The 57,671-nt window shown below is 43.1% G+C and carries 48 protein-coding genes and 1 pseudogene (2 of these 49 cut by a window edge); 44 read left to right on the top strand and 5 right to left on the bottom strand.

The window, feature by feature from the left end; all coding sequences use genetic code 11:
• From GC102_RS24115 to GC102_RS24065, 11 genes are all read left to right on the top strand, one after another.
• Positions 1 to 249 carry the end of an ABC transporter permease gene (locus GC102_RS24115; protein WP_246321087.1) on the top strand. The gene continues 729 nt to the left of window position 1, outside the view, so the window shows 249 of its 978 coding nt (coding positions 730–978); its start codon lies beyond the left edge, outside the window; its stop codon occupies positions 247 to 249.
• A 23-nt stretch (positions 250 to 272) separates the two neighbouring features.
• Positions 273 to 1,163, top strand: coding sequence for a carbohydrate ABC transporter permease (locus GC102_RS24110; RefSeq protein ID WP_246321086.1), 891 nt, complete (start codon positions 273 to 275; stop codon positions 1,161 to 1,163).
• A 124-nt stretch (positions 1,164 to 1,287) separates the two neighbouring features.
• On the top strand, positions 1,288 to 2,835 hold the full coding sequence (locus GC102_RS24105) for an ABC transporter substrate-binding protein (protein ID WP_171691751.1): 1,548 nt from the start codon (positions 1,288 to 1,290) through the stop codon (positions 2,833 to 2,835).
• 137 nt (positions 2,836 to 2,972) lie between these two features.
• On the top strand, positions 2,973 to 3,134 hold the full coding sequence (locus tag GC102_RS24100; RefSeq protein ID WP_171691750.1) for a helix-turn-helix domain-containing protein: 162 nt from the start codon (positions 2,973 to 2,975) through the stop codon (positions 3,132 to 3,134).
• 553 nt (positions 3,135 to 3,687) lie between these two features.
• Positions 3,688 to 4,398, top strand: coding sequence for a response regulator transcription factor (locus GC102_RS24095; protein WP_171691749.1), 711 nt, complete (start codon positions 3,688 to 3,690; stop codon positions 4,396 to 4,398).
• A complete protein-coding gene (locus GC102_RS24090; protein WP_171691748.1) occupies positions 4,395 to 6,209 on the top strand; it encodes a sensor histidine kinase in 1,815 nt (604 codons plus the stop codon). The genes GC102_RS24095 and GC102_RS24090 overlap by 4 nt, the downstream gene beginning before the upstream one ends.
• 187 nt (positions 6,210 to 6,396) lie before the next feature.
• Positions 6,397 to 7,107, top strand: a complete 711-nt coding sequence (locus GC102_RS24085; protein WP_246321085.1) for an N-acetylmuramoyl-L-alanine amidase family protein — start codon at positions 6,397 to 6,399, stop codon at positions 7,105 to 7,107.
• Entirely contained in the window at positions 7,104 to 7,979 is an 876-nt protein-coding gene (locus GC102_RS24080) for a carbohydrate ABC transporter permease (protein WP_171691747.1), read from the top strand. The genes GC102_RS24085 and GC102_RS24080 overlap by 4 nt, the downstream gene beginning before the upstream one ends.
• Before the next feature lie 2 nt (positions 7,980 to 7,981).
• On the top strand, positions 7,982 to 8,860 hold the full coding sequence (locus GC102_RS24075; RefSeq protein WP_171691746.1) for a carbohydrate ABC transporter permease: 879 nt from the start codon (positions 7,982 to 7,984) through the stop codon (positions 8,858 to 8,860).
• Positions 8,861 to 8,895: 35 nt separating this feature from the next.
• On the top strand, positions 8,896 to 10,059 hold the full coding sequence (locus GC102_RS24070; protein ID WP_171691745.1) for an efflux RND transporter periplasmic adaptor subunit: 1,164 nt from the start codon (positions 8,896 to 8,898) through the stop codon (positions 10,057 to 10,059).
• A gap of 72 nt (positions 10,060 to 10,131) precedes the next feature.
• On the top strand, positions 10,132 to 11,514 hold the full coding sequence (locus GC102_RS24065; protein WP_171691744.1) for an ABC transporter substrate-binding protein: 1,383 nt from the start codon (positions 10,132 to 10,134) through the stop codon (positions 11,512 to 11,514).
• A 577-nt stretch (positions 11,515 to 12,091) separates the two neighbouring features.
• On the opposite strand, the gene GC102_RS24060 is transcribed toward GC102_RS24065, so the two are convergent.
• The gene (locus tag GC102_RS24060) at positions 12,092 to 13,372 is read right to left on the bottom strand and encodes an alpha-L-fucosidase (RefSeq protein ID WP_171691743.1); all 1,281 of its coding nucleotides are present in this window, start codon (positions 13,370 to 13,372) and stop codon (positions 12,092 to 12,094) included.
• Between the two features lie 328 nt (positions 13,373 to 13,700).
• On the opposite strand from GC102_RS24060, the gene GC102_RS24055 reads away from it, so the two are divergent.
• The 3 genes from GC102_RS24055 to GC102_RS24045 are packed head-to-tail and all read left to right on the top strand — an operon-like array spanning position 13,701 to position 14,968.
• A complete protein-coding gene (locus GC102_RS24055; protein WP_171691742.1) occupies positions 13,701 to 14,369 on the top strand; it encodes a cache domain-containing protein in 669 nt (222 codons plus the stop codon).
• Between the two features lie 22 nt (positions 14,370 to 14,391).
• Positions 14,392 to 14,850, top strand: coding sequence for a sensor histidine kinase (locus GC102_RS24050; protein WP_171691741.1), 459 nt, complete (start codon positions 14,392 to 14,394; stop codon positions 14,848 to 14,850).
• On the top strand, positions 14,825 to 14,968 hold the full coding sequence (locus tag GC102_RS24045; protein WP_246321084.1) for a hypothetical protein: 144 nt from the start codon (positions 14,825 to 14,827) through the stop codon (positions 14,966 to 14,968). Before GC102_RS24050 ends, GC102_RS24045 begins: the two co-directional genes overlap by 26 nt.
• 59 nt (positions 14,969 to 15,027) lie before the next feature.
• Here GC102_RS24045 and GC102_RS40710 read toward each other — a convergent pair whose 3' ends face one another.
• The gene (locus GC102_RS40710) at positions 15,028 to 15,252 is read right to left on the bottom strand and encodes a helix-turn-helix domain-containing protein (RefSeq protein WP_171691828.1); all 225 of its coding nucleotides are present in this window, start codon (positions 15,250 to 15,252) and stop codon (positions 15,028 to 15,030) included.
• Positions 15,213 to 15,335: pseudogene (locus tag GC102_RS40705) on the bottom strand (AraC family transcriptional regulator); the annotation flags it as partial. The pseudogene GC102_RS40705 and the gene GC102_RS40710, both read right to left, overlap by 40 nt.
• A 152-nt stretch (positions 15,336 to 15,487) precedes the next feature.
• Between GC102_RS40705 and GC102_RS24035 the strand changes: the two are divergent.
• The 7 genes from GC102_RS24035 to GC102_RS24005 all read left to right on the top strand — a co-directional run bounded on the left by GC102_RS24035 (position 15,488) and on the right by GC102_RS24005 (position 29,011).
• Positions 15,488 to 16,810 carry an ABC transporter substrate-binding protein gene (locus tag GC102_RS24035; protein WP_171691740.1) on the top strand — a complete coding sequence of 441 codons (1,323 nt, stop codon included), beginning with the start codon at positions 15,488 to 15,490 and terminating at the stop codon, positions 16,808 to 16,810.
• Between the two features lie 93 nt (positions 16,811 to 16,903).
• A complete protein-coding gene (locus GC102_RS24030; RefSeq protein ID WP_246321083.1) occupies positions 16,904 to 17,770 on the top strand; it encodes a carbohydrate ABC transporter permease in 867 nt (288 codons plus the stop codon).
• Position 17,771: 1 nt separating this feature from the next.
• Complete coding sequence (locus tag GC102_RS24025) at positions 17,772 to 18,602, top strand: carbohydrate ABC transporter permease (protein WP_171691739.1); 831 nt, start codon at positions 17,772 to 17,774, stop codon at positions 18,600 to 18,602.
• A 219-nt stretch (positions 18,603 to 18,821) separates the two neighbouring features.
• Entirely contained in the window at positions 18,822 to 20,408 is a 1,587-nt protein-coding gene (locus tag GC102_RS24020) for a sensor histidine kinase (RefSeq protein ID WP_171691738.1), read from the top strand.
• 15 nt (positions 20,409 to 20,423) lie between these two features.
• Positions 20,424 to 22,007 carry a response regulator gene (locus GC102_RS24015; RefSeq protein ID WP_171691737.1) on the top strand — a complete coding sequence of 528 codons (1,584 nt, stop codon included), beginning with the start codon at positions 20,424 to 20,426 and terminating at the stop codon, positions 22,005 to 22,007.
• 5 nt (positions 22,008 to 22,012) lie between these two features.
• Entirely contained in the window at positions 22,013 to 24,661 is a 2,649-nt protein-coding gene (locus tag GC102_RS24010; protein WP_171691736.1) for a glycoside hydrolase family 38 N-terminal domain-containing protein, read from the top strand.
• Between the two features lie 315 nt (positions 24,662 to 24,976).
• On the top strand, positions 24,977 to 29,011 hold the full coding sequence (locus tag GC102_RS24005; RefSeq protein WP_171691735.1) for a discoidin domain-containing protein: 4,035 nt from the start codon (positions 24,977 to 24,979) through the stop codon (positions 29,009 to 29,011).
• 101 nt (positions 29,012 to 29,112) lie between these two features.
• On the opposite strand, the gene GC102_RS24000 is transcribed toward GC102_RS24005, so the two are convergent.
• Positions 29,113 to 30,003 (bottom strand): AraC family transcriptional regulator, encoded by an 891-nt coding sequence (locus tag GC102_RS24000; RefSeq protein ID WP_216628145.1) that lies wholly within the window; start codon positions 30,001 to 30,003, stop codon positions 29,113 to 29,115.
• 131 nt (positions 30,004 to 30,134) lie between these two features.
• Here GC102_RS24000 and GC102_RS23995 point away from each other — a divergent pair, with 131 nt between their 5' ends.
• Genes GC102_RS23995 through GC102_RS23985 form a run of 3 tightly spaced genes read left to right on the top strand, consistent with a single transcriptional unit; the run spans position 30,135 to position 33,030 of the window.
• Positions 30,135 to 31,505 carry a hypothetical protein gene (locus GC102_RS23995; RefSeq protein WP_171691734.1) on the top strand — a complete coding sequence of 457 codons (1,371 nt, stop codon included), beginning with the start codon at positions 30,135 to 30,137 and terminating at the stop codon, positions 31,503 to 31,505.
• Positions 31,505 to 32,242 (top strand): SDR family oxidoreductase, encoded by a 738-nt coding sequence (locus GC102_RS23990; protein WP_171691733.1) that lies wholly within the window; start codon positions 31,505 to 31,507, stop codon positions 32,240 to 32,242. Before GC102_RS23995 ends, GC102_RS23990 begins: the two co-directional genes overlap by 1 nt.
• Complete coding sequence (locus tag GC102_RS23985; RefSeq protein WP_171691732.1) at positions 32,239 to 33,030, top strand: alpha/beta hydrolase; 792 nt, start codon at positions 32,239 to 32,241, stop codon at positions 33,028 to 33,030. The genes GC102_RS23990 and GC102_RS23985 overlap by 4 nt, the downstream gene beginning before the upstream one ends.
• An 11-nt stretch (positions 33,031 to 33,041) precedes the next feature.
• Here GC102_RS23985 and GC102_RS23980 read toward each other — a convergent pair whose 3' ends face one another.
• Positions 33,042 to 34,016, bottom strand: coding sequence for an AraC family transcriptional regulator (locus tag GC102_RS23980; RefSeq protein WP_171691731.1), 975 nt, complete (start codon positions 34,014 to 34,016; stop codon positions 33,042 to 33,044).
• 88 nt (positions 34,017 to 34,104) lie between these two features.
• On the opposite strand from GC102_RS23980, the gene GC102_RS23975 reads away from it, so the two are divergent.
• The 20 genes from GC102_RS23975 to GC102_RS23880 form a co-directional block, all read left to right on the top strand.
• Complete coding sequence (locus tag GC102_RS23975; protein ID WP_171691730.1) at positions 34,105 to 34,884, top strand: phytanoyl-CoA dioxygenase family protein; 780 nt, start codon at positions 34,105 to 34,107, stop codon at positions 34,882 to 34,884.
• 66 nt (positions 34,885 to 34,950) lie between these two features.
• Entirely contained in the window at positions 34,951 to 35,853 is a 903-nt protein-coding gene (locus GC102_RS23970; RefSeq protein WP_171691729.1) for an AraC family transcriptional regulator, read from the top strand.
• A gap of 109 nt (positions 35,854 to 35,962) precedes the next feature.
• The gene (locus GC102_RS23965) at positions 35,963 to 37,081 is read left to right on the top strand and encodes a fatty acid desaturase family protein (protein WP_171691728.1); all 1,119 of its coding nucleotides are present in this window, start codon (positions 35,963 to 35,965) and stop codon (positions 37,079 to 37,081) included.
• A 22-nt stretch (positions 37,082 to 37,103) separates the two neighbouring features.
• Positions 37,104 to 38,318: a formaldehyde dehydrogenase, glutathione-independent gene (gene fdhA, locus GC102_RS23960; protein WP_171691727.1), complete on the top strand. Its 1,215-nt coding sequence runs from the start codon at positions 37,104 to 37,106 to the stop codon at positions 38,316 to 38,318.
• 25 nt (positions 38,319 to 38,343) lie between these two features.
• Positions 38,344 to 38,667, top strand: coding sequence for a MocE family 2Fe-2S type ferredoxin (locus GC102_RS23955; RefSeq protein ID WP_171642457.1), 324 nt, complete (start codon positions 38,344 to 38,346; stop codon positions 38,665 to 38,667).
• A gap of 14 nt (positions 38,668 to 38,681) precedes the next feature.
• Positions 38,682 to 39,920, top strand: a complete 1,239-nt coding sequence (locus tag GC102_RS23950; RefSeq protein ID WP_171691726.1) for an NAD(P)/FAD-dependent oxidoreductase — start codon at positions 38,682 to 38,684, stop codon at positions 39,918 to 39,920.
• 26 nt (positions 39,921 to 39,946) lie between these two features.
• The gene (locus GC102_RS23945; RefSeq protein ID WP_171691725.1) at positions 39,947 to 40,852 is read left to right on the top strand and encodes a sugar phosphate isomerase/epimerase family protein; all 906 of its coding nucleotides are present in this window, start codon (positions 39,947 to 39,949) and stop codon (positions 40,850 to 40,852) included.
• Positions 40,853 to 41,027: 175 nt separating this feature from the next.
• Positions 41,028 to 42,410: a response regulator transcription factor gene (locus GC102_RS23940; RefSeq protein WP_171691724.1), complete on the top strand. Its 1,383-nt coding sequence runs from the start codon at positions 41,028 to 41,030 to the stop codon at positions 42,408 to 42,410.
• A gap of 92 nt (positions 42,411 to 42,502) precedes the next feature.
• Entirely contained in the window at positions 42,503 to 44,140 is a 1,638-nt protein-coding gene (locus GC102_RS23935; protein WP_171691723.1) for a sensor histidine kinase, read from the top strand.
• A 162-nt stretch (positions 44,141 to 44,302) separates the two neighbouring features.
• Positions 44,303 to 45,961: an extracellular solute-binding protein gene (locus tag GC102_RS23930; RefSeq protein ID WP_171691722.1), complete on the top strand. Its 1,659-nt coding sequence runs from the start codon at positions 44,303 to 44,305 to the stop codon at positions 45,959 to 45,961.
• Positions 45,962 to 46,037: 76 nt separating this feature from the next.
• On the top strand, positions 46,038 to 46,928 hold the full coding sequence (locus tag GC102_RS23925) for an ABC transporter permease (protein WP_171691721.1): 891 nt from the start codon (positions 46,038 to 46,040) through the stop codon (positions 46,926 to 46,928).
• An 18-nt stretch (positions 46,929 to 46,946) separates the two neighbouring features.
• Entirely contained in the window at positions 46,947 to 47,840 is an 894-nt protein-coding gene (locus GC102_RS23920; protein ID WP_171691720.1) for a carbohydrate ABC transporter permease, read from the top strand.
• Between the two features lie 72 nt (positions 47,841 to 47,912).
• On the top strand, positions 47,913 to 49,991 hold the full coding sequence (locus GC102_RS23915) for a DUF5054 domain-containing protein (protein WP_171691719.1): 2,079 nt from the start codon (positions 47,913 to 47,915) through the stop codon (positions 49,989 to 49,991).
• 124 nt (positions 49,992 to 50,115) lie between these two features.
• Positions 50,116 to 51,366 carry a Gfo/Idh/MocA family protein gene (locus tag GC102_RS23910; RefSeq protein WP_171691718.1) on the top strand — a complete coding sequence of 417 codons (1,251 nt, stop codon included), beginning with the start codon at positions 50,116 to 50,118 and terminating at the stop codon, positions 51,364 to 51,366.
• A gap of 81 nt (positions 51,367 to 51,447) precedes the next feature.
• Complete coding sequence (locus GC102_RS23905) at positions 51,448 to 51,645, top strand: hypothetical protein (protein WP_171691717.1); 198 nt, start codon at positions 51,448 to 51,450, stop codon at positions 51,643 to 51,645.
• Positions 51,638 to 52,396, top strand: a complete 759-nt coding sequence (locus GC102_RS23900; protein WP_312883375.1) for a DUF5054 domain-containing protein — start codon at positions 51,638 to 51,640, stop codon at positions 52,394 to 52,396. Before GC102_RS23905 ends, GC102_RS23900 begins: the two co-directional genes overlap by 8 nt.
• Before the next feature lie 274 nt (positions 52,397 to 52,670).
• Positions 52,671 to 54,284 carry a response regulator gene (locus tag GC102_RS23895; protein ID WP_171691716.1) on the top strand — a complete coding sequence of 538 codons (1,614 nt, stop codon included), beginning with the start codon at positions 52,671 to 52,673 and terminating at the stop codon, positions 54,282 to 54,284.
• Positions 54,285 to 54,308: 24 nt separating this feature from the next.
• Positions 54,309 to 56,063 carry a cache domain-containing sensor histidine kinase gene (locus GC102_RS23890; protein ID WP_171691715.1) on the top strand — a complete coding sequence of 585 codons (1,755 nt, stop codon included), beginning with the start codon at positions 54,309 to 54,311 and terminating at the stop codon, positions 56,061 to 56,063.
• A 13-nt stretch (positions 56,064 to 56,076) separates the two neighbouring features.
• On the top strand, positions 56,077 to 57,072 hold the full coding sequence (locus GC102_RS23885; protein ID WP_171691714.1) for a substrate-binding domain-containing protein: 996 nt from the start codon (positions 56,077 to 56,079) through the stop codon (positions 57,070 to 57,072).
• A gap of 8 nt (positions 57,073 to 57,080) precedes the next feature.
• A protein-coding gene (locus GC102_RS23880; protein WP_171691713.1) for an ABC transporter substrate-binding protein crosses the window boundary here: on the top strand, positions 57,081 to 57,671 show its start. It continues 768 nt past the right edge of the window; 591 of the gene's 1,359 nt are visible here — the first part of the coding sequence; the start codon lies at positions 57,081 to 57,083; its stop codon lies beyond the right edge, outside the window.

The following is a 57,671-nucleotide window of genomic DNA, read 5'->3' as shown; positions in this document are numbered from 1 at the left end:
ACGCTGCTGCAGGTCAGCGGCATTATGCGCTCCGACTTCGGGCTATTTTATCAAGTGCCTATGAATTCCGGGCCGCTTTTCCCGACAACCAGTACGATCGATACCTTCGTCTATCGTTCCTTGACAACACTCGGGGATATAGGGATGTCGTCTGCGGCTGGCTTGTATCAGTCGGTGGTCTGTTTAGTACTTATTCTCGCCGCAAACTTCGTCGTTCGCAAAATCAATAAGAATGACGCTTTATTTTAGAGAAAAGTAGGAGGATGACAACATTGAATTCCACTGTAAACCGCGTCCAACCTTTTATAATCAATGTTTTATTCTGGATCTTCACGGCGGCGTCCTTATTGCCCTTTCTTCTTGTGGTTATCGCCTCCTTTACCGATGAGAAAACGATTGCTCTTCATGGCTACTCATTCTTCCCAGTGAAATTCAGTGTAGCCGCTTACCAATTTCTCATTAACGACTCCGACACCATCCTGAGAGCTTACGGCGTCACGATTTTGACCACCATTATTGGCACACTGGTAAGCGTTTTGTTAACGGCACTGTACGCTTATCCAATTTCCAAGCCGGATTTGCCGTTCAAAAGATCGTTGTCTTTCTACATCTTCTTCACCATGTTGTTTGGCGGCGGACTCGTTCCTTGGTACATCGTGTATTCGCAATATTTTCACATTAAAGACACCATTTTCGCTCTGATCGTGCCAAACCTGCTGATGGGAGCCTTCAATGTGCTCATGATGAGATCCTTCTTCGCGAATTCGATTCCTGAATCCGTTCTTGAATCGGCGACAATTGACGGTGCTGGCGAATTTCGTATTTTTTTCCAAATGGTCGTTCCTATGTCGCTTCCCGTCTTTGCCACTGTTGGTTTATTCAACACGTTAGCCTATTGGAACGATTGGTTTAACAGTATGATCTTCAATGACAATGCCACTTTGTATAATTTGCAATATCTGATGTCGAAAACGTTAACCAATATTCAATTTCTTACGATGAAAACAGACAGTTCGAAGGCCTCAGAGCTGCTCGCCACGATGCCAACGGAAACCGTGCGAATGGCGATGGCCATCATTGGCATGGGACCGATTATTCTCGCCTATCCATTCTTTCAAAAATTTTATATCCAAGGGATTACAGTTGGCGCGGTGAAGGGCTAAATGGGTACATTCATTCTTTGAAGGAGGTGAGCCAAGCTTCAGCGATATATGCTCCTTATGTTCGGACAACTTGGAGTAAATTTGGCACGCATATGCTTACAAAAAAAATATTGGAGGGGTTAACATGTTAACAAAAAGAAAAGGCTTCTCGTCTGTTCTAATTTACTTGATGATGATCACGTTTATTCTTGCAGGCTGTTCCAAGGGAACGCAAGAAACGTCCAGTAAGCCAACGACAGGCACAGCAAATACAGCCACAACAGCGCCGGCAGCAAACGCAGATACCAAGAAAACGGATTTGAAGCCTTACAAGCTCGTGCTGATTTATCCAGGCGCTGCTTCAAAAGACTTAACCGCTGTGCAAGATGCAATGAGCAAATACTTGACTGATAAAATCAACGCAACCATCGAACTAAAGCCGGTCGATTGGGGTGCCTTTACCGAGAAGGTCAACCTGATGAAAGCTTCCAATGAGCAGTTTGACATCGTCTTCACTGCAGGCTGGATGGACTATAGAAAAGACGTTTCCAGAGGACAATTCCTGCCGCTTGACGATCTGATCCAGAAATTCGGCAAAGATATTGCGCCAACCGTTGGCGAAGGATTCATGAAGGGAAATATGATTAAAGGTAAGCATTACGGCGTTCCGACGAACAAAGAAATTGGTGCTTCGCAAGGACTTCTGCTGCGCAAAGACATGGTAGATAAGTATAAATTCGACCTCAGCAAACAGCCAGTAACGCTTGACCACATCGAAAACATGTTAAAAATAATTAAAGAGAACGAGCCTGGTATTACACCGCTTGTTGGCCCTAAATATACGGGAACTACGGACGCAAAACTATGGGATAGTATCGCAACCTCCGTTGGACTGAAAATTTTGGGCAATGATTTGAAGGTGTTCAATCCAATCGAACAGCCAGAATATATGGATGCAGCCAAGCGCATGAATAAATGGTACAAAGCCGGCTATCTAAACAAAGATGCCGCTACGATGAAAGAAGATCAGGCATTTAACGTGATGAAAGCCGGCAAAGCGTTTGCCATGGGTTCTTCTTTGAAACCCGGTAAAGATGCGGAAATGACGGTATCAATGGGTGTTCAGCTTGTACAAGTAGAAACGACCAGCGTCTATTCGACAACTGACGACGTGACTGGAGCGATGCTCGCAATCTCCCGTACGTCCAAGGATCCAGAACGCGCAATGATGTTCATGAACATGCTTTACACCGACAAGACATTACTCAATCTGCTTGACTTTGGTATTGAAGGCAAGCACTATGTGAAGAAGGGCGCTAACGTCATCGCCTTGCCAGACGGGCAGAAGGCCGATACCGTCGGGTATTCGAACAACGCTTGGATGTTCGCAAACCAAATGAACACGTTTTTATTTGATAACGAGGATCCGAAGAAGTGGGATAACTTCAAGAAATTCAATGCATCGGCGAAATTCTCTCCTGCAATCGGCTTCAGTTTCGATCCGGAACCCGTGAAGAACGAAATCGCAGCGGTCGAAAACACTAAAAACGAGTTTGAAGCTGCAGTCTCCACCGGTACCTTGGATCCGGAAACGACAATCCCTAAATGGTTAGCAAAACAAAAAGCATCAGGTATAGATAAGATCCTCGCAGAAGCGCAAAAGCAATTAGACGAGTGGGCGAAAACGAAATAATTAATGAATCCTTAATCCAAAGAAATGCAAATGGAAATGATTCTGGTCTTTCAGGAAGCATGCAGCTTAATTGTGAAGCAAAAGGGCGGGAATACCAATAGGCTTGGCGACGAGGTGAAGGAATTTATCGATACTATATGAATCGGATTCGCATTGATCAGGCGAAGTTGCTGCTGAATGAACAGACTCGAAGCTTGGCCGATATTGCGCAGGAAGTTGGATACAGCGATGTGACAACCTTTGGACGTATATTTAAGAAGATGGAAGGTATTACGCCGGGGAAATATAAAAATGCTTAAAGTAGGCCTGAAAAAGTATTTCGGTACCTTTTGTGACAAAATGTGGAAGACATCACACAACTCAAAATTAGATGAACACTTAGAGAGAAAGTGGATCTATACAGCCGCTGATTAAGCTAAACGGCCAGTTTAATGCAATAATTTTGTTTCACCGCTCGTTAGGTTAATAATCTCGGATAAATTAGGTGCTTTCAACTTCTTCTTGGGTGAAGGCACTATTTTTGTGTCAATTTTTCTTGTTATTTGACGGGCATACTAATATTTAGTTAAAAGTGCTGGTTTAGAAGCCCATGGATTAAATCCTTGTGCAGGTTGTAGATGAACAAGTGCTCATGCATCAAGTCAGTCGGGGATCCAATGGTATGGCATCCATCCCGTACATGTGTATGAAAGCAGTTTTTTTGAACTAGTCCGTATATCTTTACATAATCTTTATCTGACCATGTTACAAATAAAGAAGAGAGCTAAAGTTTTTATAAAAAATTTTCTAGAGGTAAGAATATAATAAGTTATATGTTGTACTACAGTTCACAAAAGTGGAGTAGGAGAAGTTATGCAAAAAACTATTTTAATCGTAGAAGACGAAGATATTCTGCGTGAAATTATTAAAGATTATCTTCTGAATGAAGGTTATCAGGTATTAGAAGCAGCAGATGGGAAAGCGGCATTAACGTTATTTCAAGATCACGAGGTTCATTTAATTATTCTTGATATCATGCTGCCTGAGTTAGATGGGTGGTCTGTTTGTAGACGAATCCGGAAGACATCCAATGTTCCAATCATTATGTTGACAGCGAGAGTGGATGAGGATGATACGTTGCTGGGATTTGAGTTAGGGGCCGATGATTATGTGACAAAACCATATAGTCCAGCTGTGTTGCTAGCTAGATCCAAACGACTGATTGATAGCCGGCATCGCGAAGACCGACAATCGAATGCTCTGTTGTCTTATACTAATAATGATAACGATACATTATCTGCAAATGGGATTCGAATCCATTTACCTTCCCGAACATTATCCGTAGAGGGAGAGAACATATACCTTACCTATACAGAATTCCAAATATTGGCATATTTAATGCAAAATAAAGGTATTGTCATTACGAGAGAACAGCTCATCACCAAAATTTGGGGTTATGAATACGAAGGGGATGATCGTACGGTGAATACCCATATTCGTAATTTAAGATGTAAGCTGCGAGATAAATCCAAACTGATTACAACCATCGTAAGAACGGGCTATAAGTTCGAGGGGAACGTATGAGGACAGGTATCGTATTCAAATTGTTTACTTTGACGACCCTGTTATGCCTGTTCATTTTAACAACCATCTATATGGGACAAACGATATTCTTCAAACAATACTATGCGAATAGAAAAGTGAATGATATTCAAGCTAATATTCAAGCATTCAGGAATGATTACTTAAACAATGCTGGGAATGTTCTAGCCATTCAAAAGCTGGAGCAAGACTTTTATCGCCAAAACAATACATGGATTACAACATTAGACAGTCAGGGGAACTTAAAAAATACGAATGATTTTTATTTGGAAGTAAAAATAGATTCACCTAAAGTTAATAATGAGTTCTATGGTAAAACGATTTCTGTTCCGCTTTATAATATGATGAACATCAATGAGGTTTTAAATGCAACTTCAGATCAAGTGAAATCCCTGTTGGCTCCCAAGGCTCGTGTTATTATTTCTGAGTATAAAAAGGAGTCTGGGTTAATTCCATATCGTGTCCAATTGGAAAAAAGCAATATTTTTTGGGCAAATGAGAAGATCACCAAAAAGATGGATGACCTCACGTTAGATATTAAATATTCAAATAAGGAAAAGACAGAGTTCCCTGGAATTTCACTTAGTGGAGCGATTACCAAAGTCCTATATCCTAACGGAAATGAATCTTCGAGCTTCATTTATACGAACAGTTTATTTATGGACCGGATTAAAGAGTTTCAAGCCAATTTGCTATTCAATGAGTCGAACAATAGTTTTGATACCTTACAAATTCTTGATGTCACACAAAATGACGTAAAGTACAAGCTGTTTATAGACCCAATCAAAGATCAAGTGGGAGTAACTAGCTACATCTTTTCAATGGCCTCTTTGCAGCCTGTCGATGAAGCGGTTCAAATGCTTAAAGATTATTATGTGTATATGATCGTTTTAGTCATGCTTCTTATTGTTCTCGCTGCTTTGTATTATTCAAGAAAAATTGCCAAACCCTTGCTCCAGATTAATCAGACGACCAAAAAGATCGCAAGTTTAGATTTTTCGGAAACCATTACGATTAGATCCAATGATGAGATTGGAGACTTGTCTCAAAGTATCAATTCGCTTTCTCAAACCTTACATTCCTATATCGAACAGCTCCAGAAGGACATTGAAAAAGAGAAGCAATTGGAACGAACAAGGAAAGAATTTATTTCAGGGGTATCTCATGAACTTAAGACGCCTCTGAGTGTCATGAAAAGCTGCATTTCGATTTTGGAGGATGGCGTTGCTGCACATAAGAAAGACCACTATTTCCAAGCTATGAACAAAGAAGTCGATAAGATGAATCTCTTGATTGTGGATATGCTCGAGCTAGCTAAGTTTGAGTCTGGTACGTACAAAATGAAGATGGATGCATTCTACATCGATAAGCTCATGGAGGAGATCTGTGAAAAGCTTTCATTAGAGTTCAGCAGTAAAGGGCTTCAAGTGCATACCGAACTCGCTGTAGTGGAAGTCATGGGTAATCAGCACCGAATCGAACAAGTGATTTCCAATTTTCTAACCAATGCGATTCGTTACTCCCCCGAAGATGAACAAATATTCATTTCAGTCATGGAGGAACAAGCTCAAGTCAAGATTAGTGTAGAAAATAAGGGAGCTCACATCGCCGAAGACCAATTAGACAAGGTTTGGGATCGCTTCTATCGCGGGGATATCGCACGTCAACGTGCGCAAGGCGGGACCGGACTAGGGCTGGCTATATCCAAAAATATTCTGGAGTTGCACAGCGCTCAATACGGCGCAGCAAACACAGAAGACGGGGTTTTGTTTTACTTCTATTTGAATAAATAAGCTTAGATACTTTTAACCGCTTTTCATGACGTAATTATTACGCCTTGGAAAGTGGTTATTTTTTTGCATAAACTTCATCTCATCTTTATTTTGACTCCATTGGATCTTCATCTGCCCCTATTAAAATAACTCTATGAAATGAAAAATTTCATCAGGTAGAGTTTGCTTAATGAGAGGAGTGCCATTTATGAAAAAAAGTATGTTCCTTGCCCTAGCTGCTATCCTATTACTTATTTCGGTTTCATTTGTACTTAAAGTACAGGCAAATAGCCTTATTAAGAATGAAACCGTTAATTCTGTCAATAGCGAATCCAAGCATAATGAAAGACGCATTTTAGAAGGGAAAACGATTGTCATTGATGCTGGGCATGGTGGAAAAGATGTAGGTGCAACGGGTGGAACTGGCATTCATGAGAAAGATCTTACGCTTCAAACAGCCCTTAAAATCCAGCGAGAGATGGCTAAGAGAACTGGAGCAAACGTTGTCCTGACACGTGAAAAGGATGAATTTCTGACCCTGGCTGAGCGAGTGGAAATCGCGAAAATTCATTCAGCTGATTTATTTGTAAGTATTCATTATGATGCGTTTACAAGCAATGATGCAGCAGGCATAACGACATATTACAACAAAACGGAAGACCGACAATTTGCAAAGATTATGCACGAGCGGTTAATCAAACAGAATATGGATGCAAAAGATCGAGGCGTGGTACAGGGTGACTTTCACGTATTGAGAGAAAACGCAAGCCCATCCCTTTTACTTGAGCTAGGTTATATGTCAAATAAAGAAGATGAACAGCGAATTCAAACGCAAGCTTTTCAAAACAAGACAGCTGCTGCGGTTACTGAAGGAATAATTACTTATTTAACAGACCCATTCCAGGTGGGGGGACAATGATCGTGCTTCAACATTTATTACGGAAACAAAGTGTCGTGGCGATAGGATTTCTTACACCAAGCTTAGTTGGTTTTGCGATCTTTTATCTAATCCCTTTCGCCATGGGTGTTATTTACTCATTGATGGATCGCACAGTAGGCGGCTCCTTTGTGGGTTTAGCCAATTACAAAGAACTGCTTGCAAGTGATTCTTTCCGCAAAGCCGCGGCGAACACAATGCTGTTTACGGTTGTGAGCGTTCCGCTCCTACTCCTTGTATCCTTGCTGCTTGCACTGCTCTTGAATCAGAATGTTTTTCTGCGCAAGTGGCTCAGGACCGCTTATGTCCTGCCGCTCGTTGTGCCGGTCGCCTCCATCATCATGATTTGGCAAATTCTCTTTGATTGGAATGGGGCACTAAACGGTTGGTTGCACAGTTTCGGTTTAGAGCGCATGGACTGGATGAAATCAGAATGGGCTATTGGGGTGATTTCAGCTGCTTACCTATGGAAAAATGTTGGATATAATATCATTCTATTTCTCGCAGGACTGCAGGGTATTCCAAGGGATTATTATGAAACAGCGGAGCTGGAAGGGGCGGGCTCTTTTCGAAAGCTCACCAATATCACGTTGGTATATTTAACTCCTACCCTGTTTTTTGTCGTTCTTATGTCGATCATCAACTCGTTCAAAATCTTTCGAGAAACGTATCTAATAGCTGGAGATTACCCGCATGACAGTATTTATATGATGCAGCACTATATGAACAATATGTTTTTCTCGCTTGATGTCCAGAAGTTGACAGCTGGGGCTACATTAATGGTGGCTTGCATACTGATTCTCGTTCTTGGGATGCTGACATTGGAGTGCCAATTCAGGAGATTTATGGAGTAAAGATGAAAAAAACAACATTCATATATAAATGTCTCTTAACACTAGTCCTATTGTTCATTGCAGCAATTATGATATTCCCAGTTGTTTTCACATTTACAAACTCGTTCATGACAGAGCACGAAATCGGTACCAATTACAATCTTATAGGACAGATGTTAGATAAAACAACAGGAGCAAAAGATCAATTCATCACATTAAAACTGATTCCAGATTGGGTTTCCTTTGAGCAGTATGGGAAGGTTCTGCTTCAGACCCCAACCTATCTAAATATGTTTTGGAATTCTGTTTTCCTGGTTGTACCCATGATCATCGGGCAGATCATTGTTGGCTCACTTGCTGCTTATGCTTTTGCGAAACTGCGGTTCAGAGGTCGAGATCCCCTGTTTTTCGTTTACGTAATGGTTATGCTGATGCCATTTCAGGTGACACTGGTTCCGAACTATATTATTGCAGATAAGCTTGGTCTTTTGAACAGTGCAAGCGCAATCGTTTTACCTGGCATATTTGCTGCATTTGGTGTCTTTATGCTCCGACAGTTTATGTTGTCTATACCTAATTCGTATGTTGAAGCCGCCATCATGGATGGGGCTGGCCATCTCATGATTTTTTACCGAATCATCGTACCTTTAATTAAACCCGGACTCGCAGCACTAGTCGTTCTGCTTTTTGTGGATTATTGGAATATGGTAGAGCAGCCACTGATTTTTATAGATGATGCATTTAAGCAACCGCTGTCCCTGTACTTGTCACGAATCCAGCAGGAGGCGCGAGGAATCGGTTTTGCTGCATCCGTGCTTTATATGTCTCCGATGTTGCTTTTATTTTTATATGCAGAGTCTTATTTTATTGAAGGCGTACAGTTGTCTGGCATTAAGGGTTAGTACGTTCTATGAATAAATGAGAAGGAGGTGATCACATGAACGTTCGTGTGGTAGAGCGTGTTGAATCTAATCCGAAGCGAAAGATCAAACTCGTATTTATCCTATGTATTGCTGCACTGCTCATCCTCACTCTTTACAGTAATACACTCTTAACGATGAATCTTCCCAAGGTTTGGGCTGAAGAAGGTAGAACGGATCCGCTTTCGCTAAATTACAGTGGCAGTGGTGATCTTCAGCCACTCAGCGAAGTGGAGCTGTCCAATAAGGCTGGATGGATGGTCAAGGATGTACAGGTGAAGGCAGGCGAACACGTCACCAAGGGACAAACCCTAGTGACTTACGATAGCAAAGAGGCAGAGAGTCGAATTCAAGATGAAGAGGTAAATCTCTCTCGTCAGAAGCTAATGATGGAAGGCTTGCAAGAACGCTACATCGCAGCCGAAAAAAGCGGGGATGAGTTGACGATTAGCAGCGCCAAACGAGAGATTGATATCGCGCGTTTGGAAATGGGCGCGCAGGAACGTAAAATACGAAATTTACAGGAAGACTTGGAGCGCTTTAGGCAGGTTGTAGCTCCTTATGACGGCGTTGTCACAAAGGTAGCTGCCGTGAAAGACATGCCTTCTGGCAGTGCCGGGCGGGATGTTATCGTGTCTAATTCGAGTTTAGGTTTTCAATTGGCTTTACCAATGCCTGCATCCATCGCAGATCTGTTGGAGCTTGGAAGCAAACAGAATGTTGAGGTGAAGATTAAAGGAGTTATTCAATCCTTAGAAGGTGTAGTTACAGGAATTGAACCTGCCGAAGCAGGTCATACGACTGCTCCTGCAGGTGATGGAGGAGACAGCAATACGTCTAAACCCAAATCTCAAAAACGAGTCTTAGTGACAGTACAAAGTGCAGAGTTACAGGGTGGTGAACAGGCAACTATGAAATTTAGTAAGTCTACTTCAGTGGGCAATGGGGTACTTTTACCCAACAAAGCCATTCACGGTGAGATTGCAAACAAATATATTTTTGTCATTGAAGAAAAGAAAAGCCCGCTAGGCAACACGTATCATGCTAGCAAAGTGGCAATTGAAGTAGGCGAAGCCAATGAAGATTCTGTGATTGTCCTTAAGGGAGCTTATTCAGGTCAACAAATCATTGTTGAAAGCAGTGAACCGCTGCAAGATGGCAGCAGAGTAAGAAAAAGATAAATGTTTAAATCCTAATGGAGAGTGGGAGTTAATATGAAAAAATGCTTAAATATAATTATGAGTTTGGTAATCATGTTGAGTTTGGCGGCTTGCAATGGCAGTACAACAACAGTAAGCAGCAGTAAACCAGTAAATACAGACGTAGGAAATAAGGACTCCGCGGCTAACTCGAGTAGTCCTAGTACGGCAGGGAATGAAGGTCCAATAGAGGATGAAAATAAAGACAGCAAGAAGACTATAATTATCTCCATCCTTTCCACAACTGATTTCTACAAACAGGCAAAGCAAAAATACGAAGCAACCCATCCAAATACGACAATACAATTTAAGGAATTTATTTCAGCATCAAATGGAAATGGTGTCATGAGCGATGCCGAAGTTGAGAAGTACATCAAGCAGACCACAACAGAGGTCTTGTCGGGTAAGGGAGCAGATCTATTCGCTGTTACCACCGTAGACCTGCCGATAGATACGTATGTCAACAAAAAAACGTTCGTAAACTTAGATGAATTCATAAAAAAAGATAAGTCCTTTGACACAAATCAATATCATATGAACATTCTTGAAAATTCAAAAATGAACGGCGGACTCTATGTTCTGCCAACCAAATTTCACTTGCAAACTTTGTTCGGGGATAAGGTAGCTATTGAGAAAGCTGGCGTCAAGATCGAAGACAAAAATTGGACATGGAGTCAGTTTGCGGATGTAGGAAAATCACTAGCCGCTAAGGGGGTTCACTCCTATTCTTTAGGAGGCTTGGAACCAGAGAATATGCTCAATTCACTAGTGTCGGACAATTATGCTCAATTGGTAGATGGAGCTAAACATAAAGCGAATTTTGATTCCACGGACTTTACCGATCTCCTTAAGCGTGTAAAGAGTTTGTATGACGAGAAAATCATTTCAGCTAAACCCTTGCCTCCTCAAGATAGCAATTTTAATCTTTCGGAGATATATTCCCCAACAGATTACCTAGCACGTCTTGCTATATACTATAAAAACGGAACTGTTTATCAGAAGCCGCATACGGCTGAGCAGAAATCAGGAGTTGCATTTGGCGGGCTTCAAAACGTTGCCATGAATTCGAATTCAACTGTCAAAGCAACAGCGTGGGATTTCATGAAGTTTCTCTTGTCCGAGGAGATGCAAGGTATCCCTCAACAATTAGGTTTCTCCATTAAAAAATCCGTAAATGAAAAGATGATCGAAGATCTAGTCAATGAAGCAAAAAAAGGAGCGGTTGATACTGGTAAGGGTGGAATCGTCCAAATTTCAGAAAAGGATCTTCAGATACTGAAGACGATGATAACTGAAGCCAGTCTCCCTGTAACTTTAAGAAACAAGGTTCAAACGATCATTGGCGAGGAAGCAAAAGCTTACTTCACTGGGCAGAAGACTGCTGAAGCCGTGGCCAAGCTGATACAGAACCGAGTGACTACTTATATGAATGAATGATTTAAACGAGCTTAAAATGACGTTGTCATTAATTGTAGCGCTCGACCATTGTCCGTTGAAGCAAAAGTAATTGCATTTTGAATTCCTCCACTCAACTCCTGTTAATTTTCACCTTCTTGAAAGCAAATATAAAACCCGCCAAATCATGGCGTAAGCAAAGCTTACCACTTATTTGTACGGGCGCTTAATCTGCTTAGATGCGCTGGGATGATCTGCTGAGAAGTCGATTTCTGACTTCTCGGACTCTTTTGAAGAGCTTCGGCTCGTATAGCTCTTGCTGTAAGCGCGGTTTTCGCGCTTATTTGTTCGGGCGCAGCAGATTAAGCGCGTTTTCCGAGCTTAATCTGCTTGGACGCGCCGGGATGATCTGCTGAGAAGTCGATTTCTGACTTCTCGGGCTCTTTTGAAGAGCTTCGGCTCGTATAGCTCTCGCTGTAAGCGCGGTTTTCGCGCTTATTTGTTCGGGCGCTCCAGATTAAGCGCGTTTTCCGCGCTTAAAAATCATTTTAATCTAACTGACAGCATTTCGTAAAATTCCACTTCATTATGCCCGAGGACTGTTTGCTGCAGTTTACCATTAATGTCCGTACGTACTGGAACTGCCAATCTCAGGCCAAATCGGTGATATTTCAAAGTCAACGGCAACCACTGTCATGAAAGGGTCACACTGCTCCGCTTTCAGGTCAATCCACGTGACTTGCTCTGTTTTTTTCCAGAAGGATGGTGATCTATTCACTTTAAACGGTAATTCAGCACCTGTTGTGAGCAATCGTACTTGCTGCACTGCTCCGACTACACCACGTAATTCGACTCCCTCTCGTGGAATGTCACTTACATACAAATAGATGGTGTTTCCCTTACAGGTTACAGGTCCATAGAAACAAGCAGGTGAATGTACTGGCGGCCTAGTTGTCCCATATACGGCTTCCCCTGAGTATGATAGCCATGCACCAATCGCATCCATCCTTTTTATCGATTCTTCCGGCCATGTGCCATCTGCCTTAGGTCCAACATTGAGGAGTAAATTACCACCTCTGCCACATACCTCGGCTAACACTTTTAACAGCTGAAGCTCGCTTTTATAGGTTTCGGTATTCGGATGATAAGCCCATTGATGATTAAGGGTCATGCAGGCTTCCCATAGTCCTGTTGGCGGATTATGAGGGATAAACTGCTCTGGCGTCTCATAATCCCCAGCTCCAGGCAGTCGATCGTTTACGATCAAATGCGGCTGTAAATTCAGCATCATTTGCTTTACTTCCGAGCTTCTCCAACGATCTGCTCCAAACGCCGGTACATCAAACCACATCAAATCGATTCTTCCATACTGAGTCAACAGCTCACGAAGCTGCTCCATATATCGTTTATGGAACTCATACCATCGCACAGGGTCATAGCTGTTAGGTTTTGGTGACTGAATACCAGTACTAATCGGGATGGTTGCAAAGTCAGGATCATGCCAATCGATCATCGTAAAATACAAACCTACTTTGAGTCCTTCTTTGTGTAGGGCATCCACGTATGGTGCAATCAAATCCCGTCCTGGACCTGTCTTTGGAGCGCAATAATCCGTCGTCTTCGTTTCGAATAAACAATAGCCATCATGATGCTTGGTTGTGAGCACCGCGTATTTGGCTCCAGCCGCCTTAATCCGCTTTGCCCAGTCATAAGGATCATAAGCGTTAGGATTGAATTCCTCAGCCATCGCCTCATATTCATTTACCGAAATGTGCTGAGAGCTGTGCGGCATTAATGGCCACGATGCTTCAATTTCTTTCGTCGAATAAGTTCCCCAGTGAAGAAAAACACCAAACTTCGCTTCATTAAACCATTGCGCTTCCGGATGATGATTGGCCATTTAAAGTTCTCTCCTTCATTTGTTCATCTGTCAATAGTTAAATGCTTTTTTTCACCGTGAATACACTTAAGAAATCGTTGTCATCACTTAGAAATATTACAGTATTCGGCGTATTTTGTATTTGCTTAATCGTCAATTATTTGTACAATCGTCATATCATTTACTTTTGAATTTTACGTATAAGGTGGTGACCGTGATGGAATTCGTCGTCCTTAAAAGGTCTAGCACAATATCAGTTCGTTTCCCAATATCCTAACTATTGCTATGGCAAAAAACTTTCTAACACACTATGATAGGTGTATCTTTAAGAGTTATATGGAGGACTCCTATGCGACTTATACATACCATGCTGAACTTTTTTGACTATAGAAATCAAATAAAAAAGAAATTAATATACATTGTAAAGTCCAACATTGAAAACTACATGAATGAGATAGAGAAGATTACGAAAGCCCCCGACTATTCCACGGAGATCCAACAGACCCTGCAGAGTTTGAAATATAAGGTTGGGATTCAAAGAAAGGAAGCCGAGGAAAAGCTTTTTAATACGGTGGATGTTTTAATCGGCCTAAGGAGTGATATTGTCGGCATTTATATCTTTGACGATACGAATAATAAGTACTACAAGACATCCAGAAGCGATATAACCCCATTCTATTCATTTGTCGATCAGCCATCGTTTAGAAGGATGAAAGAATTGAAAGGGGAACGTGTTATTATCCCTACCCATAAAGCCGACTATTACGTCACACAAACCCCGCGATATATCTTCTCCATCGGGAGAAGTATCCTAAGTAAAGAAAATAAAGAAGAAATCGGTATTATGTACGTTGACCTTGACTTGGATGTCATACGGAAGATTGTATCTCCGCTTCAAAACAACAATAACCAATTTTATATTTTGGACGGAGACAGAAACTTAGTTTACAGCAATGACCAAGAAGGGCTCGGGGAACCGTTTCAATCCTCTTGGCTGCCCCCCTCATTTCTTGTATAATACACTGAATTCAATTAGCTGCATGGCCGAAATCAAAGGTGTTCAGGAGATCAGTGTCATCTGCACGACTGTAAGCGATTTATTTCGTTATAGCATAAAGTCTGGATCTGAATTGGTGCCATTATCGGAAGAGATTGAAAATATTAGAAATTACATGACGATTCAAAGCATTCGGTATGAGAATCGCATCGAGGCGATCTACCAACTGGAGGATGGTGTTCTTCAATATCAACTAATGAAATTTACCCTGCAACCGATTGTTGAAAATGCGATTTTCCATGGCTTGGAGCCGAAGATAGGTAAAGGGATGCTGGTCGTTAGCGCACAAAAAGAAGGGGATCATCTGCTTATTAAAATCTTTGATAATGGAGTTGGCATACCCGAGAAAAAAGTTCATGAGATCTTACTAACTCTAAAAGGAGGAGTGGAGGCCTCCGGATGCGTTTCTAGGAACGATGGGAGAATTGCTCAGTGCCATTGAAGAAGAGCGCGAGCCGGAACATAGTGTTCAAGATAATTTACTTACGCTGCAGACGCTGTTTGCTGCTTATCGGTCTATGGAAGAAAATCGCCCTGTTTGGCTCAAGGAAATTGTTTAAGAGAAAAATAAAGCCTATCCCCCTTCTGAACGAGAGCAGGGGATTAGGCTATTGTTGTTTCACCTATTTAACGTATTAAACTGCTCCGGCGTTTCCCCTGTTATTTTCTTAAATGCGTTTGAGAAATGGGGGACGTCTGAAAATCCGCAAAATTGTGCGATATCTTCCATGGTGTAGTCCCCTTGTTTGAGTAATTCCTGGGCATGCTGAATGCGCAAATGTAAAAAATATTGATGGGGGAAACGCCGAATTTTTCTTTGAAAAGTGCAGAAAACCTCGAAGATGAGAGCCGTGCTCTCTTTGCCATCTCATCAAGCGATAACGATTCCGAAAGATGGTTATAAAAATACGAAGTGATCCAGTTCAAAGATTTAGGTTAGTTTAAATCAGGACATATCGTATCATAAAAAAATGCATTAATATTCCTAGTAAAGCATTAATTATTACACTTTTTGTCGTAAGGTCTTCAATTTATAATTTAAATGTAAGCGAAAACATTTTACGGAGGGGTAATAGAAAATGAAAAAGTTCATTACGCTTGGGTTGACAATACTTTTAAGCTCTTCGATAGTTGGATGCAGCAAATCTTCTAATTCAACGGATGCCACAAAGGCTCCAGTAGCTACAACAGCAGCTACAACAGCAGCTACACCAGCACCTGAGAAGCCAGCTGAGTTAAATGTACTTGTATTTGAATCACCGAACCTTACGGCGCAATACTGGGATGCAGCTATTAAGCGATTCACGGACAAACATCCGAATATTAAAGTTAATAAAATCGTATCGCCTGACGTCGATCGTACGAAATATGCGAAGCAGCTACTTGCGACGGGACAATTTCCAGACGTACTGATGTCGGTTAATTTGCAAGATTTCATAGGCTCCAAATCCTTGATGCCCTTTGAAGCTCAAGATATAGCGAAATTTCCAGGGGCAATGGGAACTGCTATCGATGGAAAGGTTTATCAGCTTCCAATGGGCGCACAAGTGATTTCTTATATCTATTACAATAAAAAGATGTTTGAAACTGCTGGGGCTACTGAGCCTAAAACTTGGAAGGAATTTGTGGACGTAGTTGAAAAATTGAAGAAAACAAATGTTACACCGTTGTTATATGGTGGTGCTAAAGATCCATGGTCGACAACATTTATGCTTGATGGAATTATCAGTGCAGATGTGTTTGGTAAAACTCCTGATTGGGTGAGCAAGCGTAAAAAAGGCGAAGTGAAATTCTCTGATCCCTTGTTTAAGAATGCGGTACTTAAATGGAAGAGTCTTTATGATGCTAAAGCCTTTAATACAGATGGTTTAAGTATTGGATATGCCCAATTACAGGAAGCATTCCTTAAAGGCAAGGGTGCAATGTACCCGATGGGATCATGGTTTACTTCTGCAGCTGATGCTCAAAAAGATATCAACGTTGGTGTGTTCCCGATCCCAACTGAAGACGGTTCCACATTTATTCCTTATAACGTTGGTGGCGCTGCTTCTGTTAGTGCTACGACGAAATTCCCAAAAGAAGCGCAAATGTTCGCGGTTGAATACTCATCAGATCCTGAGAACGTAGGTAACCTCGTGAAAGGTGACGGACTAATTCCTTTAGAGGGTGTAAAGGTTAATGTTGAATTATCCCCATTATTTAAACAAGTTGTTGAATTAAGTGGAAAAGGCAAAAAAGTGAATACATTTGGCTGGGAAACGGGTGATTCATCCATGATCGCTGGCATGACGGATGAAATTAATAAATCTGCTCAGAATATCATTCTTGGGAAATCCGTTGACGAAGAGCTAGCAGCTCTAGATAAAAAATGGGATGAAATCAGCTCAAGAATGCCGAAATAAAGAGAAAAAAAGCAAATAAACATTTTTATTGAATGGGAAGAGGGAGTGAGATTCTCTCTCCCATTCTTTAAATCTGAGGGGTGTGTGGGGAAATTGCGTAAGAAATTAGCTGACTTTTCAATCTTCGTATCGCATGGACTGATTATTTATGTCGTATTTGTCATCTTACCTATTCTACTTTGTGTGTACTATAGCTTTACTAATTTCAATCCGCTGTATCCCAGCTATAAATGGGTAGGCCTTCAAAACTATATGGATCTACTGAAAGATAATGATTTTGGTCATACCATTATCGTAACTTGCATCATTGCTTTCATTGTCACCATTGCCTCCAACGTATTGGGTTTACTATCAGCTATGCTAGTGAATGTTCAGAGTTGGATTTATAATGCGTCAAGAACGATTTTTTTTACACCGCAAGTATTAAGCCCCGTTATTGTAGGGTTTATATGGTCGATCATTCTTACCGATGATGGTGTATTAAATAAGGTATTAGATATATTCGGGTTAGGTGGAACGAGTTGGCTGTCCAACACAGACGTGGTCATCTATTCCATCTGTGCAGTTATAATTTGGCAATCAATGGGCTTCTGTACAGTTGTATTCTTGGCTTCCTTGCAAAGTATACCTAGTGATCTGTATGAAGCAGCTAAGATAGATGGTTGTAATCGCTTGCAAAAGTTTCAGCACATTACATTTCCCTTACTAGCTCCAGGAATTACAATTAATACAGTGATGCTGTTAATATCTAGCTTTAAAGTGTTTGATCATGTCGTTGTTTTGACGAATGGAGGACCCGGAACCACAACGGAAACAATTTCCTTGAAGATTATTAACATGGGTTTTGTTGAGAATCAAATGGGTTATGCTTCCAGTATGGCCGTTATTCTGTTCCTTCTTATTAGCGTAATCTCTGTTCTTGTTGTCACCACGTTGAAGCGCAGGGAGGTTGAATACTAAGATGACATCCAAATTTAAAACAAGAATTCATTTGTTATTTACTTTATGCATAACTTTTGTGTTTTTCCTACCTTTATATCTGGTACTTGTCAATATTTTTAAAGAGAATGCTGCCATTTCAGCGAATCCGTTAAGCTTTCCAGTTCAATTCACATTGGACAATTTAAAAGCAGTTCTCACAAGACCGGACCATCTACTGTACAACAGCATGTGGAATAGTTTCGTGATTACGATACTAACTTTAAGCGTTGTTATCTTTTCCTCATCGATGGTAGCTTATTATTTGGTAAGAAATGATAGTAAGAAGACTAGGCTATTATTATTGTTTTTTCTACTTGGTTTAATGGTACCAACTACGATTATTCTTATTCCAGTGGTAAAAGTGCTAATCGCTGTCCATCTGATGAGTACAAAGACAGGACTCATTATGTTTTATGTGGGGTATTATATTCCGTTTGGTATTTTCATGTACGCTGGTTTTATCAAGACGATTCCGCGTGAACTGGATGAAGCTGCCTCCATTGATGGATCAGGACCATTACGAACCTTTTGGAGAATCATCTTTCCTTTACTAGGTCCATGTACGTCAAGTGTCGTTATTTTCATCGGATTATGGGTTTGGAATGATTTTTTAAATCCTTTAATTATTATAGGTCCTGTAAAGGGAACAACGATTACAGCTGGAATCTATCGCGTCATTGGGCAGTTTTCAGTAAATTGGGGGCAGATGTTCTCCATGATGTTCTTAGCCTCCTTACCAATCATTGTATTGTATCTAGCACTGCAAAGACAGTTTGTAGAGGGCATCACATCGGGTTCTTTAAAAGGGTAATGGCGTAATGGATTGACTTCTAATGGGAGAGTATCATACATTTACATTGGCTCCAATCCATTATAGAAGGGCAGCAGATATCCTATGTTCAGATACTTCTTGCGACAAATTTACGCCATAAGAATCTCCTTGTTCGCTAAATTGTTTATCATTATGATCATTATCCAATCCTGCATCATACTTTTGTTAGGACAGCTCAATATTAACAGAGTGGATCAAATGATTCGAGATCGAGAAATGGATTATGATCGTAATGAAATGATTAGTCTGGAGGCGGCCTATAATCTAAAATTGAACCAAGTTCGTTCATTTGTGTTCTCTTTATTTTCTGAGTCCAATCAAAGTGAATCCATGTTGAAAAAAATAGATAATTATATCAAAAATGATCCAGTTAATGGGATCAGATTGAAAGCAGAAATTGAACAATTTTTTCAATCGATGACGTATACGGATGAGAAAATACAGTCTATTTTGTTTAACCGAGAACGTGATGGCGAGAAGTTCTATTTCAATCGATATTTTGATCCCAGTACGTTGCTAAATTTTAATGACATAGTTCATTTTACTGGAAATGAATATGTGAAAGTTTACCCGTACAAGAATTTACTTATATTCTTTTTAAAAGTAAATGATCCCTTATCGGTAAAAATTTCAAATGTAGGCACATTAGTGATTAGCGTGGACATTGGATTTTTAGAGAAAAAAGGAAATTTCCTTAAAGAAGATTCGCTAATCGAATTGAAGAACGAATATGGCTCATTACTCATAGGGGATACCAAGCAGTTTCCCGAGGTAGCTCAGGGATATATCGATAGCCGTCTTTTGGATTCCAACAATTATTTTATAACAGAAGTCAAGAATTCAATAGATAGCATGGGATTTACAATGTTAATTTCTCAAAATAATTTGAAGCAATCGATTTCTGCCATGCGAAAAAATCAATGGATAACACTATTGATAGTCATATTGTTAAATGTTTTTGTTGCTTTTTACGTTTCCAAACGACTATCCAAAAGAGTGAAAGTTTTAACTCGCAATATGCGTATGTATCAACCCGATGAATACCATAGACCGATTCCTATTTTGAAAGACGATGAATTTACCATTTTAGAAATAACTTTTAATCAGCTCACCTTAAAACTTTCGGAATACATTCAAAAGGAATATGTGCAGGAAATTAAAGCAAAAGAAACGGAATTGTATCTATTGCAGTCTCAGGTAAATCCCCACTTTTTATCTAACATGCTAGAAATCCTCAGAATGCAAGCGATTAAAGAGGGGCAACCACAAATTGCGGATACGATTTATGAATTGAGCGAGATTTTCAGATGGAATATTAGAAATAAAGAAATGATGGTTACGCTATTTGAGGAAATTTATTATGTTGAGCTGTATCTGAAGTTACAAAAAGTCAGATTTCCAAAAATGACATTCGAGATCCAATTACCTAATGTGCTCCAAAATTATCGAATGGTAAAATTCACTATACAACCTATCATAGAAAACATATTTAAACATGCTTTGGATAAAAAGAAGCAAGTCCATATCCAAATCATAGCCCAAGAGCATAATGGCAATCTTCATGTGAAGATCCAGGATGATGGTAAAGGGATTTCTGAAGAAAAACTACTCGATATCACGAGGCAATGCGACATACCATTATTAGAATCAAAAGCGCTTTCATCAATCGGAATTTTCAATGTACATGCCAGACTTCGTTTAATATTTGGCGAAGAATACGGTCTTCAAATCAGCAGCACTCTTAATGAAGGGACGGAAGTACGGTTAATTTTGCCGAAAACTTAAGGTGATCCGATGAATATGACCATTCGAAAAGTAATTATTGTAGACGACGAGCAACTTATTAGAGAAACGCTTCCCTCGATGATGGATTGGGAGAGCTTAGGATTTGAGGTAGTTGGATTATTCGAAGACGGTGAGGATGCTTGGCAATTTCTGCAGACGCACGGGCAAATTGATCTGGTCATTACAGATATTCAGATGGATGTGTGTACTGGTCTTGAATTGCTGAAAAGAATACGAAGCATGAATCTGCACACGCGAGTCATTATGATTAGCGGCTACGATGAGTTTCAATACCTTCGTAGTGCCATGATGCTAGGCATAGACAATTACTTATTAAAGCCTATTAACGAGGATGAATTAAGGAGTTCTCTACAGCAAGTGCAGGAACATTTCTTGATTGAATATCAAAAGTCACAGGAAATGAATGAAGGCATTAAACTCATGAAAAACAACATTCTAAATCAAATTATTACGGATAATTACTCGATTCGTGATGTGAGGGAAAAATGCAGAATGTTAGGTATTGACTTGGATGAAGGCGGCTTTCAAGTTGTTGTCATGGATACGATCGTCAGACAAAATGCAGTTCCATTATTAGAGGAAAAATATTTGGGTCAATTTGCCATCATCAATATGACACAGGAAATTTTGAGTAGTGACAAAAAAATAAATGTATTCGGACATCAAAATGGTCAAATTGTTGTTATCTTTTCCAGAATCCAGTCAGAAAGCAAAGAAGCGATTAGGTTAAGAATGGAAGAGGTTTGCAGTCTCATTGAACGGATTCTTAAAATAAAATTGGTTGTTCTTATTGGCAAGCCCTATACATCTTGGAGAGAGATCAGCCAATCCTTCTTAAGTGCAATGGAGTTACACGATTATCGCTATTTCGTTGATCAATCGATCATCATGGACTATGGCCAAAAGGACGTTGGAACTAAGAAGGAAACGTTATCTAAGCAACTGGGCATGAACCAATTACACGATCTTCTAGATAACGAAGAATACGAACATGCCGAGAAAATCTTGCATCGAATAGGCATTCTGATTCAAGAAATCGTGGTGCGGGATCTTCTCTTGATGAGATCTGTTTTCATTGATTTTACACTTGTGTGTATGAGTAAATTACGTCAATTGGAGTTTGAAATATTAGAACACAATCATACGTTTCCTAAAGTGATTGATACCCTATTTGAGACGGATACAAATGAAGAATTGTTGAGTAGATTTATGGGAATTGCAACTTATTTACTGCAAACTATGCAGCAATTAAAAGTAAACCGGAGTACTACGATTGTTGAAAGAGTGATTGAATTTATTGACTCTCATTACATGGAAAATGTATCGATTCAATATTTATCTCAAAACTTCCATATATCTGCACCTTATTTAGGAAAACGACTCAAGATTGAACTAGGAAAAACGTTTAATGATTACCTGAATTTCGTACGAATAAACAAAGCTAAAAATCTGTTATTGCTATCAGATGTTAGCACGAAAGAGATAGCTGAAAAAGTAGGGTATGCAGAGCCTAACTATTTCTATAGTCAATTTAAAAAAATAACAGGGAAATCACCAACTGAATTCAGGAGAGGATGAGGAGTATGACAAAAATTAAAGAAGTGTTGGTACTGCATCATAGTCATTTGGATGTTGGTTATACGCATGCACAACCCATTTTACTAGAAATGCAAAAAAAATATATTGATCAGGCAATAGAGTTATGTGAATTAACAGAGGGATGGTCAGAGCAGAATAAATTCCGCTGGACCTGTGAAGCAACTTATCCTGTTTTACTTTGGCTTCGAACAGCCAATCCAATACAAGTTGAACAATTTACCCGATATTTGCATAATGGTCAAATGAGCATCTCTGCAAATTACTTGCACACCACACCATTGTGTACCGCTGAAGAAATAACAAAGATGTTGTATCCTATCAAACAATTACGTGATGAATTTGGTATTGAGATAACAACGGCAATTAATCATGATATAAACGGTCAACCGTGGCCTTATAATCAGTTGTTATTAGACGCGGGTGTGGAGTTTTATATTATGGGTATTAATATTCATTTTGGAGGATTCCCACTAACTCGACCAAATGCATTCCAATGGCAAGCGCCGGATGGCAGAAAGTTGTTAACTTTTAATGGCGAGCATTATTCGCTTTTTAGTCAGATCTGTAATGTGAATGCGAAAGATACGAATCTTATGGCGGAAGGCTTAGCCCAATATTTGAAGAAGATCGATGCGGATCCAGACTATCCATTTGATTTTGTCTATTTGACTGCTACAAATTTGCCACTTTACGACAACAATCCTCCAGACCGTGACTTAGTGCACTTAATTAAAGCATGGAATGAAGAGCAGCGGGAACAGAAAATATCCTTTGTAACACCTGAACAATTATACTCAAGAGTAAAAAAACATGAAAAGCAATTACAAGTTCACGCTGGCGATTGGACGGATTATTGGAACTTTGGTTCAGGAAGTTCTGCTAAAGAGGGGAAACTAAATCGTAGAACTAAACAAGGCATGAAAGCAGTAGAACTCTTAGACGCATTTCATCGTCAGGAAGACGAGTCCTATATGCAACTCAAAAAGCAAGCATGGGAACAAATTCATTTATATGATGAACACACTTGGGGGGTATTCAACTCTATTTGCGAGCCTGATCATCAGAATACAGATATTCAATGGATGCATAAAGCGCATTATGCTTACTTGGCTAATAGCCTAACAGGTTATTTATTAGGGACGCAAATGGAAATATTAGCGAATAATCCACTGCAGTCGGAAGAAGCTGAGGGAATATTATTGGTAAACCCTTCTTCTGTTCCAATAACCCACGATATCCAAGTTCCTTCAAGTTTTACTGCAAAAGGGAGACATCTGAGTGCAGATAGAATGCGCCAGGTGCTGATGAACGTTGAACCCAATCATAGGGGAGTGAGTTATGGCACGGTCGAGCTGGCTCCTTTTAGTTGGAGAAAAATTCCATTTCATGACTTGCAAGCAGCAGAAGTGTCAGCAGACATTCATGCCTACCCTGGCGTCATTGCTGAGGCTGGGGAAGGACCATGGTATAGGGAAGTTACTATGGAAGAGGGGAAAATTGAAACCCCATTCCATATATGCAGATTTGATCCATTAACAGGTCGAATTACGAGCATATATGATAAGCAACAGGAATGGGAAGTGCTTGATCTAACTAGCCCATGGAGCTTTTTCCAATACGTACAGGAGACTGTCGACGCAACCTATCACCCCAATAACCGAAGTTCCATTTATCCTAGAGATATTGAGAAGGGTAATAATGGTATCAGTGTAATGAACCATGATTGGAAGGCGAGAAGACAAACCTATTCAAAGATGAAGTCATGGCAAATTGAACGAAGCTCACATAGTGCAACGTTGATCCTGCAATGGGAAGCGCCAGGTGTGGACAATCTGGAGCAAAGGTTTACCTTTTTTAGTTACCGTCCCGAAATTGAGATGAAGGCTTCCTTCTATAAGCAAGATATCACTACACCAGAAGGTACCTATTTTGCAATTCCGTTAAATGTAGGCAAGTGGCGTTGCCAGTATGACACTGCTGGTCAATTTGTTGAATTAGATGCAGAGCAATTGCCGGGCGTATGCAGAGATTATATGACTGTAGATAAGAGTGTTTCGGTCTATGATACGCAGCATGGAGTCACTTTGGTTTGCACAGATGCTCCACTTGTGCAAGTGGGGGATTTTAACTTCGGTAAAGAACAGAAGAGTATTGTTAGAAATGAGAATCCGCTCTTATTGGCATGGCCGATGAATAATTATTGGGATACAAACTATCGTGCACGTCAGCCTGGATTTGTCTCATTCTCCTACGTATTGTCTACATTTAGTACTTTTGATCCAGCTGTTGTGATGCAGTCGGCAATCCAAGAGGTTTCCCCGATTCTCACAACACCAATAATCGTATGTGAGGAAGAGACTGCCGGACAATTTATTAAGATCAGCGGTAATGGTGTTCAAATTTTTGATGTGAAACCGGCGGAGGAAGGTAAGGGTATCATTGTACGCCTCAGTAATTGTACGGAACAGGCAGTTGAAGCACAGCTACATTTTCCGAATAGAAATATTGAGACTGCATTTAGGACGAGTGCTTTAGAAGAAAAGCAACTGGAATTGCTTATTCAAAATGGATCATTAAATTTACGTTTGGATGCCAAACAAATGCTACATATTTTAGTGAATTTTGAAGGTTAAGCTTGCAAATAGAAGGTATAGTGGCAGAGGTTATGAAAAGGGACATTTCATAACCTCTGTTTTTTATTATGAAGATTCGTAACTGCATTAATATTTTGAGTAAAGTATTAATTATTAAACTTTTTGTCAAATAAATTTCAACTTATACTTATTAAGTACAAACAAAATCTATAACGATTTAGTTTGGTTTGTATACGCTTTCATTAACTGGGGTGATTAATGGGACAAGAATTAAGAAGATCAGATGGAATGCACACGTATTTCGCGCCTTATTGATTTAATCGAAAGACAAACCCGATCAAGAGGAGGATTACTATGAAACTTTCAAGGACACTAAAACGCATTAGTTCTGTGGCGCTGATCTTTAGTCTTTGTTTAAGTGCGACGGTCTGGAGTGTGCCGTCCGCGCTGGCGGCTGATGACATCGACGCGGTTAAATCAGGCGATGTCGTCCCGGGAACGCAATTCGCAGAAACAGTGGGAATAGATGACTGGGGAACCATCAGTGAGATCGTAGGCAAGAACTACGGAGAATGGAACGGCGACAGTTACAGTGGCGCCTATTCCGACAAAATGCCCAACACGGCGCTGCTTGGTAACGGCGATGTGGGTATAACATCGGCAGGGGCGAAAGAGCAAAAGACGTTCCTCATCTCAAAATCGGACTTCGTATCAGCGGGAAATCTGCAAGGCGTGTTTAACAGCGGAGACAATTTGACTAAACCTCTGGCCATCGGCGGTATCACGATCCAGCAGAAAACCATTCAGGCTGACAATCCGAATTTAGCCCCGACTTATAAAGCTGTCACCGCAAGCAGCCAGCACGACGCATTCTATCCGGTCAACGCAGTCAACGGTAACTTTCAGCCGTCTCCCAGCGGCTACGGATGGGTGACGGCGATCGGCAGGACCCACTGGCTGGAGCTCGAGTTTGGCGCACCGATCACTGTGCAGCGCTGGGTAGTCAAGAATGACGGCGCGGTACGCAGCGGCTTCAGCATGAACAACACAAGCGCGTTCCGCCTGCAAGTCAGTGAAACGGGCGGCCCAGGCGCTGTGTGGACGGACGTGTCAACAGTCGGTAACAACACAATGGATGTGTTCGACCAGAACCTGACCGCACCGGTCACATCCGCGCATTTCCGACTGTACGTAACCAATCCGCTGCAGCAGAGCAATACCGACCCCAACCCACGCGCCAGAATCGGACAGCTTGAACTCTATGGGAGTACGCAGCAAACAGCACCTGTTCTGGGGAATCCGAACATTGCGTTGAAACGGCCAGTGAAGGCTGATAGTTCACTATCCGGCTTCGGTCCGGAGCTGTTGGTTGACGGCATATCCAACGATGTCAATAAGAAATGGTGTACCACAGCTCTTGCGACCCCGCACTGGGCAATCATCGATTTGGGAAGTCCTAAGCCGATTGCCAGCTACAGTATGTATAATGCAAGCTTGGTGGGCGAGCCTGTCACGCGCAACACCAAGGATTTTGCGCTGCAATATCTGCCTGACGAGAACGGCGTTACCTGGGATAACGTCACAGTGCAGAGTGGTTGGGTCAATATGGACTCTGTGACAGGAAACAATGATGCTATTGTAAACCGGAATCTTGCCGCTCCGGTAACGGCGCGCTATGTGCGGCTGTGGGTCACTAAAGCATCTGCTGAGGCGGGCAAGGAGAATGTGCTGCGTATCCATGAGCTGGAACTCTACAGCAACAGCAGTACTCCGACGTATGAGAAGCAGGATATCTTGAACTCGGAGATCCAGACCAAGTTAAGTATCAATGGCGTAATGCTGTCGATGAAAACATGGCTATCCTCCTCGAAAAACCTGTTGGTTACAGAGCTCACGTCTCTGGGATCCAAGCCGGTGGATCTGGAGGTGAGCACCTGGGGCAAGGCAGACAACCGAAACTTCCCGGCCACTTCCACGAAAGTTGACGGATACGCGGTAGCTACAAGAGCGACGTTCAACAACGCGCCGCTCAACCCGAACTCATGGACATCGAAGGTTGCTCTCGCAACCAAGGTGCTGGGCGCCCAAAGTGCGGTCTCTGTCAACAGCTTGAAGGGCACGGGCACCACGGCGTTTACGCTGGATGCGGGTCAGACGGTACAGATCGTCACAGCGACTGGCGGTGGCGGAAAGACCTACGACTCAACGAACAAACTGCTCACAACCGATCCGGTCCTCGAGGCGAGCGCTCTGCTGTCGTCGATCAACGGTGCTCAGGACGTTGAGTCCCTGCGGGCCGAACATGAAAGCTGGTGGAAAAACTTCTGGTCTGCCTCATACATCAACATCCCGGACTACGCCGACGTACAGAAATACTATTACGGCGCGCAATATCTCCTCGGCAGCACCGCTAAACCCGGAAAAGTTGCCCCGGGACTTTATGGGGTATGGCACACCACCGACAACCCCAGCTGGTCGTCCGATTACCATCTCAACTACAACTTCATCGCCACCTTTTTCGGAGCCAACTCCAGCAACCGCTACGACTTGTCGCTGCCAGCCGGAGAGGCGATTTTGAGCTTCGTGCCCGAGGGTATGCGACGCGCTGCGGACCCGAATCAGCTCAGACGTATCAACGGAGGCTTCGTCAATAGCCGTCCGGATCTGCAAAATGGAATTGCAGACGCGGTCTTGTATCCGGTAGGTATTGGACCGTGGGGCACCATCACGGACGATCATTATCTCTCCGAGGCGCTCAACGCCGCTTTCAGCAGCTATCCATTGATTCAATATTACCACTATACGCAGGACGAAACGTATCTGGAAACCTACGTCTATGACTATCTTAAGAAATGCGCGAACTTCTATGACGCATGGCTCGACAAGACTGGCGACACTTATACATTGTACGCAGGTTACAATGAGGGCTCGTGGGCCAAAAACCCCGCGGTGGAACTTGCGGCGCTCAAGAGTGTTTTGTCTGAGTTGATTGCCGCTAGCGTCACGCTGGACAGAGACGCGGATCTGAGGGCGCACTGGCAGGATCTTTTCGATCATCTAGCTCCGCAGCCGACCAGTGTATGGAATAGCAAGCAGGTCTATGCCCTCGCGGAAAAGGAGTGGAACAATGGGCAGTGGGTAGATCTGACCAATCCCGTCCCGGCCGACGGAAACATCATCCCGCTGGACATCGTTGTCCCCGGCGGTCAGCTGGGTTACTACTCCTCGGACAACGCGCAGCAGATCGCCAGAAACACAATCGACGTGTTCGGCACCAGCGCGTGGAGCCAGATCAACAATTTCCCCAGAATCTTCAACGATGCGGTTCACTCCAGATACCCCGCGGTTGTTGTCTTAGGAAATATGACCAACACGATCAGAGCCCAGATTCAGCCTAATCTGCGCATCAGTGATGGTGTGCACGGCGTGGAGAAGATCGGCGCTACCGAGGCGATCAACAGCATGCTGCTCATGAGTGACCAGGGCGTTATGAAGGTGTTCCCGAACTGGGTGAGCGGAAAGAACGCGACTTTTGCCAGACTGCGTGCGCCGGGAGCCTTCGTTGTGTCCGCTGCTTACGACGGAGCGTCAAACGAGGTACAGAGTGTGACCATTAAGAGTGAGGCGGGCAAACCTCTTACCGTTGCCTCTCCCTGGGCTGTGGGCATCGATGTCTTTGACTCATCCGGCCATGAGGTTGAAACCACCACCGGAACCGCCCCCAACTGGGAAAGCGAAGCCACTGTTACCTTTAATACCGTCGCAGGAGAGACATACATTTTGCGCAAGCCGATCCCGAAAACCACCGCAACGTTAAGTCCGGCTGCGCCTAGCGGCAAGAACAGCTGGTACACGACGGATGTGACCGTAAGCTTATCCGTATACGCCAGTGTTTACGGAGGCTCCGTAACAACGGAATACCAAGAGAATGATAGTGAATGGATCGTTTACACCGGCTCCATTCCAGCTTTCGGTGACGGAACTTATAAGCTCGGATACCGCAGCAAGGATCAGGCAGGTAATGTAGAACAACTCAAAACGGTCGAATTTAAAGTTGACAAGACAGCTCCAACGCTTTCCGTCCAGCTGGATAAGACGTCGATTTGGCCAGCGAATCATAAAATGGTGACGATCAATGCCACGCTGAATTCTAGTGATGCTACATCGGGCGTTGAATCCGTGGTATTAACGTCCATCACGAGCAATCAACCAGATAGCGGTAATGGCGACATTCAGGCCGATTTCGGTACACCCGCCACTTCATTTAGTTTGCGGGCCGAAAAATCACGCATCTATACAATCACATATACAGCTACCGATAAAGCGGGCAACAAATCGGTTGAATCTGTGACCGTCACAGTACCTCATGATCAATCCGGCAATCAATAAGAAAAAATAAACGTAAATGAAAGATCAACATCGGAAATCCGTATGAGGGGCTGAGTATTCAGCCCTTTTTGCTCTTGTTGGAGTTGAAAGTCAAGAAGGCACTAAATAAACATATTTTTTCTGAAATTCCCTGGTGTTTCCCCTGTTATTTTCTTAAATGTATTTGAAAAATGAGGTGCGTCGGTAAAGCCGCAAAAGTGTGTGATATCTTCCATGGTGTAGTCCCCTTGTTTGAGAAGTTCTTGGGCATGCTGAATCCGCAAATGCAAAAAATACTGATGGGGAGAAACACCGAATTTTACTTTGAATAGAGCAGAAAACCTTGAAGGCGAGAGTCGTGCTCTCTTTGCCATATCATCAAGAGATAACGATTCCGAAAGATGGTTGAAAAAGTACGAAGTGATCCAATTCAAAGATTGTGGTTTTAACGATTTATCTTCTTGCTGCAGATCACTAAATTCTTTCAATAAACCAATAATTAAATTTTCTAATAAATGATTGGCTTCCATTTGGCTGATCACATCCCCATTTTGCCAAAGTCCAACCATTTTTAACAATGACTCTTTGTAAACAGAGCGATGATTAAGCCTAAATTTGATAGGGATCGAAATGTTCACGAAGTCGTTCAGTCGAGGCTGCATAAGATGCTGGTATTCGCTCAGTTCAATCTGTCCTGGCTTGGTAGGAAAGCTTTGTTCTCGTAACGGATTATAGAAAAGGTCAAAATGTGCAAATGGCGTAATTGTTCGTGTGATTCCCTTTAATGAACATTTTTCACCTGGTTGAATAAGACAAAAGCCACCTGCTTGAAAATCATATAAGGTACCTTCTATCTCTACTTGACAGCTTCCTTCCTGAATGTAGATTAGTAAATAATCCAAGAGTTTCCGATTAGGCACGGTCCACCCGGGCTGCCTTACTGCATAGTCGGATTCTCGGATGTAGGGAACAATCGGCTGATCTTTGATGATTTCAAGAAAAGAAAGATGCAAGGGGAAAACTCCTTTTAGTTACTATAAGATAATAAGATTTTACAAGAAAAAAGTAGGGTTTCACAATGCTTTCTTATAAGAAATGTCATATATTTAAATTAATTCTTAAGACATGAAAGGGAGGATTGAAAATGACAAGAGTAAATGTTAACAATTTAGGCTTGATCCCGCTTGCAGGCGTTTGCAGTTATGAAGACGCTTGCAAAGCTGGCTATGACATCGATCATAATGTGAATTTACTAAGAAGATATTTGTATGCTGAATCGCAGTTGAATCAAATTTTTGCAGCCCATATTACAAGTGTCCCCGAATGGGAGGTAAAAGGAGCTTTCGGATTGCACATTTGGCTGGATGCCGAACATAGTGCGGCACTTCGGAAAAGGGTTACGGAGATGAGGGAACCGCCTTTGCATTTGGATAAAGTGCCGGATGCTAAGATCGAAGCCTTCTTCAATGAGGTCATTCGTGCAGAATCAACCTTGGAACTGCTAGTAGGAATTTACAGGGTGGCAAAGCCGGAGTTGGTACGGTCGATGAAGAAACATGTAGCGGAGACGAATCCATTGGTCGATCATCCGACCTGTCGAGTGCTGAAGCTAATTTTAGTGGAAGAGGAAGAAATGATTCCATGGGGAGAGGCTGCTGTGCAAGCGCTTATCCGATCGGATGAAGATCAACATGCCGCTATGAAGTGGCAAAATCATCTGGAATCTTTTCTGTACGCCGCAGGCGGCATTTCAGGGGATTTGGTTAAGCCTGAAGATTGGCAGCCTGCTGTGCCCCGTGCTAATGGCCAACGTTATGAAATGAAAGTGGAGCCTCGGCGGGACGCAAGGTTCGTGGATACCTATAATTCAACAAATAATTATGACAAAATCTTTTCCGATGAAAGCTTTCCGGTGGATGAAAGAACTTATGCGCTCCTCTATAAACGTCTGCGTGAGATGGACGTTCCTGAGTGGATGGGACCGATTATTTATAAAACGCAGGGCAAGCCTTGGGAGTACTATCAGGACTTAAGTCGACAGCTATGGGACGAAGCTCGTCATTCGATGATGGGCGAAGTAGGTTTGTTCCAGGATGGTGTTGAGTTTTACAAATATCCAGTAGAATTTTTAACAACGATGGCATTGAACAATACAGCTACTCCGCTGGAGGCGCATCTTGTGCTTTGGTACATTGAGCAAGGATTAATGCCCAAAGACACGGGTAAACATTTTGAATGGGTCATAGCCAAAGCATCGGATAACGATCTTGCAAAAACGTTTCAGGATTACGATTGGGCCGATGAGGTCTTGCACGCGCAGATCGGCAGAAAATGGTTGGTTCCAGAATACAAGAACATGGAAGAGCTTAAACAGCAAGCAGAAATCGTCATGAATCGGAACTTGGCAGAAAAGGTAAGATTGAGTCATCAATCCGATCAAAAAGAATGGTGGCCTGAATTTCTCGTAGAAATTCGTGCCGGAAGAGAAAGAACTCGTGGAGGAGTGACTGTATAATGGACTTGACAGATAAAGTATGTGTGGTTACCGGGGCGGCTAGGGGGATTGGTTTCTCTCTAGCTAAACAGCTCCTTGTGGCAGGCGCGAAGGTTATGATTAGCGATGCCGATGAGAAGGCACTGCAAGAGGCTGTAAAAAGTCTTTCTTCTGACCGTGTCAGCGCATGGAAGACGGATGTCCGCTCAGAGTCGGATATATCCGCGTTGGCAGAGAACGCAGAATCTCAGCTTGGGCCGATTGCCGTATGGATCAATAATGCAGGCGTTGCAAGGCATAAGTTAATCACGGAATATACCGAGGATGATATCGATTGGATGATGGATGTCAATTATAAAGGCACTGTCCTTGGCTGCAAGTATGCGCTTCGTACAATGAAAGATCAGCGCGCAGGCCACATTATCAATATCATATCTACAGCTGGATTAACGGGCGTGCCTACGGAGTCTGTCTATTGCGGTACTAAATTTGCTGTAAGAGGATTTACACAAGCGCTTCAAGAGGAGGCTGCACAATTCGATATCCGTGTTTCCGGCATCTACCCAGGTGGCGTGAATACCGCCTTCTGGGATACGGCTCGCGAACAAAAGTCACCGGTAGAAAAATATTTAACACCCGAAGATGTTGCAAAAGCCATTGTCTCAGTGATTGAAATGGATGACAACTGTGTAACGCATGAAATCGTGCTTCGATCGATGAAGGATGCGAATTTTAACTTACAGGAATTAAATCAATGAGGATGCAGCTTTATTCAGAGAACTTTCACTCTGCAGCTTTGAATGCGCGTCGAGTCTACCGTCTCTTACTTCCAGAATCGCGTCCCGTTGGTAGTTTACCCTTATTGATTTTGCTGCATGGTGTTCATGGTTCCGAAATCGATTGGACGGAACAAGGTCATGTGCTTCAAACCATGCAGGGTTTGATAAAGGAAAAGCGGATAGGTCCTATGGCAATCCTCATGCCTTCGGATGGATTGACCGCCATAGGCACCGGCTATTTGAACTGGGACGCAGGAAGGCCACATCTGTATGAAGATTATTTGTTGGAAGACCTGATCCCGCATGTTGAACAAAAATGGCATGTAGGCGGTTCAAAGGAAACACGTGCGATCAGCGGTTTATCTATGGGGGGATATGCTTCCATTCGGTTGGCTTTCGCTTATCCGGAACAGTTTGCATCTTCCTCCAGCTTAAGTGGATTTTTCCATGTTCAAGAGTTGGCAGAACTGATTGGTTCAGAAGATTATGCTTCGATTTTCCAAATGAATGAGAAACGAATGACGGAGGAATCGCCCTTAACGATGGCGATTCCATCCACAAACGAATTGCCCAAGATTTACTTCGATTGCGGCGTAGACGATCGATATATCCATATGAATCGTCAGTTGCATGAACGGTTGGAGGCGATTGGAGCTTTCCATTCTTATGCTGAGCATCCGGGAGCTCATTCTTGGGATTATTGGCGCGAACATATCAAGAGACATCTCATTTTTCACTCACATGCTTTTCAGGAGTCCTCTTCTTGAGGGCTGTTTTTTTATCGAGAGGGGCTCCCAAATGGAGGGTGTTTCGCCAAAGGTATTTCGCAGGCAGAGCTTTGTTCCATTTTTCGCCATTGCCCAGGGTTATATTCTGTTGCTTGTTTATACGCTTTTGTGAAATGGTGGATTGAGTAAAAACCGGTTAATTCGGCGATTTGTTTCAATGAGAAGCCTGTCGTTTTCAAAAGTGAGGTTGCAGCCTGGATCTTGACCTTACGATAATAATCCGAGAAGGACTCGTTCAGCTCATCCTTAAAAAGTCGAGAAAGTTGTCTTTCAGACGTATGTAAATGCTTGGCCAAATCCTGAAATTTGATCCGTATGGATAAGTTGTCGCGAATATAAAGCTTTGCCTGGCTCAGCAGTATCGATTCACTTGGTTTAATCGCTGTTTTTCTATGGTCGTCTTCGTCAAGAAATAATTGAAAAACCGATAGGATCAAGGAGTACGCAATATGCTTTAGCATTTGTGGATTGCTTGTACCCGAATGTCTAGCATTCATCAAAGTTCGCCATAAATCTGCCATTGTGGATGGAGTTTCGGCTTGTACCAGGACTCGGTTCGTGTTCAATAAGCGGTGATATCCGCTCACGAACTCGGTAGATGATCTTTGTTCCATTAGTTCAAAAGCGAAATAGACGAGTCCAATACCGACACCAGGAGTGCCTTCAATACGGTGCCATACGCCTGGCTTGGAAAGAAAGCAATCGCCTGCATGCAAATCGTAACGAAGGCTGTCATCGATATAGAATCCTTCGCCTGAAGTAATGTAACAGCATTCGAAGAAAGAGTGTTTATGGAGAGAATGGGTAAAATGTTCCTTTATATCCCCCCAGTAATAGACATGGAAGGTGGCCTCTGACTCCTGAAAATCGAGAGCAAACGTATTGAGATCATTGATGCTTATGGGGACAACCTCCGTTTCACTTGGCTCACGATTATTATAAGATGGCGTACTGGTACAAAACAAGGGCATAACTGTACAAAGACAAGACGCATCTCATTTAGTAAATTTGAAGTAAGAAATCTAATTCAAAATCAAAGAGGAGTAGATGGTCATGACAGTGGAAGTAACCTCGGAATTGGTAGGAAAATATGAAAGAGATGGTTACCTTATTTTTCCTGATGTCCTGGATGCTGATTTGATGAAAGAAGCACAGGAGCATGTGCAATGGCTGATCAATAAAAATCCAAATCTCCGTCCGGAGCAGCTCCATACCAATTTAATTAACAACGATCCATTCTGGCTGCGGCTTGTAAGAGACGATCGGCTTTTGGATATTGCACAATCGTTTATCGGACCTGACATTGCTCTGTTTGCTTCTCATTACATTTGCAAGCCGGCTTTTACAGGCCAGCCGGTCTTGTGGCATCAAGATGGAAGCTACTGGCCCTTGGAGCCGATGAAGGTTATTTCGTTGTGGCTGGCCGTGGATGATTCTACGACTGAGAACGGTTGCTTGCGTGTCATTCCAGGAACTCATCAATTGCAGCTTCAAGAGATGAAAGGCAGCTTCGATGTTGAAAACGTTCTGAGCTCTGAAATAGAGAAGAAATTTGTAGACGAATCCAAAGCAGTAGATCTAGTATTAAAGTCGGGGAGTGTATCCATTCACCATCCGAATATCATCCATGGTTCCAAGGCAAACCTTTCACCTCACCGCCGTTGCGGATTGACCATTCGTTATATTCCAACCAGTACTAAAGTAAAGAAAGAGAATCATCCTATCTTCCTAATGCGCGGAGATAAGGGAGATGTATCGAACACTTACTTGGCATTTCCAAAATTTGACGTATTCTGTCATATGAGTTTCCAAGGCTGCGAGAATTTTGGTTAGTTTGAGCTTAATAACATATCACTGCCCTCTTCTTGAGGGCTAGTTTTTTTATCGGGAGGGGCTCCCATGGCAGCCAAATCAGATTACAAAAAGATGAGCCGTCTTCTAAATGAAACAGCAGTTGATTTGCAAGGTGCAGAATTAAGTTTTAAGGTGCATTATTGGGGGGCTATGCCGGAACACTTTGATAATCCTCTACATAGACATTCCTTTTTTGAGGTTTGTTATGTTCTGGCAGGTGAGGGCAGCTACTTGGAGTCAGATGAAGAATATCCGCTCCGTCAAGGAACATTGTTTTGTTCAAGACCTGGCAAATGGCATCAAATTAAAAGCGAGGCTGGGATTGAGATCTATTATGTTGCCTTTGAATTAGATAGTTCCCGGTCATCAGAAGAGAAATTAAACCGTTATTTGCAAATGATGAATTTGAATAAAATTGTAGTTCCAATGGCAGACGAAACGGTTACCGCACAAACTTGGCGTATGTTGTTTACACTTTGCAAGCAGGACCGTATCATGACGAAAGAAATGATTCGCAGTTTTGCCTATGCTTTGCTTGTTTCTTTTTATAGTGAATTTGCGGAGGTTGTCGAAAGTGACGACTTCCCGGAGCATCAACAAATTTCTTCCTATTATTTGCAGCGAGCCAAGCTTTTCATCGAGGACAATCTAGCTTCTTCCTTAAGTCTTCATCAGTTGTCAAGCTATCTCCATATAACAGAGCGTCACTTATCGCGATTGTTTGCCGTGAAGGTCGGGCAAACTTTTTCGCATTATGTGCAAGAGCGAAGAGTTCGAAAGTCTATGGAGCTTCTTCTCGAGACAGATTGGACCATAAGTCGTATCGCCCAGGAAATTGGGTTTGAATCGGTTCACTATTATTCAAGAGTTTTTACCCGTAAAATAGGCGTTCCCCCAGGAAAGTTTCGCAAATCCCAATTGTCAGAGATACCTTTTATCAAGTTATAAATGTCCATATAGTGCAAATGAATGTCCTCTTATTTCAAAGACACTGTGTCCTTATACGTTTATCATTAAAGAAAGCGCTGACACATGATGAATAAGTGGAGGTTAACCAGTGTCTAATAAAAACTTGAAAAGAGATTACTCTCTCACAGGACCAGAAAACAAACGAGCTCAGGAAAAAGGATTAGTAGCGGCTGAATGGTATACGAGCCCGATTTCACGTAAACGTCTTAAAGAGCTAATGAAACGTAAGGATGGACCTGCAATCCGGGATACGATCATCATGTTCGCTTGGCTCATAGGTACGGGAATTCTTGCCTATTATTCGTGGGGTACATGGTGGGCTATACCCGCATTTGCCTTATATGGAATTAGTTATGCTTCGACTGCCGATTCAAGATGGCACGAATGCGGTCATGGCACAGCTTTCAAGACAGCTTGGATGAATGATGCCCTCTATCAGATCGCCTCTTTTATGGACTTAAGACCACCAACCCCTTGGCGTTGGAGTCATGCTCGTCATCACACTGACACCTATATTGTCGGTCGTGATCCGGAAATTGCTATGACTAGACCCCCTGTTTGGAGGATCATTTTTGGAGAAATCGTACATATATATGGCGGCTCAAGAGATCTTAAAAGCATTATCACGCACTGTTTCGGAAAACTAACTGACTCAGAAAAAGACTATGTTCCAGAGACTGAATTCAGAAAAGCGGTTTGGATTTCACGTGTTTGGATACTGATTTTACTAGGCTTCACTATATGGTCCATTCAAATTGGTAGTATTTTACCGCTAATGTTTGTTGGTCTTCCGACCTTCTATGGTCCGATTCTCCTTTTATTAGTGGGTCTAACTCAGCATTTGGGTCTGCATGAAGATGTTCTGGATCATCGCTTAAATACGCGCACGATTTATTTGAATCCTTTCTTTAGATTCCTTTACTGGAACATGAACTATCACATAGAGCATCACATGTTTCCGATGGTTCCTTATCATGCGTTACCTGCTCTACACAAAGAATTGATGTTTGATTATCCGGCACCAAATCCTAGTCTTTGGGCGGCTCTTAAAGAGGTAATTGCAGCGCTCATTAAACAGAAGAAAGATCCGCAATATGTGGTTGATCGTCCTCTGCCTAGTACAGCAAACCCTTATTACTACGGCGTACAAGCTGAAAAGACTGTGACTTCGCAAGTGAAGAGCGAGCCACAAGCAATGATTAACTAAATGATGAGAGGAAGATGAGAACATGGCAGGAAACAGAGCAGTTGTCTATAGTAAACCCGGTAGCGTTGAGGTTCGTAATACGGATTTTCCAGAATTGGTACTTAAAGACGGTCCAGGTGTCAATCCATTAAACGTAGGACGAAAATGCGAGCATGGTGTCATTCTGAAAGTAGTAACTACTAACATTTGCGGTAGCGATCAGCATATGGTTAGAGGTCGGACAACTGCGCCGTCAGGTCTCATCTTAGGACATGAAATAACGGGTGAAGTCATTGAAGTAGGACGCGATGTTGAATTTATCAAAAAGGGAGATTTGGTCTCCGTTCCCTTCAACATTGCTTGTGGCCGTTGCCGCAGCTGTAAAGAACGGAATACGAATGTATGCTTAAACGTTAATCCGGATCGTCCCGGCTCTGCCTATGGTTATGTGGATATGGGTGGATGGGTCGGTGGACAATCAGAATATGTCATGGTTCCTTATGCAGACTTCCAATTGCTGAAGTTCCCGGACAAAGAGAAAGCCATGGAAAAAATTCTTGATTTAACGATGCTTTCCGATATTTTCCCTACAGGTTATCATGGTGCGGTTAGTGCAGGCGTTCGACCGGGATCAACCGTATACGTCGCCGGTGCAGGCCCCGTTGGCCTTGCAGCAGCTCACTCCGCACAGCTGCTTGGTGCAGCCGTTGTTATTGTCGGTGATTTAAACGCAGAAAGGCTAGCCCAAGCGAAAAGCTTTGGTTGCGAAACTGTCAATCTTCGTGAAAATAGTGATTTGGCAGGACAAATTGATCAAATTTTGGGCTCACCCGAAGTGGACTCTGCCATTGACTGCGTAGGTTTCGAAGCGCATGGTCATGGTAAAGCTCATGGCGAAGCGCCAGCAACGGTGTTGAATTCAATCATGGAAGTTACACGAGCAGGAGGCAGCCTAGGGATTCCAGGGCTTTATGTGACCGGCGATCCTGGTGCTGTAGATGAGGATTCAAAAATTGGTACATTGAAGATTCGTTTCGGTCTTGGATGGGCGAAATCTCATACCTTCGTAACGGGTCAGACGCCTGTTATGAAATACAATAGAGATTTAATGATGGCTATTCTCAGCGGTAGAGCACAAATTGCAAAAGCGGTTAATGCCACACTCATTTCGTTAGATGCTGCTCCACAAGCGTACCAAGATTTTGATCGCGGTGTTTCCAGAAAATTCGTTATTGACCCACACGGTCTAGTTAAATAAAACATTCATATACTCGGAGGCATGTATGCAGCATTTAGAGGGTTGGGTTGAAGCTTGTGAAGTAGATGACATTGATGAGGAAGATGTTATTCGATTCGATCATGGAGATCGTACGTTTGCTATTTATCGGACAGCTAAAAGTAAGTATTATGCGACCGATGGTTATTGCACCCATGAGAAGTTTCATTTAGCCGAAGGGCTTGTGATGGGCAACACCATCGAGTGTCCCAAGCATAACGGCCGATTTGACTATACGACGGGTGAAGCGAAGCGTACGCCGGTATGCGTTGATCTTAAGACTTATCCTGTAAAGATTGAAGAAGATAAGATCTTCATCAAGATAGACTGAGGAGAGAATAGATAATGGCTGATTTAGGAATGGTTATTGTGGGTGCAGGCGAAGCTGGTGCGCGAGCGGCTGTTGAGCTCCGAACAGAGGGTTGGAGTGGGTCGATCACGCTAATCGGAAAAGAAAAGCTGGCACCTTATGAACGACCGCCGCTTTCCAAAAGCTCATTGGTTGGTGAAGATGAACCTACGCCAATGACTATTCTTGACGAGGCTAAGCAATCGCAGTATAACATTCAATTAATAACGGATAGCTCCGTTGTTAAGATTGATCGAGATGGGCATGTAACAGAACTTAGTAATGGTCAGCAGATAAGGTATGAAAGGCTCTTGCTTGCAACAGGAGCCAATCCACGACGATTGAACATGGAAGGCTCCAACATTACGGATTTATTATATCTCCGGACATTCGAAGACTCGCTCGTATTGCGTTCGCGCTTTCTACCGGGAAAGCATATTGTTGTCATAGGAGCGGGCTTTATTGGGCTTGAAGTAGCGGCAAGCGCGCGCGAAAAAGGCTGCTCGGTTACCGTTATTGAGGTTGGACGGCGTATTCTGATGCGAGGAGTTCCTGAGGAAATTGCGAACATTGTAGAGGCGCGCCATCGAAAGGCAGGTGTCGGGTTTAAACTTGGGGTAGGTATTGGGCGCATCGAAAAAACGCTGGATGGACATTCGATTACACTGGTCGATGGAACCGTCATCCTTTGCGATGCCATTGTCGTCGGTATCGGCGCTATTCCTGAAACATCGTTAGCTGCTCAAAGCGGACTTACGGTAGATAACGGAATATGGGTTGATGAGAGACTCGCAACAAGTGACCCTGATATTTTTGCTGCAGGTGACTGCTGCTCCTTCCCGCATAGTCTGTATGGAGGCAAGCGTATTCGTCTTGAAGCTTGGCGCAATGCACAAGATCAAGGAACGCATGCAGCACATAACATGCTAGGCGCTTCTAAACCTTATCTGGATATCCCGTGGTTCTGGTCGGATCAATATGATCAAACCTTGCAAGTCACTGGATTGCCTGATTGCGGTGTGAAGAAAGTCGTTCGAAACTTGAGTGAAGGTGACAAGTTGTTCTTCCATCTGTCGGACGATGATCAATTGGTTGCGGCAAGCGCCGTAGGACTAAACTCCAAGATTGCCAAGGATATTCGTCTAGCGGAAATGCTCATTCAAAAACAAACAGTACTCGATCCTAAAGACTTAGAAAACCCGGACGTGAAATTAAAGGCGCTTTTGAGTATTTAATAATCATTCATTATAAGGAGATAAGCATGAGCCATTGGAATCGAATTAATGATGGAACCTTAAATCCACCTAGACTGGATGTCCAGCAAGCGATATGGGCCATGGAAGGATTAGGAGAGAACGGCAAGGAATGGTCGTTGGAGCAAAAGTTCGAGAAAATCGCTGAAGCAGGATTTAAAGGTGTTAGCTATTTGCTGCCTTCTCCTGAAAATATGGATACCTGGCATCGTTTACTTGACCGCTACAAGCTAAGTTTCAGTGCCATTGCTTACCCTGCTAAACCACAAGATATGATTGATATCATTAAGCATGCCAATGAATTTGGCAGAGTGCAATATATTAACTCACAGGTATCGAATTCCTTTGTTATTGATAACAAAGCGGTTCACTTACTTGATGGCTTGTTAAAAGCTTCTGAGGATGCCAAAATTCCACATTTTATCGAAACACATAGAGGAACAGTCACGCAAGATTTGATCCGCACCGCAGGATATGTAGAGTCACTGCCAGAGCTCCGACTGATGATCGATTTATCTCATTATGTAGTTGCTGGTGAAATCCAAGGAACAAATGATAATGTCGAGGCCTATTTCGATAAGCTTCTAGAACGTTCCGCAGGTATACATGGCCGTGTCTCGAGTGGAGAACAGGTCCAGGTAGATGTAGGGGTGGATGGCGATCACCCGATGCTGGAGCATTTTACACGCTGGTGGCGTACAGGTATGGTGCATTGGCTTAAACAAGCACAGCCCGGGGACCTTTTCCCATTTTGCTCAGAGCTAGGACCGCCAAATTACGGGATCACTCGCCTGGATGAGCTTGGGAAAGAACATGAAGTATCTGATCGCTGGCAGCAAGCGTTACTGTTTAAGCGGATTATTGAAGAGCAGTGGAAGAAAGCGCAAGATGAGATTATGAACATTAAAGGTTAGTGTTATGGATATTATCGCCAAAGTAGAGCAAGATAATCACATTTATACATATAAATCAAAGGGTTTATTGAGAGGGTAGTTCTGATAGAATGATATCAGAGGGGCTACTCTCATTTTTTATCGGAGAGACCTTATACCTTACAGCGAAATTGCGACGGGATCGAGGCGGTACAAAATGTTAGATACATTGATCGTGGATGACGAGAAACTGGTTCGCAAAGGCCTCATTTCCACGATGCCATGGAGCAAATATGACATCCGAATTGTCGGCGAAGCGGGGAACGGTCGGGCGGCACTCGATTTCATGCAACAACACGAGGTCGACCTGCTGTTCGTCGATTTGACGATGCCGACAATGAGCGGTTTCGAACTGATGAATGCGGTTCGCGCTCAGCATCCGAAAACCTGGATCGTCGTGCTGACGTGTCATCAGGATTTCGAATACATTCAAGAAGCAATGCGTGCAGGAGCAATTGACTATATCGTCAAAACGCAGTTGGAAAAAGAAAGTATGGATAACATGCTGGCGCGAATCGTACAGAGAATCCAGTTTGATGAAACTAATAAAATGGCGGGAACAGATATTTCCAAAACGAAGACGGAAGACAGACCTATTTATCTATTGGCGCAAATGTCTACAACAATGCAACTAGATCCAGTTTCCGATTTGATGAAAGCTGGCATTTTTTCCATAACAACGCTCGGCGGTCAAATTTGGTCCATTACTTGCACGGATGACAAAATAGAATTGTCCTTAAGTCGATATGCAGCTCAATCGAACGATTACGTCCTTATAAGAGCTTATGGAAAGCCGGAATTATCCGTCGTAAGCATTCGGACTTATTTGTTTTACGAATACGAACCGAATCGGAAAGTATACGAACTGACGATGATGCCGGCAAAATCGGCGGACAAACAAAATCTCGATGAGCCAAAACTGCTTGATGATGTGTGGTTCTCGTTCCGCTGGCTTTATGAGGAGGAGGGGTGGCAGCGTCTGATCGCCTTGATCGAGCAAACGAAACCGGACAGCCGATATTTGTCGGAATTACTCCGTATATCCGTGCGCCTTACGCGCGAAATGTTCCGAAACGGCGAGTTGGATGCATACGATTCCATCACCGAATCGTTGGTAAGCTGGAACGTGTTTAAGCAAATTCTTATTGAAATTCGATGTGCGATACAGCAGAGAATGAAAGGCTTCGCTTACTTTGATGAAATCATCGTCACCGTATTGAAAGCACTTTATTATATGCTGCAATTGGAGGATTTGCGTGTCAATCGTGACATGGTAGCAGCAACATTCAACATAAGCAGCGGCTATTTCAGCGAATGCTTCAAAACGATCATCGGAAGATCGTTCGGTGAATACATGAAGGAACTGCAGATCGAGAAGGCGAAACGGCTGCTTGTCGAAACAAAGTACCCGATTTACCGGATTGCGGAACGAACAGGCTATAAGGATGAAAAGTATTTCAGCAAAATATTCCGTGAACGGGCCGGGATGAATCCAGCGGAATACCGCAAAGCGAACGAAGGGAGCGTAGAGACAAAATGAAGATCGACTGGTCTTCCCTGAAAACGCGATTGGTTGCAACGCTCCTGATGAGTACTATAATTCCGCTCCTCTTACTAGGGGTGGTTTCTTTTTTGGCTTTGCAAACGATTTTTCACGAAAAAATCGAAAGCGGGATTCAAAACACGCTGTCCCAAACGCGAGTGAGTCTCGAAAATACGCTTAGCAATATGGAGTATGTCTCTCTGCAGCTTTCGCAAGAAGGAACTGTTGGACAATCGTTATCCATTCTGCTTTCGTCCCAAAGCATTTTCGAGCAGCTGCAGCTAACGACAGAGATTCAGAAAAATATGAATCTTGTTAATTTTACGAATCCTTATTTAGGGGTTATGCTCTATTTTTTTCCAGGTGAGGGGAAAGTGATGTTCCAAAACCGAGAAATCAGGGATGGTTTCTCCATCAAATCGCTTCCTTTGCTGTCCAGTGTTAAAGGGGAATCGTTCTTTGGTCCGCACCAAACGGCGTACAAGTACAGTTCGAATACCGTTTTCTCGTTGGCAAGACCGGTCAATGTCCCTGGAATAGAACAGGAAACCATTTACGTGTACATCGAAACTAATCTGCTTCTTTTTGAGAAAATTCTCAACAAGCATCATTTTGGGATGAATGCCTCGCATATTTTGTTGAATCAGAGCGGCAAAATTGCCTATAGCGACGACCAGGTTCAATTTCCTTCAGGCGCCGATTTTTCTTTTATTAAAAACTCGGATGTAAATGTAGCGGAAGAAAAAGGTTTTTATTTTTTCAAAGAAGTCAGCGACCAAGGGTGGAGCATCGTCGTCGCGATCGATAAGCGCGATTTTGAGAAGGAGTTCAATACCTGGCTTTTGCGATACGGGGGCATCAGCCTAGTATGTCTTGCTCTAAGCATTGCGCTCGCGTTATTGGTATGGCGGACCGTATACCGGCCGATCCGAAGCATTTTGAGAGAGATTCGTTCCTTGGCCGGCAGCAAATTCGATTCCAAGCTCAATAAGACGAACGTGCGCGAATTCGACAGCGTGCTATTCGAGTTCGATCTCATGAGAACCAGAATTGGGGAATTGTTCGCGGAAATCGAACAGAATGAGCGGATGAAAGCGCAATTGGAAGTGGAAAAACTTCTCCATCAAATCAATCCTCACTTTATCCATAATACGTTAAATACGATTCAATGGATCGCGCGCATGAACGGCCAGGATGATATCGACCGTCTCGTTTCCATTTTTACACGTGTTCTGCACTATAACCTAGGTAAAGAGGGATCCGTTGTCAAGCTGCGCGATGAACTCGAAGCCTTGAAAGATTACGTGGCGCTTCAGCGCATTCGTTACGATTACCAGTTTGATGTCCGTTACGATGTGGTTGAGACACTGCTGGACCAGACGATTCCGCGTTTCATCCTTCAGCCGATCGTCGAAAACGCTTTGTATCATGGGCTTGGAGATGAAGAAGGGGTGATCGAAGTGCGCATCGCAGCTCATGGCGGTTATATGAACATTGAGGTGAAAGATAACGGGGCCGGCATGACGGAGGAAGAAGTTTCTCGCTTACTTTCATACGAAAGCGAAAGGAAAAAATCAGGTCTCGGCATCGGACTAAGTTACGTATTGCGGATAATCAAAGTCCATTACGCAGATAACGGCCGATTTCAGGTTGAAAGCCGCATTGGGCATGGTACGACGATGACGATGAATATTCCGTTGACGCAGCGGAGAGGTACGCTAGAGTAGGAATTCAGTCGGAGGAGGTATGAAAATGGTCGGCGATCAGACAAGCATAAGAAACGGAGGATCGAATTCTACCTGCTGTCGACTGTTTTCGCTCCCGGCCAGGACAAGAAGCATAGTACAATCGCTTTGTAAGGCAGATATTTGATCTAAGGGGGAAATAAAATGAGGGTCAAGACAACCGCAATAGTACTAATGTCACTTACACTTCTTATGACCGCTTGTACTCCGGGCAGCAAAGAAGCGGCGCCAAGCACCGTACCGAGTCAAACGAAAGATACGCAAGGAGCCGCCACAGATGGTCCTTTTAGTAAGTACAGTCAGCCGATTACGTTAAGCATGGGGAAAAATATCAGTACGAAAAACACCAATTTGCCTAACGGGGACACTGTTGATAACAACGAATACTATCGGTACATCGAGAAAAAACTGAACGTCAAAGTGACGCATGCCTGGCAGACGGAAACACCAGACGCTTATCAACAAAAATTGTCCGTATCCATCGCGAGCCACGATCTGCCTGATGCTTTCATCGTGAATGAAAAACAGTTAAAGCAATTGGTTGAAGCCGATCTGATCGCCGATCTGACTGACGTGTATCAAAAATTGGCAAGCCCGCTAATAAAGGAATATTACGGATCATATGGCGACCGTGTAATAAATAGGGCGACGATTAATGGAAAATTGATGGGTCTTCCGAGCACCAACATCGGCGGGGAGCATGACCTAACATGGATTAGGCAGGATTGGTTGGAGAAATTAGGGCTGCAGCCGCCAAAAACACTCGATGAGTTAAACGCTGTGGCGAAAGCGTTTATTGAAAAAGATCCGGATGGCAATGGCCAGAAAGATACGTACGGAATGACTGGGATTCAGACGTTAGGCGGGGATTATGGCTCGCAGAACGCATTCGATCCTATTTTTGGAGCGCTGCATGCTTATAAAGGCCAATGGATAAAAGACAAGTCGGGCAACATTTCCTACAGCTCCATTTTGCCTGAAATGAAGACGGCGTTAACGAAGCTCCGAGAGATGTACGCGGCGGGAATCATCGACAAACAATTTGTCGTACGCAAAGATCCGAACGAACTTGCTGCATCAGGAAAAATGGGTATCGTCTCCTCACCATGGTGGGGTCCGTATGGGTCTCCGTTCCCCGACTCCGTCAAGAATGATCCTAAATCGGAGTGGAAACCTTATTCCGTACCGGTCGACGCGGACGGAAAGTTCAATACGTACGATAATAATCCAGCCGCTAATTTTTTAGTTGTCAAGAAAGGATACAAAAATCCGGAAGCGATTATGAAAGTCCTGAACGTCGAGTACCAAGGCATTCGCTTTCTTGATCCTGAAGCGAAAGACATTTATAAAGGGCTGAACGTCAGCTGGACCAAATGGCCGTTTGCGATTCAGTTGGATTTTGAAGATGCCGCTTACAGAGGATATGTGGATTTGAAGAGTGGATTGGACGCGAAAGATCCGTCCAAACTGACCCCATTTATACTGTCTTGGTATGAAAACGTTAAGAAAAATGAAGAGAATCCGAAAAAAGATCTGGCCGCCTGGTCCGAGACAATGGCAAGATTGGTGGGCTCGGCTGAACTGAAACCGACTAATTTCAATATCGTGCGCAACGTCTTTTTCGGACAGACCAAAACGATGGAACAGAAGTGGGCTATTTTACAGAAGCTAGAAAATGAAACGTTTTTGAAGATTGTACTCGGTGAAGTGACAGTAGACCAGTTCGATTCGTTCGTTGCAGAATGGAAACGTATTGGCGGCGATCAAATTACCAAAGAAGTGGAAGAAGCGGTCAAAAAATAATAACGATAGGAAAGAAGAGGAGGGCGCTTAGTTGTTGAATTTGCGCCTTTCCTGCTTCTTGCGAAGGTGAGCGGGAATGAGGGACAAAAAAACGTTATTACACTATCATCTCATGATGCTTCCCGGCGTCTTGCTGTTATTCGTGTTCAGCATCGTTCCGATGTTCGGAATCGTCATGGCGTTTCAGCGGTTTGTGCCGGGGAAGAAAATTTGGAAGCAGGACTGGATCGGCTTTGACAACTTTACCTTCATGCTGCAAATTCCGGACAGCAAGCAAGTGTTGTTCAATACAATCATCATCGCTTCGATGAAAATCATTGCAGGCATTATCGTACCTGTTACGTTCGCACTTCTTATGAATGAAGTCCGGCTTAACAAGTTCAAACGCACAGTACAAACGATCGTTTATTTGCCGCACTTCATGTCGTGGGTTATTTTAGCAGGCATTATGGTCAACATTTTGTCTTTGGAAGGTATCCTGAATCAAATTCTCGCTATTTTTGGTGTGGACCCAATTATGTTTTTGGCCAGCAATACCTGGTTTCGCCATATTGTTGTTTGGAGCGACGTGTGGAAGGAATTCGGATTCGGCGCCATCGTGTACTTGGCTGCTTTGACTGGCATTAGTCCTGCCTTGTATGAGGCGGCGGAAATAGACGGTGCGAGTCGTTTTCAAAAGCTGTTTTACATTACGATTCCCGGCATTATGCCGACGATCGTGCTCTTGACCACCCTGAGTCTCGGCAATGTGCTTAACGCGGGATTCGATCAAATATTCAACCTGTATAATCCGCTCGTCTACTCTTCCGGGGATATTATCGACACATACGTATACCGGATTGGCATAGTACAAATGCAGTACGGATTGGCCACGGCTGTCGGTTTGTTGAAATCGGTCGTAGCGATTGTTCTAATTGCGATTTCGTATCGATTGGCTTATAAATTCGCGGGCTACCGGATTTTTTAAGCAAGAAAGGAGGGCACTATGGTCAGGTCTCAATCGTTATCCAATCGTGCCGTTGATCTATTTATTTTACTGGTGTTAGCTCTTATAGCGCTGATTTCGCTTTACCCTCTTTGGTACACAATTGCTCTCTCCGTCAGCGAACAAGCCGCCGCGAACGCCGGAAAGGTGACCGTATGGCCGGTTGGGTTCAACCTGACGTCGTATCAAATTATTCTTGGCGATGATAAATTTTTCAGGGCGTTTGGCGTCTCTGTCAAACGAGTAGTTTTGGGAGGGGTGCTTAATTTCTTCCTGACAGTTATCATGGCCTATCCTTTGTCCCTGGAAAATAAGCAGTTCCGCGGAAGAAATCTGTACATGTGGTATCTCGTCTTTTGTATGCTGTTTTCCGGAGGTCTGATTCCCCTGTACATGACCATAACGGCACTCGGCATGCAAAATACGATTTGGTCTTTGGTCATTCCAGGGGCAGTTCCCATTTTCAATGTTATTCTGATTATGAATTTTTTTCGAAGTTTGCCGAAGGCATTGGAAGAAGCGGCGGTCGTCGATGGAGCGGGACCGTGGTATACGCTGATACGCATCTATATTCCGCTTTCATTACCAGCGATGGCAACGGTAACGCTGTTCAGCATTGTCGGGCATTGGAATTCGTTCTTCGACGGAATGATTTTCATGAGTAAGCCGGACAACTATCCGCTGCAGACGTATATCCAGCAGTTGGTCATCACAATAACGCCGGATATGATGAAGGACTTGACCTCAGATCAGCTGATCCAATTGATGAAGGCATCGAACAAAACGTTAAACGCGGCAAAGCTGATGGTGGCGATGCTCCCGATTCTTCTGATTTATCCATTTTTGCAGCGTTATTTCGTTCACGGTATTGTGATGGGATCGGTCAAAGAATAGCGGGGCAAGCGGATTATTGCGAGATCGCGATAGGATTAAGGAGAAAAAATATACGGTTGGAGGCAAGAAAACGTGACAAACATTAAACGGGTTCATGTCATTTTCAAAACGCATTTGGATATTGGGTTTACCGACTTGGCAGAGCATGTGATTGACCGATATATGAATCAGTTTATTCCGCAGGCGCTAGACCTGTCCGAACAATTAGCGAAAGAAGAAGGAAATGTGAAATTCGTATGGACGACAGGTTCATGGCTTATTCACGAATACTTGCATACGGCGCAGCCAGAATTGCGCGTTCGCATGGAAGATGCGCTCCGACAGGGCCGCATCGTTTGGCATGGGCTGCCGTTTACGACTCATACAGAGTTGATGGACGCCAAATTGTTCGAGTTCGGCCTGTCGCTTTCCAAGAAGATGGACCAGCAGTTCGACAAAACGACGATAGCCGCAAAAATGACTGACGTTCCGGGACATACGATCGGGATGGTTCCGATTTTGGCGAGGAACGGTATCCGATATTTGCATTTGGGCGTCAACCCGACATGTAAAAAACCGCATGTACCGCCGGTGTTCGTGTGGCGCGCAGCCGACGACTCGGAAATCATCGTGAATTATGCCGACGATTACGGGAAACCGCTTGAGCTTGACGGTCTGGAGGACGCGTTGTACTTCGCCCATACCGGAGATAACCATGGTCCACCCCCAATCGATGACGTGCGTGCCTTGTTTGCAAAATTGCAGTTGCAATATCCGGGTGCGGTCATTATGGCGTCGACGCTGGATGCATTTGCTGAAAATCTGCTTCCACTCAAGCATCTCCTGCCGGTTATCCGCGAGGAAATCGGGGATACGTGGATTCACGGAGCCGCTTCCGACCCCTGGAGGGTGGCACGGTATCGGGAGCTGCTTCGCTTGAGGGACAAATGGGTGGCATCCGGCAGGTTGGATGAGCAAAGTGAGCAGTACGCGAAGTTTTGCAATCGTTTGATGTTAATCCCGGAGCATACATGGGGATTGAATGAACAAGTTTATTTGGTCGACTATGACCATTACTCTGCAGCCGACTTCGCTGCCGCCAGAGTTATCGATAAGGTAGCCGATGCAAAAATAAGAAAATATGCCTATCTCTTCCGTCCCGCGAAACCGGATCGAACGTACAGCTTCTTTGAAAGCTCCTGGAAGGAACAGCGTGCCTATATCGATCAGGCGTTGGCTGGGCTTAATGAAGAGCTGGTAGCAGAAGCTCAAGCAGCTTTTGATCGGATGCTGCCTGGAGAATCCATCGATACGGAAAATGAGTCAATCAGCCTTGAAGTGAATGAAAGCTACGATTTGGGGCAGTTTCGTGTCAGTTTCGCTCCGGATGGCTCTATCAATCAATTGATCGATGAGAACGGAAAAATGTGGGCAGACGAAAAACACAGACTTGGGACGTATCGATACGAAACGTTCGGAAAAGAAAATTTCGACCGCTTTTTCAACGAATATGTGATCAATTTGAAGCGTAATCATGGTTGGGCGGATAACGACCTTGGAAAGCCGGGGATTGAGTACGCGGAGCCGAAACCGGAGCACCAAGAATATAGTGCGACAATAAGATCACTCTCTCTGGAACGGCAAGCGGATTGCAACGTTGTCCGGGCTGAGCTGAAAATGCCTTCTGATGTCTGCGAGCTATTCGGCGCACCCCGCAAACTGGTCATTGTATACACTTTCCATACCCAGGATCCGAAAATCGATGTCGAACTGCATGCGATGGACAAAAAGGCATGTCGTTTGCCAGAAGCGAGCTGGTTTTCATTCGCGCCGATAACGGATAGCCCGCACCAATGGATGATGGATAAGCTAGGCGAACGGATTTCACCGTTATTTGTCGTAAAAGACGGCAACCGGAACATGCATGGTGTGGGGAGCGGATTGTACTATGAAGGTGCGGAAGGCGGAGCGACAATCGAGACGCTGGATGCTCCTATCGTTTGCCCTGGGGAACGGCGGCTGCTGCAGTTCGATAACACATTTGCGCCACTCGATGGCTGGTTTCATTTTAACTTGCACAATAACGTTTGGGGTACCAATTTCATGATGTGGTTTGAAGACGATATGAAGTATCGATTCCGTTTGACTTTACAGTCGAATAAGATGCGCTAGGATCAAACGAATAATGAAAGTCGGAAAACGAATATAAGGGGACTAATGACGGCAATCAAGTCTTCCTTTATTGTTTTCCTTTTTTATGTAAAATACCGGAAAAATTATAAGAGGAGAATGTCGAATGAAACAGCTTACAGCAATCATGATCGGTGCAGGGGCCAGAGGTGCGGCGTATGCGAATTATGCGCTCGATTATCCGCATGAACTGAAATTCGTTTCCGTCGCCGAATCCAATCCGGAACGGTTGGCCAAATTTGCGGAAAAACACGGCATCCCGGCGGAGCGTCAATATGCATCATGGGAGCAGATTCTCGAAGAGCCGTTGGCTGATATTGCAATCATCTCTACACAGGACCGGATGCATTATCAGCCAACGTTAAAAGCATTAAAAAACAAATATCATGTCCTGCTTGAGAAGCCGATGTCGCCGGATCCTGAGGAATGTATCGAGATGGAATTGGCCGCTAAAGAGAATGGACGGCTGCTTACGATCTGTCACGTGCTGAGGTATACGCCGTTCTGGTCAGCGATAAAGCGGCTCCTTACAGAAGGCCGTATCGGCGAGGTCGTTTCCATCCAGCTTAACGAAAACGTCGGTTACTGGCATATGGCGCACAGCTTTGTAAGGGGGAATTGGAACAACTCTGACAAGTCGAGCCCTATGATTCTAGCCAAATCGTGTCACGATATGGATGTCTTATCTTGGCTGATGGATCAAGCTTGCCTGCGCGTCAGCTCCTACGGCTCTCTGAAGCATTTCCATTCCGGCAACGCGCCGGTGGGCTCTTCGGATACCTGCATCGGCTGTGCAGTGGAAGCTAGGTGTCCATATTCGGCGCCACGCTTCTACTTAGGCGAAGGGAAATCTTGGGCGAGGCATTTTACCGAAGATCTTACGCGGGAAAATATTGTGAAGGGCTTAAAGGAAACGAATTACGGTCGCTGTGTCTACAAGAGCGATAACAATGTAGTGGACCATCAAGTCGTCAACATGGAATTCACGGGCGGCGCCACTGCAACATTCAGTATGTGTGGATTCACTCGACATCAGGAACGGCGTATTCAGATTATGGGTACAAAGGGTGAAATTCGCGGTGAGGAAGGCAAAATTACAGTTATGGATTTCGTTACTCATGAAAACACTGAGATTCAAATCCCAGAACAGACGTCGGGGCATGGGGGCGGAGACAGCGGCATTGTTAGAAGCTTTCTGAAGGAAGTGAGTGGCTACAATGGCAGTGAGAGCCTTACGTCCGCATCGGCGTCGGTACGCAGTCATCTTATGGCGTTTGCAGCGGAACAATCCCGATTAAATAATGGTCAATCGATTAAACTTGATGATTTCTATAAGAAGCTAATCGTTCAGGTGTGAAATTATTAGTTGAAGACTTAAGCGATAGATAGTGGGGAGCGCTGTGCGAACCATAGCATTCGAAAATGCCCCGAGCACCGCATGGACATTTTGACGAAATGGTATAAGACATTGAATTCAGCCAAACTTATCGCAGCGATGATTCCTTTACTTTTGATTTATCCGTTTCAACAAAATATTTCGTTCATGGTATCGTATTACGTGATCAATGGATTAACGAAGGAAGAGCTTTCGCTTATTCGAGAGCTCATGGCTAGAACAACGGGCGTATATTCATAGCGCTGTTCGTTCTTTATCTGAAGATAAGCAACAGGAAGCAACGAAAGCATTCGAGGCATTGATGCCTAAAAAAGATGTATGGCAAGATGGAAAAGATTTAAGTAGTCAAACGTGTTATTCGCTCGGGTTGTTTCAGGTCGAGTTTGAAAATGACGGGTCGATTTCTAAGTTAATAGATGGACATGGAAAAGCTTGGGCGGATGTGCACCGACGTATTGGCAGCTATCAGTATGAAACATTTGGAATGGATCATTACAACAATTGGTTTCAATCGTATGTAGAGAACTGGAGCCAAACGCATTCCTGGGCAGATGCCGACTTTGGCAAACCTGGTATGGAATTTGCCCAACCGAAACCGGAACACAAACAATTTTCACCAAAATTGAACCGTATCTTAACACGCTCAGAAGAGGCATATGACCTTGTTCAGATACAACTTTCCATGACCGAGGAATGTGTACAAATACACGGTGCGCCACGTGAGATTCGCATCGATTATAAGTTCTATAAAGATGAAAAGAAAATAGATGTTGATTTAAGTTGGTTCGATAAGCCGGCTTATAGGTTGCCTGAAGCAAGCTGGTTTTCTTTTGCATTAAAGGTGGATAACCCTAATTTATGGCGAATGGAAAAGTTGGGGGAGAAGATTTCACCATTAGAGGTCGTAAAAAACGGTAACCGAAATCTTCATGCTGTTCATATGTGGTATGAAGAAAATACGAAATTCAGATTTTCTATTAGAATGAGTTAGAAAATACGAAGAAGACGCGAAAATCCAGTGCAATGAAAGCAAAAATAAAACCCGCCAAATCACGGCGGGTTTTATTTTTGCTTTAGAGATCGTTATCATCACTTAGAAATATGACAGTATTCGGCGTATTTTGTATTTGCAAAATCGTCAATTATTTGTACAATTCTCATATCAATTACTTTTTACCATTGGATGCGCTTTCAGCGGGTGGCCTTATTCATGAAACGGTTCCTTTCGCTATTTTGAATGTTTAGAAACGATAATTGGAGGAACTATGTACAAAATAGCTATAGTCGATGACGAGGAGTTAGTACGGGAAGGAATTGAAGAACTCATTCAATGGAAGGATCATGGGTTCGATTTCTTAGGCAGCTTTGAAAATGGTCTTGATGCTTTGGAAGCATTTGAAGAATTTGTTCCTGACGTGGTGTTGACTGACATTTATATGCCTTTTATGGACGGCCTTGAACTAACTCGTCAAATTGTCGACAAATATCCTTACGCCAAGGTTATTATGTTGACAGGCTATGACGAATTCGAATATGTACAACAAGCAATTAAGCTTAGGGTTTACGATTATTTGTTGAAGCCGATTTCTTCCAAACAGCTGAGGGCTGTGCTCGATAAAGTGAAATTGGAGATGGATGAGGAATTTAGGCAGAAAGAGGATTTGAACAAGCTTAAAATTCAACTCAATCTAAGTCTTCCTCTTCTAAGAGAGCGATTTCTTGAATCGATGGTTACTAGCGTGTTAAAGAAAGAAGTGCTGGAAGAGAAGCTGGCCCTTTTTGACATTAAACTTTCTGGGACTTGCTGTATGGCTGTTGTCATTGATGTCGATGACTTTGGTGAGCGAAGTAATTCTTTCACAGCGACCGAGCAGGAGCTAATGCGATTCGCGGTCTATAATATCGTAGAAGAAATCATGGATGAGGAGAAGTGCGGCCTTGTATTCCGCAGTCGTGACGACAAGATCGTCTCTATTCTATTCAGCGAAGATATGAACAGCGTATACACATTGGCTCAAACCCTCTCCGAAGAAACACGTCAATGTGTGAAGAAATTCTTGAAATTTACAGTGACTATCGGAATTGGAACCGCCTGCTCCTCTTTGCACGAAATTGCCTTATCGTATCAAAAGGCGATTGCAGCGTTAGATTATCGCTTTTTATTAGGCAAAGACAATGTGATCTCCCTTTCCGATCTAGAGGGTAATGATCATCGTCCTGCGGAAATTCAGATTGAATGGGAAAAAAAGCTTGTCTTAGTTTTGAAAACAGGCACGGTTAAGGAAGTTAACGTCGTCATTGAAGATTGCATGCAAAATCTAAAACTGTCGCGTATTCCGATGCAATCGTGTATGATCTATATACAAAAAATTAGCGTGACGCTTATGAGTACAATAAATGAATTGGGAGGATTAGAGTTGTTAGGAAATCCGATCAATCCTTTTGCCGAAATAAACACATGTAAGACATTAGACGAAATTGAAATGTGGCTGAAGGAAATTTGTAAAAAAGTAATCGGATGTATTGCAGGAAAAAGAAACAATATATCAAGCCTTAAAGTGGGCATGGCTGAAGAGTATATCATGGGCAATTATTCAAACGAAACCTTATCGGTGAACGATGTATGCCAGCATCTCCAAATGAGTCCCAGCTACTTTGGCACGATCTTCAAAACGCATACGGGGGAAACCCTCATAGAATATCTCACCCGCATCCGGATAGAGAAGGCTATGGAGTTGCTGAAATATACCGATTTGAAAACTTATGAAATTGCTAACAAAATAGGCTATAGGGATCCGCACTATTTTAGCTTAATATTCAAAAAGAAAACAGGTCTTTCTCCAACAGAGTATCGTGAGAGAATCAGCAAAGAGCTGTAGCAAGAGGAGAAAGGGTGAAGTACGATGCGTAGATTTGCGTTTACCCGTATTCAATCGAGTATCGCTGTGGCTTTCTCCTGTCTCATTTTATTGACAATTATCATAATGAGCATCATTTCATATAATTTATCGGCGGATGCAGTTAAAAAAAAATCACAGGATTATACCTCACAAATCATCGATCAAGTAGACAGGAATATTAAATCGTATATTACGAGCATGGAGTACATATCTCTCATGACTCTTAATCATGCGGATGTTAGGACCTTCATGCAGTCAACAAGTAATAACAAGTTGAAAGATGACGACGCAACAAGGCTGCGAATTCGTGATTATTTCCGATCCATACTGAATTCTCGCAAAGATATTACATCTATCATGCTAGCGGGTGATACGGGCTCTTATTTTGTTTCTGACCGCTCAAATGCAAGCTTGAAGCCTAATTTGAATGTAAGCAACCAGTCATGGTTCGATAAAGCGAGGGAAGCACAGGGGCTAGTTGTTATTTCGCCGCCGCATATTCAAAATATATTTATGAATGAATACCGCTGGGTCATTTCATTTAGCCGGGAAATTCGGAGTAACAATGATAAACAAAGCTTTGGCGTTTTCTCGATAGATTTGGACTTTGATGTGATTAACAACATCTGCAGCGACATCAGCATTGGACAGCGAGGTTATATTTTTATTGTTGATGAAGAGGGGAAAGTGATCTACCATCCGCAGCAGCAAATTGTATATAGTAATTTAAAGTCTGAAATGATCGAGCAAGTTCTTCACTCTGAGAATGGCAGCTTCATTACAAATGAAGGCGCAAATAGCCGAATGTACACGACGAAAAATTCCGGGTATGGATGGAAAATCGTGGGTGTCGCTTATTTGGATGAGCTTGTCAGCAATAAGCAGACAATGAAACGCTCATTTCTTCTCTGGGGCGCTCTGTGTATCATGATCGGCTTGGTTTGTGCGGTCATTATTTCACATAGACTATCACTTCCGATCAAACGGCTGGAATCTTATATGCGCGAAATTGAAGAAGGGAACTTCAATATTAGATCCGATCTTACATCGGCGAATGAAATTGGCAAATTAAGCAAACGTTTTAATATCATGATCGGAAAAATAAGTGAGCTGATGAAACAAATTGTGGTGGAGCAGGAGTTTAAACGTAAAAGTGAACTGAAAGCGCTTCAGGCGCAAATTAACCCGCATTTTCTATACAATACGTTAGGTTCGATTGTTTGGATGGCGGAAGGGAAGAAAATGGAAGAAGTTGTGACGATGACCTTGGCACTAAGCAATTTGCTGCGTGCTAGCATAGGTAAAGGCAGTGAACTGATTCCGATACAAGTGGAAATCGAGCATATCACCAATTATTTGACGATTCAGAAGATGCGGTATAAGTCCAAACTGGATTTTCGAATTGACATCGATAAAGAGATTATGCGATGCAAAACACTCAAACTTATTTTACAGCCGCTGGTTGAAAATTGCATTTATCATGGAATTAAATACAAGAGCGGAACGGGGATTATCCAAATTATCGGCGAAAAGTCACAGGATTGCATTTTGCTAAAAGTGCTTGATAACGGTGTAGGAATTGAGCCTGAAAAGCTAAAACAAATATTATTGAATGATCATAGTTTCGAAGACAAAGGTGTTGGTGTGACGAACGTAAATGAGCGAATACGGCTTTATTTCGGGGAACCCTATGGATTAAGCTTCAAGAGTCAGGGTGAAGGAACTGAGGTTACGATTTGTATCCCGATTATCGAATAAGGAAGGCGAAACGATGCTAACAAGAAAAATGGCCATACTCACCATTGTAATACTGCTTTGCACCGCTTTCGTCTTCACGCTGCGTTTTCTTGTTTTTACGCCAGAACAAGCAATAAAGATCAAGCCCAAAATAATCATTGTTTCAAAGACAAGCGATCCGAACGTAGAGTTTTGGCAGACGTTGGCTGCTGGAAGCAAGGTTGCTGCGAAGGAATTCGGGGCGGAGGTAGAAATATTAGCCCCGCGTTTGGAAAATGATGTGGATAGTCAAATAAAAATGGTAGACACCATCCTGAAGTATGGGCCGCTGCCCAAAGCCATTATTTTGGCTCCCATAGATGCTGAAAAGATGACTCCACTTGCGGAAAAAATAAAAAAAGCAGGTGTACAGCTGATCACGATTGAGGCGATGCTAAAAGGGAACCTCGCGAGTAGTGTGATTGTTACGGATCATGTTGTAGAAGGAAAGAAAGCTGGGGAAGAAGCGAAGCGTTTGCTGCCTTCTCGTTCCAGAGTTTTCATTATTAATGATGATAAAAGCTCCCCGGTGCAAATGGAGAGGGAAAAAGGCGTAAGGGAAGCGCTGGCAGTGTATCCGAGCATCCAAATCATGGATACTCATTATATCAATGGAGAAAATGAAGCTTACGAGTTTACCCAACAGCATCTCAGCGGTTCGGATTCAATAGACGGCATCATTACCTTAAGCGAAGCGGGAACTAAGGGTGCAGCTCAGGCAGTGAAGAAACTTGGATTTCCTGGAAAGGTGAAGCTCGTCTGCTTCTCCAGCTCAATTGAAGAGATTGATCAACTTGAAAAAGGAGAGATTCAATCTATTGTTGTGCAAAAGCCGTTTAACATGGGCTATTTAGGGGTGAAGACATCCGTTCAGCTGCTGAATGGGGAGAAAATCAATCCTCAAATAGATACAGGATCCGAAGTCGTAACCAGAGACAATATGTACGACTATGAGATTGAAAAGCTGCTTTTTCCTTTTGGCGAAAGGTAGGGGACCTGATGAGTAAAAAATGGGCGAGGCATATTATTTTTCTCATAGTGATAGGTTTATTGGTTATTGGATTCGGTTCCGTACAACCAGCAACGGTAAGTAAAGGTACGGTGACCGAAACCTCAAACAAGAAAATGTATGAAGGCATCAAACTGAAATCGGCATTGATCGGCGGAGGTACTTACGAGTCTTTATATGAAGCCATTCCTAAGTTCGAGCAGGAGACTGGCGCAAAGGTGGAAATCATATTTAAAGATAATAATTATAATTTGGACAAAAAGCTGACAACCGATTTCACAGCAAATAAAATTGATTATGATGTGATATCAACGCATTCCAATCAAATCTCTGGCTACTCGGATGCCTTAGAACCTTTGGATCATTTATTCACCGAGGATGACCTCAGAGACTTCTCACCTTCGATATTAAACGCGGGCAAAATAGATGCGAAACCGTACATGATACCGCGATTGGCAGATATTAGTGTGTACTATTATAGAACCGATTTGTTTCACGACGAAGCGAACAAAAGTAAGTTCAAGACCGAATATAACTATGATCTGACACCTCCGCAAACGTTAGAACAGTTAAAAGATATT

This window comes from Paenibacillus germinis (assembly GCF_013141785.1).
GTDB lineage: Bacteria > Bacillota > Bacilli > Paenibacillales > NBRC-103111 > Paenibacillus_E > Paenibacillus_E phytorum.
Note: the sequence above shows the minus strand (reverse complement) of the source record. Positions and strands in the feature narration are given on the sequence as shown.

Coding starts and splice junctions, on each gene's coding strand:
- GC102_RS24105 (WP_171691751.1), top strand. CDS start 1,288: ATGTTAACAAAAAGAAAAGGCTTCTCGTCTGTTCTAATTTACTTGATG.
- GC102_RS24100 (WP_171691750.1), top strand. CDS start 2,973: ATGAATCGGATTCGCATTGATCAGGCGAAGTTGCTGCTGAATGAACAG.
- GC102_RS24095 (WP_171691749.1), top strand. CDS start 3,688: ATGCAAAAAACTATTTTAATCGTAGAAGACGAAGATATTCTGCGTGAA.
- GC102_RS24090 (WP_171691748.1), top strand. CDS start 4,395: ATGAGGACAGGTATCGTATTCAAATTGTTTACTTTGACGACCCTGTTA.
- GC102_RS24085 (WP_246321085.1), top strand. CDS start 6,397: ATGAAAAAAAGTATGTTCCTTGCCCTAGCTGCTATCCTATTACTTATT.
- GC102_RS24080 (WP_171691747.1), top strand. CDS start 7,104: ATGATCGTGCTTCAACATTTATTACGGAAACAAAGTGTCGTGGCGATA.
- GC102_RS24075 (WP_171691746.1), top strand. CDS start 7,982: ATGAAAAAAACAACATTCATATATAAATGTCTCTTAACACTAGTCCTA.
- GC102_RS24070 (WP_171691745.1), top strand. CDS start 8,896: ATGAACGTTCGTGTGGTAGAGCGTGTTGAATCTAATCCGAAGCGAAAG.
- GC102_RS24065 (WP_171691744.1), top strand. CDS start 10,132: ATGTTGAGTTTGGCGGCTTGCAATGGCAGTACAACAACAGTAAGCAGC.
- GC102_RS24060 (WP_171691743.1), bottom strand. CDS start 13,372: ATGGCCAATCATCATCCGGAAGCGCAATGGTTTAATGAAGCGAAGTTT.
- GC102_RS24055 (WP_171691742.1), top strand. CDS start 13,701: ATGCGACTTATACATACCATGCTGAACTTTTTTGACTATAGAAATCAA.
- GC102_RS24050 (WP_171691741.1), top strand. CDS start 14,392: ATGGCCGAAATCAAAGGTGTTCAGGAGATCAGTGTCATCTGCACGACT.
- GC102_RS24045 (WP_246321084.1), top strand. CDS start 14,825: ATGGGAGAATTGCTCAGTGCCATTGAAGAAGAGCGCGAGCCGGAACAT.
- GC102_RS24035 (WP_171691740.1), top strand. CDS start 15,488: ATGAAAAAGTTCATTACGCTTGGGTTGACAATACTTTTAAGCTCTTCG.
- GC102_RS24025 (WP_171691739.1), top strand. CDS start 17,772: ATGACATCCAAATTTAAAACAAGAATTCATTTGTTATTTACTTTATGC.
- GC102_RS24020 (WP_171691738.1), top strand. CDS start 18,822: ATGATTCGAGATCGAGAAATGGATTATGATCGTAATGAAATGATTAGT.
- GC102_RS24015 (WP_171691737.1), top strand. CDS start 20,424: ATGACCATTCGAAAAGTAATTATTGTAGACGACGAGCAACTTATTAGA.
- GC102_RS24010 (WP_171691736.1), top strand. CDS start 22,013: ATGACAAAAATTAAAGAAGTGTTGGTACTGCATCATAGTCATTTGGAT.
- GC102_RS24005 (WP_171691735.1), top strand. CDS start 24,977: ATGAAACTTTCAAGGACACTAAAACGCATTAGTTCTGTGGCGCTGATC.
- GC102_RS23995 (WP_171691734.1), top strand. CDS start 30,135: ATGACAAGAGTAAATGTTAACAATTTAGGCTTGATCCCGCTTGCAGGC.
- GC102_RS23990 (WP_171691733.1), top strand. CDS start 31,505: ATGGACTTGACAGATAAAGTATGTGTGGTTACCGGGGCGGCTAGGGGG.
- GC102_RS23985 (WP_171691732.1), top strand. CDS start 32,239: ATGAGGATGCAGCTTTATTCAGAGAACTTTCACTCTGCAGCTTTGAAT.
- GC102_RS23975 (WP_171691730.1), top strand. CDS start 34,105: ATGACAGTGGAAGTAACCTCGGAATTGGTAGGAAAATATGAAAGAGAT.
- GC102_RS23970 (WP_171691729.1), top strand. CDS start 34,951: ATGGCAGCCAAATCAGATTACAAAAAGATGAGCCGTCTTCTAAATGAA.
- fdhA (WP_171691727.1), top strand. CDS start 37,104: ATGGCAGGAAACAGAGCAGTTGTCTATAGTAAACCCGGTAGCGTTGAG.
- GC102_RS23955 (WP_171642457.1), top strand. CDS start 38,344: ATGCAGCATTTAGAGGGTTGGGTTGAAGCTTGTGAAGTAGATGACATT.
- GC102_RS23950 (WP_171691726.1), top strand. CDS start 38,682: ATGGCTGATTTAGGAATGGTTATTGTGGGTGCAGGCGAAGCTGGTGCG.
- GC102_RS23945 (WP_171691725.1), top strand. CDS start 39,947: ATGAGCCATTGGAATCGAATTAATGATGGAACCTTAAATCCACCTAGA.
- GC102_RS23940 (WP_171691724.1), top strand. CDS start 41,028: ATGTTAGATACATTGATCGTGGATGACGAGAAACTGGTTCGCAAAGGC.
- GC102_RS23930 (WP_171691722.1), top strand. CDS start 44,303: ATGAGGGTCAAGACAACCGCAATAGTACTAATGTCACTTACACTTCTT.
- GC102_RS23925 (WP_171691721.1), top strand. CDS start 46,038: ATGAGGGACAAAAAAACGTTATTACACTATCATCTCATGATGCTTCCC.
- GC102_RS23920 (WP_171691720.1), top strand. CDS start 46,947: ATGGTCAGGTCTCAATCGTTATCCAATCGTGCCGTTGATCTATTTATT.
- GC102_RS23910 (WP_171691718.1), top strand. CDS start 50,116: ATGAAACAGCTTACAGCAATCATGATCGGTGCAGGGGCCAGAGGTGCG.
- GC102_RS23905 (WP_171691717.1), top strand. CDS start 51,448: ATGGACATTTTGACGAAATGGTATAAGACATTGAATTCAGCCAAACTT.
- GC102_RS23895 (WP_171691716.1), top strand. CDS start 52,671: ATGTACAAAATAGCTATAGTCGATGACGAGGAGTTAGTACGGGAAGGA.
- GC102_RS23890 (WP_171691715.1), top strand. CDS start 54,309: ATGCGTAGATTTGCGTTTACCCGTATTCAATCGAGTATCGCTGTGGCT.
- GC102_RS23885 (WP_171691714.1), top strand. CDS start 56,077: ATGCTAACAAGAAAAATGGCCATACTCACCATTGTAATACTGCTTTGC.